A 56,361-nucleotide genomic window follows, 5' to 3' on the forward strand; every position below is an offset into this window, starting at 1 on the left:
TGCTCCCCCGCAACACCGCGTTCGAGCCGATCCTCGGCGACGCGGCCACCGTGCTCGGCAAGGTCGTGGCGGTGCTGCGCTCGATCTGACGCCGGAACGACGCGGAGCAGCCCGCGCCACGGACTTCCGTGGCGCGGGCTGCTCCGCGTTGTGCGCAGTCACGCCGGACCGTCCGGCGGCGCGACGTGAGCAGGCGACCGCCTGCGGGACTAGGCCGTCGCGACCGGCGCGACCACGAACGGGTCGAGCTCGGCGACCTGGCGCTGGAACACCCGCACCCGCAGTCGCGTGCCGTCCTCGACGTAGTCGGTGGACTCGACCGCGCCCGCGTCGTGCAGCGAGGACACGAGGTCACCGCGGTCGTACGGCACCACGACGGTGAGCTCGACGTCCGGTTCGGGCAGACGCGCCTCGATCGCGGCGAGCAGCTCGGGCACGCCCTCGCCCGTGCGGGCGGACACGAACACCGCGTCCGGCACGAGCCCGACGAGCACGAGGCGCTGCGCCTCGTCGATCAGGTCCGCCTTGTTGAACGCGACGACCTCGGGGATGTCCCGCGCGCCGACGTCGCCCATCACGTCGCGGACCGTCGCGAGCTGCGCGGCGGGGTCCGGGTGCGACCCGTCCACCACGTGCACGATGACGTCGGCCTCGCCGACCTCCTCGAGGGTGGACCGGAAGGCCTCGACGAGCTGGTGCGGGAGGTTCCGCACGAAGCCGACGGTGTCGACGAACGTGAACTCGCGGCCGGCGCTGCTCTCGGTGCGGCGCACGGTGGCGTCGAGCGTGGCGAACAGCTGGTTCTGCACGAGCACGCCCGCGCTCGTCAGCCGGTTCAGCAGCGACGACTTGCCGGCGTTCGTGTAGCCGGCGATCGCGACGCTCGGCACCTCGTTGCGGTGCCGGTCCGCGCGCTTGGCCTCGCGCGCCGGACGGAAGCCGGCGATCTGCCGACGCAGCTTCGACATGCGCGTGTTGATGCGGCGGCGGTCGAGCTCGATCTTCGTCTCACCAGGACCACGCGAACCCATGCCCGCACCGCCCGAGACCTGACCACCGGCCTGGCGGGACATCGACTCACCCCAACCGCGCAGACGCGGGAGGAGGTACTGGAGCTGCGCGAGTTCGACCTGCGCCTTGCCCTCGCGGGTGGTGGCGTGCTGGCTGAAGATGTCGAGGATCACCGCGGTGCGGTCGATCACCTTGACCTTCACCACGTCCTCCAGCGCGCGGCGCTGCGACGGCGCGAGCTCGGTGTCGGCCACGACAGTGTCGGCCCCGGTGGCCTTGACGACCATCGCGAGCTCCTCGGCCTTGCCCTTGCCGAGGTACGTGGCGGGGTCGGGGTTCGGTCGGCGCTGCAGCAGCCCGTCGAGCACCACGGCGCCCGCGGTCTCGGCGAGTGCGGCCAGCTCGCGCAGGGAGTTCTCGGCGTCCTGCGCGTCGCCCTGGGGGTACACGCCGATGAGGACGACCCGCTCGAGCCGGAGCTGCCGGTACTCGACCTCGGTGACGTCCTCGAGCTCGGTGGAGAGACCGGTGACTCGGCGCAGGGCCGCGCGGTCCTCACGCTCGTACTGGTCGCCGTCGCCGGACCAGCCGTGCTCGTCGACCGATCGTGTCTGGATGGCCTGGGCCGGAGCGAAGATCGCCGACGTCGCCCGGGTCTCGGCATTGCGGAGGACGCGTTCCACGACACCTTCGGCGCTGTCGTCGGATCGTCCGTCGTTCATGGTGGTTTCCGTCATCTTCTCCACAGGGTACCGCCGCCACGCCCGGGACACACGGGTGCACCGGTACGGTTCTTCCATGGCGAACGACCACTACTTCTCCGCCGATCCCTCGTCGGAGGTGCGGGAGCGCCAGGTGCACGTCACGCTCGCGGGTCGACCGCTCACCCTGTCGACCGCCGCCGGCGTCTTCAGCCCGGACGGCCTCGACCGCGGGACGCGGGTCCTGCTCGGCTCGGTGCCGCCGCCGGCGGCCGAGGGCGCGCTGCTCGACGTCGGCTGCGGCTGGGGACCGATCGCGATCACGATGGCGCTGGAGTCGCCCGGCGCCGCCGTGTGGGGTGTCGACGTCAACCAGCGGGTGCTCGGCCTGGCGCGGGCGAACGCCGCCGCCGCCGGCGCGACGAACGTGACCGTCGCCCTGCCCGACGAGGTCCCGGCGGACCTGCGGTTCCGGACGATCTGGTCGAACCCGCCCATCCGCGTGGGCAAGGACGAGCTGCACGCGATCCTGCTGACCTGGCTCCCCCGGCTCGAGGTCGGTGGGGACGCCTGGCTCGTCGTGTCGAAGGACCTCGGCGGGGACTCCCTGCAGCGGTGGCTGCGGGAGACGCTCGACGACGGCTTCCAGGTCGCACGGGCGACGACGGACAAGGGCTTCCGCGTCATCCGGGTCCACCGCACGGCGCCGTAGCACCGACACCGGGGCGCACCGACGCGGCAGCAGCGCCGTGACCGGGCCCCGGCGCCGTCTCAGACCGTCAGGTCGCCCGAGAACACCAGCTCCGCCGGTCCGGCGAGCGCCACGTGCTCGCCGTCCTCCGCCGCGAACATCCGCACGGTGACCACCCCGCCCGGCACCCGCACGCGCCAGGTGTCCGGCGCCGACGACCCCGCCCAGTACCGCGTCGCGAGCGCCGCCGCGACCGCGCCCGTCCCGCAGGACAGCGTCTCGCCGCTCCCGCGCTCGTGCACGCGCATGGTGATCTCGCCGACCCCGTCCTTGACGAGCGGGTCGCCCGGCAGCACGAATTCGACGTTCGCCCCGGCCGCCGGCGCCGGGTCGAGCACGGGCACGTAGGTCAGGTCGACCTCGGCGAGCTCGTCCTCGGTCGCGACGGCGACGACCACGTGCGGGTTGCCGACGTCGATGCCGATCCCGGGGCGCGCACCGTCGAGCTCCTTCGCCCGGACCATGACGTCGTCCGCGCCGCCGCCCTCGATCCCGAGGTCCCACCGGCCGAGGTCGGCCGAGAAGCCGTTCGTCGTGCGCTGCACGTCGACGAGCCCCTTGCGGCTGCCGACCGTGAGGGTCTCCCCCGGTGCGAGGTCGACGAGCCCGGACTCGGTGAGGTACCGGGCGAAGACACGGATGCCGTTGCCGCACATCTCGGCGACCGAGCCGTCGGCGTTGTGGTAGTCCATGAACCAGGTCGCGGCGGGCTCGACGGCGACGAGCGGGCGCCCCTCCGGGATCGCGTCGGAGCGCACCGCGCGGATGACCCCGTCGGCGCCGACGCCGAAGCGCCGGTCGGCGATGGCGCGGATGCGCTCCGGGGTCAGGTCGACCGTGGCGTCGGGGTCGGCGAACAGGACGAAGTCGTTGCCCGTCCCCTGGCCCTTCGTGAAGTGCAGCTCGGTCACGGCACGATCCTACGGGCCGCGGCCCGCAGCCCGGCGACGTCGGTCCCGCTGACGTCGAGCACCTCGGCGTCGTACCGCTTGAACCACGAGACCTGCCGGCGGGCGTACTTCCGGGTGGCGACGGCGGTCGCGTCGACGGCCTCCTCCGACGTCGCCTGGCCGTGCAGGACGTCGAGCGCCTGCGAGTACCCGATCGCGGCCCGTGCGGTGCGCCCCTGTTCGAGCCCGTCGGCCCGCAGGGCGTCCACCTCGTCGACGAGCCCGTCCCGGAACATGCGTGCCGCGCGCGCGTGGAGCGACGCGACGAGCTCGCTCCGCTCGCGGTGCAGGTGCACCACCCGGGCGGCTCGCCAGGGACGCGGCGCGGACGGGAGGCGCGGGGTCACGACCTCGGACCGGCTCGCGATCTCGACGGCGCGGACGAGGCGACGCGGGTTGCGCACGTCGACCTCGGCGGCGGCGGCCGGGTCGAGGGCGCGGAGCCGTGCGAGGAGCGCGTTCGGTCCGTGCTCGGCGTGCTCGCGCTCGAGTTCGGCGCGGAGCTCCGGGTCGGTCCCCGGGAACGCGAGGTCGAAGAGGACCGCGGAGACGTACAGGCCGCTGCCCCCGACGAGCACCGCCGTGCCGCCGCCCGCGGTGATCCGCTCGACGTCCGCCCGGGCGTCGCGCTGGTACGCGGCGACGCTCGCCTCGTCCGTGACGTCGAGCACGTCGAGCTGGTGGTGCACGATGCCGCGGCGTTCGTCCTCCGACAGCTTCGCGGTGCCGATGTCCATGCCGCGGTACAGCTGCATCGCGTCGGCGTTGACGATCTCGGCGGGGCGACCGGCGTCCCGGAGGTGCTCCGCGATCGTCAGGGCGACCTCGGACTTGCCCGTGCCGGTCGCACCGACGACGGCGATCAGGTCCGGCAGGTCGTCCGGGGTCGCCGCCGCTGCCGCCTCAGCGCCCGACACGGAGGCTCGGCAGACCGAGCGACACCGGCCGCGGACCCGCACCCGCCGCGGCGGGGGTGGGCACGCCGCAGCTCTCGGCCTCGGCCCGGTCCCACGCGTCGCCTGCGCGGGTGCGGCGGATCCGCAGCGGCCCGTCGTTGTCGGCGATGAGGAAGTGCGGGGCTGCTCGCGTGACCTCGACGGTGACGACGTCGCCGGGACGGGGCACGTCGGACCCCTGCGGGACGGCGAAGTGCACGAGTCGGGAGTCCTCGGCGCGTCCGGACAGCCGGTGCGTCGTGTCGTCCTTCTTGCCCTCGCCGGTCGCGACGAGGACCTCCACGCTCCGACCGACCTGCTTCGCGTGCTCCTCGGCGGTGATCCGGTCCTGCAGCGCGATGAGCCGGTCGTAGCGCTCCTGCACCACCTCCTTCGGCAGCTGGTCGGGCATCGTCGCCGCGGGGGTGCCGGGGCGGATGGAGTACTGGAAGGTGAAGGCGGAGGCGAACCGCGACTGCTCGACGACGCGGAGCGTGTCCGCGAAGTCCTCCTCCGTCTCACCGGGGAAGCCGACGATGATGTCCGTCGAGATGGCGGCGTGCGGGATCCGGGCACGCACGCGGTCGAGGATGCCGAGGAACCGCTCGCTGCGGTAGCTGCGGCGCATGGCCTTGAGGATCCGGTCGGAGCCGGACTGCAGGGGCATGTGCAGCTGCGGCATGACGTTCGGCGTCTCCGCCATCGCGTCGATCACGTCGTCGGTGAAGGCGGCCGGGTGCGGGCTCGTGAAGCGGACGCGCTCGAGCCCCTCGATCTGGCCGGCGGCGCGGAGCAGCTTGCCGAAGGCCTGCCGGTCGCCGAACTCGACGCCGTACGAGTTCACGTTCTGCCCGAGCAGCGTCACCTCCACGGCACCGTCGTCGACGAGCGCCTGGATCTCGGCGAGCACGTCACCCGGACGGCGGTCCTTCTCCTTGCCCCGGAGCGACGGCACGATGCAGAACGTGCACGTGTTGTTGCACCCGACCGAGATGGACACCCACCCGCTGTGCGTCGAGTCGCGCTTCGTCGGCAGCGTCGACGGGAAGACATCGAGGGCCTCGAGGATCTCGATCTGCGCCTCGTCGTTGTGCCGTGCCCGCTCGAGGAGCGTCGGCAGCGACCCCATGTTGTGCGTGCCGAAGACGACGTCCACCCAGGGCGCCTTCTCGAGGATGACGTTCTTGTCCTTCTGCGCCAGGCACCCGCCGACCGCGATCTGCATGCCGGGGTGCTCGCGCTTGATGCCGGCGAGCTGCCCGAGGTTGCCGTAGAGGCGGTTGTCCGCGTTCTCGCGCACCGCGCACGTGTTGATCACGACGACGTCCGCCTGGCCGCCGTCCGCTGCCACGTACCCCGCCGCTTGGAGCGACCCGCTCAGACGCTCGGAGTCGTGCACGTTCATCTGGCACCCGTGGGTGCGGACCTCGTAGGTGCGGGGGCGGGCTGCGACGGTGGCCATGATCGTCCAGTGTAGGTCGGCCGCAGCCCCCGACGGCGCTACTCGAAGCGGACGCTGCCGCCACCGGACGGCGGCCGGCGGGACGGTCCGTCGAGGGCACGCTGCACGGCAACCCGCACGACGCCCGACCCGTAGCCCTTGCGCATGAGGAACCCGCTGAGCCGGCGTTCGGCGGTCGCACGGTCGAGCCCGCGGAGCTGCCCGGCACGCTTCTGCGCGAGCTCGATCGCCCGCACGAACTCGTCGTCGGCGTCGTCCTCCGCGGCGTCCAGGGCGGCGTCGATGGCCGCCTGGTCGATGCCGCGGCGACGGAGTTCCGCGACCACGCCCTGCCGCCCGAGCCCCTTGCGTTCGTGGAGCCGGTCGACCAGGTCGGTCGCGAGCGCGACGTCGTCGAGCAGGCCGACGCGGACGAGCCGGGCGACCTCGTGCTCCACGACGTCGGCGTCGAGGTCCTGTCCGCCGAGGAGCTTCCGCATCTCGGACTCGCTCACGCCCTTGCGCCCGAGTGCGCGCATGCTCACCCGCTCGGCGTCGGCACGCTGCTCGTCGATCGGCCGCGGCGCGTCGGCCGGGTCGATCTCGTCACCGCTGCCGATGGCGAACACCGAGGCGCCCGTGGCGTCCGCCGTGTCGGAGTCGTACCCGCGCTGTTCGGCGCGCGCGCTCCGTCCCGAGCCGTCGCCGACGACGGGCGACAGCCACTCGGCCTGGGCGTGCTGCCCGCGCAGCGGCACGACCTCCGGGGCGTCGGCGGAGTCGTCGACCTCGGGCACGGACACGGGGCGGAGTCCGGTGGCCGTGTCGTCGGTCGCCGGATCGTCGTCGGGCGACGACGTCGCCTCGACGTCCTGCGGTCCGTCCGGATCCGTGTCCGGCGCGGGGCGACCACGGCGGGACCGGGCACCGAACAGGTTGGTGACCGGTGCCAGGCCCTCGCCGTGGTCGGGTGCGTCCGTCACGCGCCCTTGCGCTCCGCGAGCTTCGGAGCGATCGACTCGACCGGCGCGTCACCGGCGTCGGCCTTCGCGCCACCGACACCGAGCTTCGCGAGGATCTTGCCCTCGATCTCGGCAGCGGTGTCCGGGTTCTGGATGAGGAACGAGCGCGAGTTCTCCTTGCCCTGGCCGAGCTGGTCGCCGTCGTACGTGTACCAGGCGCCCGACTTCTTCACGATGCCGTGGTCGACACCGAAGTCGAGCAGCGAGCCCTCTCGCGAGATGCCCGTGCCGTAGAGGATGTCGAACTCCGCCTGCTTGAAGGGCGGCGCCATCTTGTTCTTGACGACCTTGACGCGGGTGCGGTTACCGACCGCGTCGGTGCCGCTCTTCAGCGTCTCGATGCGTCGGATGTCGAGTCGGACGGAGGCGTAGAACTTCAGCGCCTTGCCGCCGGCGGTCGTCTCCGGGCTGCCGAAGAACACACCGATCTTCTCGCGCAGCTGGTTGATGAAGATCATCGTGGTCTGCGTCTGGTTCAGCCCACCCGCGAGCTTGCGGAGCGCCTGCGACATGAGGCGCGCCTGCAGACCCACGTGCGAGTCACCCATCTCGCCCTCGATCTCGGCGCGGGGCACGAGCGCGGCCACCGAGTCGACGACGATCAGGTCGATCGACCCGGAACGGACGAGCATGTCGGCGATCTCGAGCGCCTGCTCACCGGTGTCCGGCTGCGAGACGAGCAGGGCGTCGATGTCGACACCGAGCTTCTTGGCGTACTCCGGGTCGAGCGCGTGCTCGGCATCGATGAAGGCCGCGATGCCACCGGCGCGCTGCGCGTTGGCGATGGCGTGCAGGGTCAGGGTCGTCTTACCCGACGACTCCGGGCCGTAGATCTCGATGATGCGCCCGCGGGGCAGCCCGCCGATGCCGAGCGCGACGTCGAGTGCGACCGAACCGGTCGGGATGGTGGCGACGGGGGCGCGCTCGTCGGAGCCGAGGCGCATGACCGTGCCCTTGCCGAACTGCCTGTCGATCTGGGCGAGAGCGGTCTCGAGGGCCTTCTCGCGGTCTGCCGGTGAGGGCATGGGGTGCTCCTTCGTGCTCGGTGTCGGCTGCCTGTAGGCTGTCGCGCTCACACCGGCCGGTGCTGCAGGGCCGGGGGTCGAGCGACAAGGCGTCGGGCTGTTCCCGATGACTCCGAACCTAGGGCGGGCCACCGACATCACTGCCCGTGACCGCGCGACCTGTGGACCGAGGTCAGGACAGCGCCGTTGTGCAGGAACCTAGCACCTATCGAACACGCGTTCGAGCAACACGCCGAACAGACGTTCGGACGCGGCCTGGGGTCGCCGAGCTCAGTCGCGCGGCTCCGCGAGCCCCTTGCCGTGCCGCTTGTCGAGGGGGACGTCCTGCGAGTCGCAGAGCGCCTCCCACACCCGCCGGGCGTCGATGCCGGCGTCGAGCGCGTCCGCGGCCGAGCGACCACCGAGGTCCTCGAGCACGACGTCGCGCGACACCACGGCGCCGTAGGCCTCCCCGAACACCTGGTCGACGGCTCGCCAGAACTCACTCACGCGCATCGGACCAGCGTAACGACGAACGCCCCCGCCGGCGGACCGGCGAGGGCGTTCGTGTGCAGCGGTGCGTCAGCGCACCGCGAGGTCGTTGTCGAACTCGGCGACGAGGTCGTCGGGCAGCGTGTCGGGGACCGCGGTGAGTCCCTCGACGACCGCGAGACGGTCTCCGACCTCACGCATGATGGTCGAGATCGGGGTGTCGAGTGCGTCGGCCACCGATGCGAGGATCTCGGAGCTGGCCTCCTTCTGACCACGCTCCACCTCGCTGAGGTACCCGAGAGCAACGCTGGCCTTGGACGCGACCTGACGGAGGGTCCGGCCCTTCTGCAAGCGGAAGTCCCGCAGCACGTCGCCGATCTCCTGACGAACGAGAACCATGTGGACTCCTCCTCTCTGTCGTCTCCGCGCCCGCCCCGGTCCCGGTGACCTTGGTCGGGTTCAGCAACAGTAGCGTTGCCGTTCGCAGCATGCTAACCACGGCAACTGCTGTCCTGCTGGAGATTGCGTGGGATGTAACCCAGTGGCAACAGGGCCTATTCCCCGCTGCCGACCTCGGCCGACATCCGTGTCAGGAGTTCGGAGACGGTGGCCTCGCGGATTGCTCCGCGGTCCCCGTCGAGGTGCAGTTCGACGGCCTCGGCGCGCTCGGCGGACGCGATGCCGACGAAGACCGTGCCGACGGGCTTGCCGTCCTGCGGGTCCGGCCCGGCGACACCCGTGGTGCTGATCCCCCACGTCGCCGGTCGACCGTCGACCGCCACGGCGGTGCGGACGCCCGCGGCCATCTGGCGCGCCACCTCCGGGTCGACCGCCCCGTTCGCCGCGAGCAGCTCGGCGGAGACCCCGAGGAGCGTCGTCTTCACCGGTGTGGCGTACGCGACGACGCCGCCGTGCACGACGGCGCTGGCCCCCGGCACGCCGACGAGCGTCGCGACGACGAGTCCACCGGTCAGCGACTCGGCGACGCCGACGGTCTCGCCCCGCGCGGTCAGTCGCGCGACGAGCGTCCGCGCCACCGCTGCCAGGTCGCCGTCCGTGCCGGAGCCCGTGGCGGTCATGCGCCCGTGCGGTTGTGCTTCCACGCCTGCCACAGGTAGTCGGCACCGCTGAGCACGGTCGCCAGCAGCGCCGCCGTCATGAGGATGCCGTTGACCCAGTGCGCCAGGTCACCGACCACGTTCCACCACGGGAACAGCGCGAGGGTGATCGCCACGGCCTGCAGCACGGTCTTGATCTTGCCGCCGCGGCTCGCCGGGATGACCCGGTCGGACAGCACCGCGAACCGGAAGACGGTGATGCCGATCTCGCGGACCATGATGAGGACCGTGACGATCCAGGGCAGCTCGCCGAGGATCGAGAGGGCGACGAGGGCTCCCCCGATGAGCACCTTGTCGGCGATCGGGTCCACGAGCTTGCCGAAGTCGGTCACCAGGTTCTGACGGCGGGCGATGATGCCGTCCGCGCTGTCCGTGACGATCGCGACGACGAACACGACCGCGGCCCACACGCGCAGCGACGTGTCCTGGCCGCCGTCGGCGAGCAGCATCACGAAGAAGAGGGGCGCCATGAGGATGCGCACCACCGTGATGACGTTCGCGACGTTCGCCGTCGAGGCCGGGCCCTCCCCCTTGCGGAGGAGCCGTCCGCGCCACGGGAACCGTGCGCCGTGTGTGGTCTCCGAGCTGGTCATGCGCTCACTCCCTGCCCGTCAGGCCCCATGCGTCCTCGTCCGGACCCTCGTCCTCGACCTCAGGGTACCCGCGGGTCATGTCCGCCACCGGGTCCGAGCCGTACCGGTCGTCGTCGGCGCCGGCCGTGCCGGAGGCCACCACGCTCGCAGCCGCACCCGACCCGTCGGCGGGTGCCGGGCCTCCCGACCCGACCGGCGCGGACGCCGCGGCCGGCGGCTCCTCGCCGCGGAGCTTGGCGAGCACGCCCGGCAGCTGGTCGGGCGTGACGAGCACGTCGCGGGCCTTCGACCCCTCGGACGGGCCGACGATGTCGCGGGACTCCATGAGGTCCATGAGGCGTCCGGCCTTCGCGAACCCGACGCGGAGCTTGCGCTGCAGCATCGACGTGGAGCCGAACTGCGTCGAGACGACCTGCTCGACCGCCGCGAGCAGGAGCTCGAGGTCGTCGCCGATGTCGGCGTCGATCTCCTTGCGCTCGACCACGGCCTGGACGTCCTGGCGGTACTCGGGTCGGGCCTGCCGGGTGACGTGCGCGACGACCTCGGCGACCTCGCTCTCCTGCACCCAGGCGCCCTGCACGCGCACGGCCTTCGACGACCCCATGGGCAGGAAGAGCCCGTCGCCCTGCCCGATGAGCTTGTCGGCACCCGGCTGGTCGAGGATGACCCGGGAGTCCGTGACGCTCGTGACCGCGAAGGCCACGCGCGACGGCACGTTGGCCTTGATGAGGCCGGTGATGACGTCGACCGACGGGCGCTGCGTGGCGAGCACGAGGTGGATGCCGGCGGCACGCGCGAGCTGGGTGATGCGGACGATCGACTCCTCGACGTCGCGCGGCGCGACGAGCATGAGGTCCGCGAGCTCGTCGACGACGACGAGCAGGTACGGGTACGGCTTGAGCTTCCGCTCGCTGCCCGCGGGCAGCACGATCTCGTCGTTCCGGACGGCCTTGTTGAAGTCGTCGACGTGCCGGAAGCCGAACGACGCGAGGTCGTCGTACCGCATGTCCATCTCCTTCACGACCCACTGCAGCGCCTCGGCCGCCTTCTTCGGGTTCGTGATGATGGGGGTGATGAGGTGCGGCACACCCGCGTAGATCGAGAGCTCGACGCGCTTCGGGTCGACGAGGACCATGCGGACCTCGGACGGCTTCGCGCGCATGAGCAGCGAGGTGATCATCGAGTTGATGAAGACCGACTTGCCGGAACCGGTCGAACCGGCGACGAGCAGGTGCGGCATCTTCGCGAGGTTCGCGACGACGAAGCCGCCCTCGACGTCCTTGCCGACGCCGATGGTCATCGGGTGCTTCGACTTCGTGGCGGCGCCGGACCGGAGCACGTCGCCGAGGGAGACGATCTCGCGGTCCGTGTTCGGGATCTCGACGCCGATCGCGCTCTTGCCCGGGATCGGCGACAGGATCCGGACCTCGTTCGAGGCGACGGCGTAGGAGAGGTTCTTCGACAGGGCCGTGACGCGCTCGACCTTGACGCCCGGGCCGAGCTCGATCTCGTACCGGGTCACCGTCGGCCCTCGCGAGAAGCCGGTGACCTTCGCGTCGACCTTGAACTCGGTGAGCACGCCGGTGATCGCGGCGACGATGTCGTCGTTGGCCTGGCTCCGGGCCACCGAGGGCGTCCCGGCGCTGAGCGTCGTGGCCGCGGGCAGGCGGTACGGGGCGGCCGGGTCCTCGTCGGCGGCGTCGGCCGACGGCAGCCCCTCGGACGCCGGCTCGGGCGCGGTCGGCGAGACCACGGGCCCGGTGCCGCTCGGGACGACGGCGGCCTCGGGGCGTGCGACCGCGGCGGGCTGCTCGGGGACGGGCGTGCCGAAGTCGCGCAGGGCCTGCTCGGCGACGGCGAGGTCCTGCTCGACCTCCGCCGCCCCGTGCACGGTGTCCTGCTCGGCGGAGTCGTTGAGGTTGACCGAGGCGGGCTCGGCCGGGGTGTGGTCGACGAGCCCGGCGGCCGCGCCCGCGTTCTGGGACGCCGCGGCAGCACCCGCGCTCGCACCGGCAGCCGGGGCGGCCGGCGCACCCGCCGCGGGCAGGACGGGGCTGTCGTACGCCGGGTCCTCCTCGCGCCCGGACTTGTTCCGGCGCCACCAGGGGATCGTGTTCTCGGCCTCGTCGCCGTCGGCGGCGGCCCGCTCGTCCTCGAACCCGATGTCCTCGAACAGCGGGAAGTCGGTCTGGTCCTTCGTCCGGCGCTTCGACGTCCGGGCACGCGGGGCCGCCGGCGCCGGGGCGTCCTCGGCGTCGACCTCGGCCGCGTCGACCGGCGCGGGCGCACCGAACAGGTACGCGTAGAGCTCGTGGAGTCGCCGACCGGTCTTGTTCGGCGGCGTCTTCGTGATGATGAACAGCGAGAGCACGAGGAGCAGCACGGCGACCGGCACCGCGACCCACACGGTCGCGACGGCGACGAGCCAGCTGATGACGACCCACCCGAGCACGCCACCCGCGGCGGCGAGGGCGACCATGCCGTCGGCGGCGCTCGGCTGCCCGCCGAACACGTGGCAGAGCGAGGCGATCGAGACGAGCATGAGCCCGAGCCCGATGCCGATCCGGGTGTTGTCGTGCACGGACGCCGGGTGGCGGAAGAGCCAGCCCGCGAAGACGACCATGATCACGGGCAGCGCGAACGCCAGCCGGCCGAACAGCCCGCCGAACGTGTACGCGTCGAGGCCGATCGACACGGGGTTCGTCGGGTTGAGCCACTCGACCACGGCCCCGGCGATGGCGAGCACGAAGAGCAGGAACGGGAAGCCGTCGCGCCGTTCCTCGGGAGCCAGGGTCTCCTTGCCGAGCAGCCGGAACAGCGCGCCGACGCCGTGCGCCATCGCGAGCCAGGTGGTCACGAGCGGGTTCTGCTCGCGGAACACCGGGGTTGGTGCGGCCTGCGGCAGCTTCTTCGTCGTGGCCTGCGTGCGCGACGAACCGCGCGCCCCGCTCCCGCGGGACGACGTGGACGCGCGTGCGCGCGTGGTCGACTTGGTGCCTCCGGCCATGGGACAGACCCTAATCCCCGTCCGGGACATTCCGTGGACGCCCCGCCACCGGGAGCGGAACGGCCGGGAGGCACGGCGAGCGTCCGCGGGGAACGCTCGCCGTGCCTCCCGGCCGGCTGCTGCGCGGTGCCTACGCCTCGATGACCACCGGCACGATCATCGGCCGACGCCGGTGCTTCGTGTTCACCCAGCGGCCGACGGTCCGGCGGACCACCTGGCTGAAGGCGTGCGCGTCGCGGGTGCCGTTCGCGGCCGCCTCCGCGATCGCCTTGGCGATCTGCGGACGGACGTCGTCGAAGACCGAGTCGTCCTCGGCGAAGCCACGCGACTGGATCTCCGGTCCGACGACGCACTGGCCGGTGGTGAAGTCGACGGCGCAGAAGACGGAGATGAACCCCTCCTCCGCCAGGACGCGACGGTCCTTGAGGTCGGCGTCGGTGATCTCGCCGACGGTCGAACCGTCCACGTACACGTACGCGATGTCGAGCTGACCCGCCACGGTGACCTCGCCGTCCTTCAGGTCGACGACGATGCCGTCCTGCCCGAGGATGACGTTCCGCGGCGGCACGCCCGTCTGGATCGCGAGGTCCGCGTTGGCGTACAGGTGGCGGTGCTCGCCGTGCACGGGCAGCACGTTCTTCGGTCGCAGGATGTTGTAGCAGTAGAGCAGCTCGCCGGCCGAGGCGTGTCCGGAGACGTGGACCTTGGCGTTGCCCTTGTGCACGACCTTCGCGCCGAGCTTCGTCAGCCCGTCGATCACGCGGTAGACGGCGTTCTCGTTGCCCGGGATGAGGCTCGACGCCAGGATGACGGTGTCGCCTTCGCCGATCTCGATCTGGTGCTCGAGGTTCGCCATGCGCGCGAGGACGGCCATCGGCTCGCCCTGCGACCCGGTCGACATGTAGACGATCTGGTCGTCGGGGACGTTCTTCGCCTTCTTCGTGTCGATGAGCACGTTCTCCGGCACCCGCAGGTAGCCGAGCTCGGCGGCGATCGTCATGTTGCGGATCATCGACCGGCCCATGAAGGCGACCTTGCGGTTCGCCGCGGCCGCGGCGTCGAGGACCTGCTGCACGCGGTGCACGTGCGATGAGAAGCTCGCGACGACGACCTTCTTGCGGGCGCGCGTGATGATGTTCTCGAGGACCGGACCGATGTCGCGCTCCGGGGCGGTGAAGCCCGGCACGTCGGCGTTGGTCGAGTCCGGCAGGAACAGGTCGACGCCCTGCTCACCGAGCCGCGCGAAGGCACGGAGGTCGGTGATGCGGTCGTCGAGCGGGAGCTGGTCCATCTTGAAGTCGCCCGTGTGCAGGACCCGACCGGCGGGGGTCGTGATCGCGACGGCGAGGGCGTCCGGGATGGAGTGGTTCACGGCGACGAACTCGAGGTGGAACGGGCCGAGCTGCTCCGTCTGGTCCTCCTGCACGACGAGCGTGTAGGGCTTGATCCGGTGCTCCTTGAGCTTCGCCTCGACGAGTGCGAGCGTCAGGGTGGAGCCGATCAGGGGGATGTCGCCCTTGAGCTTGAGCAGGTACGGCACGGCGCCGATGTGGTCCTCGTGCCCGTGGGTGAGCACGACGCCGAGGACGTCGTCGAGGCGGTCCCGGATCGGCCCGAAGTCGGGGAGGATGAGGTCGACGCCCGGCTGGTGCTCCTCGGGGAAGAGCACGCCGGCGTCGACGACGAGCAGCTTGCCGTCGAACTCGTACACGGTCATGTTGCGACCGATCTCGCCGAGACCCCCGACGGGGATCACGCGGAGGGTGCCGGGTTCGAGCGGCTGCGGTGTGGAGATCTGGGTGGGCATTCGGTCCTGACTGTCGTGCGACGCGCTCCGGGCGAGCCGCGGTCTTCCTAACGTGTGGTGCCTGGCACCTTCGGCAGTGCGCCGCCGGCCGCCGCGTTGCGGTCCGGGCGGAAGTTCGAGAAGTCGGCGCCCGGGATGTCCCGGACCGCTTCGAGGGAGGTCTCGATGGCGTAGGCCTCGGTGTCCTCGGGGCCGACGAGCGGCAGGCGGACCCGCGGGCTGCCGATGCGCCCGAGCCCGTGCAGCACGTACTTCGCGGCGACGGTGCCCGGCACGTGGGTCATGATCGCGCGGACGAGCGGCTCGACGCGCTTGTGCTCGGCGGTGGCGGTCGCGAGGTCGCCGCGGTTCACGGCGTCGACGATCGTGCGGTACGGGGTCGACGTGATGTTCGCCGTCACGCCGATGAGCCCGGTCGCGCCGATCGACAGGTGCGGGAGCACGTTCGTGTCGTCGCCGGAGAAGTACATGAGGTCGGTGTTGTTCAGCACCCGGGAGACCTCGGCGAAGTCGCCCTTGGCGTCCTTCACCGCGAGGATGTTCGGGTGCTTCGACGCCCGCACGAGGGTCTCGTAGGTGATCGGGATGCCCGTGCGCCCCGGGATGTCGTACAGGATGACCGGCAGGTCGGTGGCGTCCGCGATCATCCGGAAGTGCGTGAGCACGCCCGCCTGGGTGGGCTTGTTGTAGTACGGCGTGACGATCATGACGCCGTCCGCTCCGGCCCGCTCGCTCTGCTTGTAGAGGTGGATCGCGTGCGCGGTCTCGTTCGAGCCGCCGCCGGTGATGATCTTCGCCCGACCGGCGGCCACGGACTTGCCGACCTCGACCAGTCGGAGCTTCTCCGGGTCGGTCAGCGTGCTCGTCTCGCCCGTGGTCCCGGTCACGACGATGCCGTCGGCGCCGGCCGTGATGCAGTCGTCGATGTGCTGCTCGACGCCGGGCCAGTCGACCTCGCCGTCGGCCGTGAACGGCGTCACGAGGGCGACGAGGACCTGACCGAAGGGATTCTCACGCTGGGACACGCGCACCAGCGTACCGGGGATGCGCGCCGCGGCTGCCGTCCGGTCGGACGGTGCGCGGCTCCCGGACGGTCGGGAGGCGCGGTCGGGAGGCGCGGCTCGCCCCCGCCACGCTGCACGACCGGAAGCACGTCGCGCCGCGGGATCGCGTGGTGCGACGTGCTTCCGGTCGTGCGCGAGCACGTTGCACCGCGAGCGGCGCGGCGCGCTACGCGCGGCGGCGCCACTCCAGGAAGCGGTAGCGGGTGCGGTCGACGCGGGACTCCTGCCACGGGCCCTCGTCGACGAGCTCCCACGCGTCGTCGAGCGCGGGCGCGCGGGTGTCGCCCGGTACGTCGAGGTCGACGATCGTCTCGGAGACCCGATCGGCGAAGGGCAGGGCGTCGGCGTACACCGCTCCCCCGCCGATCACCCACACCGGCTCGTCGGTGTCGAGCGCGGACGCCAGGTCGTGCACGACCTCCGCGCCCTCGGCGGACCACGACGCGTCGCGCGTGAGCACGACGTTCCGGCGTCCGGGCAGCGGACGGAAGCGCGGCGGCAGCGAGTCCCACGTTCGGCGACCCATCACGACGACACCGTCACCGGTCACCTGCCGGAAGTGCGCGAGGTCCTCGGGCACGTGCCACGGGATCCCACCGTCGGCACCGATCACCCCGGAGGCGGTGCGCGCCCACACCATGCCGACGCCGCGGACGGGCTCGGTCCAGCCGGAAGCGCCTGTCCCGGTCATCAGACGGCGACCGCGGCCCTGATCGCCGGGTGGTGCTCGTAGCCGACGACGGAGAAGTCCTCGTACTCGTAGTCGTCGATCGAGTCACGCGGTGCGATCTCGAGCGTCGGGTACGGGTACGCCGTACGGGACAGCTGCTCACGGACCTGGTCGACGTGGTTGTCGTAGACGTGGCAGTCGCCGCCGGTCCACACGAAGTCGCCGACCTCGAGCCCGGTCTGGGCCGCGATCATGTGCGTGAGCAGCGCGTAGGAGGCGATGTTGAACGGCACGCCGAGGAACATGTCCGCGCTCCGCTGGTAGAGCTGGCACGAGAGCTTGCCGTCGACGACGTAGAACTGGAAGAAGGCATGGCACGGGGCGAGGGCCATGCCGGGCACGTCGGCGACGTTCCACGCCGAGACGATGAGTCGCCGCGAGTCCGGGTTCGTCCGGATCTGCTCGATCACCTGCGCGATCTGGTCGACGTGCTCGCCCGAGGGCGTCGGCCACGAGCGCCACTGCACGCCGTAGACCGGACCGAGGTCGCCGTCCTCGTCCGCCCACTCGTTCCAGATCCGGACGCCGTGCTCCTGCAGCCAGCGGGCGTTGCCGTCGCCGCGGAGGAACCAGAGCAGCTCGTACGCGACCGACTTGAAGTGCACGCGCTTGGTGGTCACGAGCGGGAAGCCCTGCGACAGGTCGTAGCGGAGCTGCGCCCCGAAGATGCTGCGGGTCCCGGTGCCGGTGCGGTCACCCTTGGGCGTCCCCTCCTCGAGCACCCGGCGCAGCAGGTCCTCGTAGGGGGTGGGGACGGTGGGGTCGGGCTGCACGGTCTCGGTCACCAGACGACCATACGTCGTCCAGCGGGAAGTGCCGAAGACTCGTGAGTACCGTGGCGGTCATGTCGACCCAGCCGCTCTCGATCCTCGTCGCCGGTGCGTCCGGCTTCATCGGGACCCCCCTCGTCCGTGCCCTGCGCGACGCCGGACACCACGTCACGACCCTGGTGCGCCGCGCCCCGCGCTCGGCGTCCGAGTTCCGCTGGTCCCCCGGCACCCGCCCGCTCGACCCCGCGATCCTCGACGGTGCCGACGTCGTGGTCAACCTCGCCGGCGCGAACATCGGCAAGCTGCCGTGGACCGAGTCGTACAAGCGTGAGATCCTCGACTCCCGGGTGCACGCCACCGAGACCCTCGTCGAGGCGATGCGGCACGCCACGACGCCCCCGGCGCTCTTCCTGTCCGGGTCGGCGTCGGGCGTCTACGGCGACCGCCCGGTCGACGTCCTCGACGACGACGCGACCGCGGGCACGGGCTTCCTCGCGGAGGTCTGCACCCGGTGGGAGGCCGCCGCGACCGCCGCTCCCGAGGGGGTCCGCGTCGTGCTGCTCCGCACCGGGATCGTCGTCGGACAGGGCGGTGGCGCGCTGGCGCCACTCGTGCCGCTGACGAAGGCGGGCCTCGGCGGGAAGCTCGGCACCGGCGGGCAGTTCTGGCCCTGGATCGCCCTCGAGGACGAGGTGGGCGCGATCGTCCACCTCGCCACCAGTCCGGACGCGGCCGGGGTGACGGGACCGGTCAACCTGGCGGGACCGGAGGCAGCGGTCGCGACCCGGATCACGCGCCGGGTCGCCGAGGACCTGCACCGGCCCTACCTGTTCAGCGTGCCCGCCTTCGCGCTGCGGACGCTGCTCCGCCAGGCCGCGGACGAGATGCTGCTCTCGAGCCAGCGCATGGTCCCGCGGAAGCTCACCGAGTCCGGCTACCGGTTCCGGTACGAGCGCGCCGAGGACGCGGTCGACGCCGCGTTCTAGCCGGCCCTGGCGGTCCGGTCCGCCCTGGCGAGCGCGGTCCGCATCGCCGCCCGGGCACGCTTCCGGTCACCGGCGGCGTCGTAGACGACCCCGAGCCGGTACCACCCCCGCCAGTCGTCGGGATCTGCCTCGACCGCGTCCCGGTACCGCGGGAAGAGCTCGTCGGCGGCCTCGCGGGTGGGGCGGCCCGACGGACGGACGGGGACGACGTCGTCCGGGGTGCCGCCCTCCCGTTCCAGCCGCGCGCCGAGCCGGGTGATGCGCACGCCGAAGCGCAGTTCGAGCACGAGGAGCAGCGCGCCGATCGCGGCGACGACGAACAGGGCCACGCCGATGCCGATGCCGATCGGCTGCCCGGTGCGGACGAACGCGACCGCGCGCTGGCCCACGAGCACGATGTAGAGCGCGAGGAGCAGGGTCATCAGCGCGGCGCCCCAGAACGGGGAGCGGAGCGACCGCCAGAGCGTCGACACGGCTCAGCCCACGCCGAGGACGCTACCGAGCCCGACGGTGAGCCCGCGGGCACCGACCACGGCGGACAGCGCGGCGCGGATGCCGGCGACGTACGCGACGTCGTCGTTCGTGTCGTGGCGGATCGTGACGGTCTCGCCCGGGCCGCTCAGGAGCACGTCCTGCACGGCCTTCACGCCGGGCAGCCGGAGCGAGTGGATCGGGACGCTCGCGACCTGCTGCCCACGGGCGCGCTGGTCCACGTGGGGGGCGTCGACCGGGCCCACGTCGCGCCGGGCGTCGGCGATCAGCTCCGCGGTGCGCACGGCGGTGCCCGACGGGCTGTCGATCTTGCCCGCGTGGTGCGTCTCGACGATCTCGACGGACGGGAACCACGGCGCGGCGATGGTGGCCAGGTGCGTCGCGAGCACGGAGCCGATGGAGAAGTTCGGCACGACGAGGACGCCCTGCTCGGGCCGGTCCTCGAGCCCGGCACGGAGCGACGCCAGCCGGTCGAGCGACCAGCCGGAGGTCCCCACGAGCACGTTCGCGCCGCTCGCCAGCGCGTGCTCGACGATCGCCGGGCTGAGCGCCGGCACGGTCACGTCCACCACGACGGCAGCTCCCCCGAACACCGACGGCGGCGCCTCGTGCACGGCGTCCTTCGAGGACAGCGACGCGACGAGCTCGAAGCCGTCGAGCGACTCCACGACGGAGGCCACGAGGCCCCCGAGACGACCGGTGGCGCCGACGACGGCGACGGGAGTGACCATGCCCCCATCCTAGGATCGACCCATGTCGCTCCAGGTCAGGTCCGTGCCCGCCGACGCCCCCGAGGTGGACGCCCTGCTCGACGCCTACCTCGACGAGCGCGAGGCGACGTTCCCGAGCGCGCAGGGCTCCTACACGCGCAAGCGCACCCCGGCGGCCGAGTTCGTCGCCCCGGACGGCACCTTCGCGCTCGCGGTCGACACCGCGGACGGCACCGCGGTCCCGGTCGGCTGCGGCGGCCTCCGGCGGATCGCGGACGACGGCGACGACGTCCGGTTCGAGGTCAAGCACGTCTACGTCACCCCTGACGGACGCGGACGGGGTGTCGCGACCGCGCTCATGGACGCGCTCGAGCAGGCGGCGCGGGACCTCGGTGCCACGAGCGTGGTCCTCGACACGAACGACTCCCTGGTCGCCGCGGGTGCGATGTACCGGAGTCGGGGCTACCAGCGGGTCGAACGGTTCAACGAGAACCCGAACGCGACCGCCTGGTACCGCAAGCCGGTGCGCTGAGGCGAGCAGCGCCTCCAGGCCGGTGCCCGCCCGGACGCCGGACGCCGGACGCTAGACGGGCTGGTCGACCGGCAGGCCCGTGCGCAACTCGACGGGCAGGTGCGCCAGGTCGTTGAGCGTGACGACCTCGGCCGGCTTCGCGGAGCGGATGCGGATGATCGTCAGCGCGGTGTGCGCGACGTTCGTTCCCATCCAGCGCCACTCCGGGGCCTGGAACGCCTCGCGCACGAACCACCCGATCACCGCGTTGTGGGTGATGAGCAGGTCGTGCCGGTCCTCGCGCGCGGGGGTGAACCACTCTGCGACCGCGTCGCCCATCTGCGCCTGTCCGGCGACGATCTCCTCCTCGGTCACGCCGCCGTACCAACCCTGGTAGGCGTGCGGCATGTCCGGGGTCGGACCAGAGGGGATGCAGTCGAAGAGCAGCGTGGACGCCTCGGGCTGGACGGCCGGCAGCCGCTGCGCGAGGAACGACGCCGTCTCGCTCGGGGCGTCGAGCGGCGAGTGGTACACGCCGTCGAAGGGCACCCCGCCGAGCCGGTCGGCGACGAGCATCGCCTGGCGCTTGCCCCGCTCGGACAGCTTGCCGTCGCGGAGCCCGTGCTCGGCGTCCTGGTGTTCACCGTGGCGCACGAGGTACAGGTAGTGGGACACGTCCGTCACCCCTCGGCACCGATGGCGGCGGCGAGTCGGTCCCGCTCGACCGCGCCGACGACCGAGGTGATCGTCGGACGGGTGAGCAGGTCCCGCGCGAGGTCGAGCACGTCGGCGGCGGTCACGCGGTCGACCCGCTGCAGCGCGGTGCCGAGGTCGGTGAACTCGCCCGTGCCGAGCTCGGAGCGCCCGAGCCGGGTCATGCGGGCGTCGGAGTCCTCGAGCGAGAGGGTCAGCGCCCCCTCGATCTGCCCCTTCGCGCGTCGGAGCTCGTCCTCCGTGATGCCGTCGTCGACCATGCGGGCGAACTCGGCGTCGATGATCTCGACGACCCCGGCGACGTTGTCCGGCGCGCACCCGGCGTACACGCCGAACGCGCCGTTGTCGAGGTACGCCGGCGCGAACGACGAGACGGCGTAGGCCAGTCCGCGACGCTCCCGGACCTCCTGGAACAGCCGGGAGCTCATGCCGCCACCGAGCACGGCGTTGAGCACGCTGAGCACCGGTCGCCGGTCGTCACGCAGGTCGAGGCCCTGCGACCCGCGGAGCATGCTGACCTGCTCGGTCGGACGGTGCGCGACGGTGAGGCGCGGCACGGCGGGGTCGGCGACGGGCTGCGGGGTCCGACGGGCGAGCGGCGACGCCTTCGGGGCGTCACGGAAGACCCGCTCGACGAGCTCGCGGAAGCGGTCGTGGTCCACGGCACCGGCGGCCGTCACGACGATGCCGTTCGGCGCGTAGTGCTCGCGGTAGTGGTCGAGCACCTCGTCGCGGCCGACGGCGCGGATGCTCTCCGGGGTGCCGCCGATCGGACGGCCCAGCGGGTGCCCGTCGAAGGCGGCGGCGAAGAAGGCCTCGCCAGCGACGTCCGCCGGGTCGTCCGCGGCCATCGCAAGTTCCTCGAGGATGACCCCGCGCTCGACGTCGAACGCGTCGGCCTCGAGCACCGAGCCGGTCACCATGTCGCCGATCACCTCCACCGCCATCGGGACGTCGGTGTCCCGCACGCGTGCGTAGTAGCAGGTGTACTCCTTCGCGGTGGCAGCGTTGTGCTCGCCACCGACGGAGTCGAACGCGATCGCGATGTCCAGGGCGCTCCGGCTCGCGGTGCCCTTGAAGAGCAGGTGCTCCAGGAAGTGCGTCGAGCCGAACTGCCCCTCGCGCTCGTCGCGGGAGCCGACACCGACCCAGAAGCCGAGGCTCGTCGAGCTCGCCCCCGGGACCGACTCGGTCAGGACCCGGACCCCGGACGACAACACGGTTCGACGGACGAATGCGCCGCCGGACGTCAGGAACGACGTGTCCTGCGACCCGAGCGGCAACGGCACTGGCTGGTTCATCGGGTAGGAGCCTACTGATCCGCCACGGCCCGCTGCCCAGTTTCCCCAGCCCGGACCCACGTGCCTCGAAGTGGGGTACATCGAGTGAGGATAGAAAGACTCGTCTGTCTGTCCTCCCTGTGGTACAGTTTCTTCCATCGGGTCGGAAGCCCCCCTAGATTCCGACCCGGTGGCTCGGGACATCAGTCCTGCGCGCGGGAGTCCCCCCACTCCCCCGCGGAGCCGATGAGTCCGAGGAGCAGCGCTGTGACGGTCGATTCCCCCCAACCGGCCGTCCAGCGTCTCCCGGGCCCGAGCACGAACCTCGCGTCGCCGGACGGGTCGAGCGTCCCCCCGGCTCCCCGTTCCGGCGGCGCGAAGGTCCGCATCCTCGAGACCGCGACGCGGCTCTTCTACGAGGAAGGCATCCGCGGCGTCGGCGTCGACCGCCTCATCTCCGAGGCCAGCGTCACGAAGGCGACGTTCTACAAGCACTACGGGTCGAAGGACAACCTGATCCTGGCCTACATCCGGTCGCAGGACGAGCGGGTCCAGCGCGCCTTCGAGCAGCTCGTTTCGGACGCGGACAGCCCGACGGACGCCGTCCGCGCGTGGGTCGCCGCCGTCTCCGACGAGGTCGGCCGCTCCGAGTTCCGCGGCTGCGCCTTCCTCAACGCCGCTGCCGAGTACCACGACCCGCGCGACCCGGTCCGCCAGGTCGTCGCCGCGCACCGCGACTGGTACACCGAGCAGCTCGCGTCGTTGCTGCAGCGTGCCGGACACCCGCTCGCGGGCGACGGCGCCGACGAGCTCATGCTCGCGCGCGACGGCGCGATGGCCGGTGCGTACGCCGGCGACGCGATCGCGGCGACGGCGGCGCTCGGCCGGGTCGCCGAACGGGTCCTGACCGTCTGACGCTGACCGCCTGACGGTGGCCACCTGACGGACGGGAGGCGCGTGGCGGCGCCGCCACGCGCCTCCCGTGGCGTCCCACCCACGCACCAGGGCCCGGGTGTTGGCTGGGCACATGGCCAACGACCCCAACTGGAACCTCCCGGAGGTCCCGTCCTTCACCCTGTCCAGCCCCGACTTCACCGACGGCGGCGTCCTGCCCGACTGGGCACGCGGCTCCGACGCCGGCGGTGGTGGCGAGGACCGCTCCCCCGCCCTCGAGTGGGAGGGCGCGCCCGAGGGCACCCAGAGCTACGTGCTCACCGTGTACGACCCCGACGCCCCGACCGGTTCGGGCTTCTGGCACTGGAGCCTCACGGACCTGCCGGCCTCGGCGACCTCGCTGCCGCAGGGCGCCGGGACGGACGACGCGCTGCTGCCCGCGGAGGCCCTGCGCCGCCGCAACGAGTACGGCACCGACACGTTCCTCGGTGCCGCACCGCCCGCCGGCCACGGTCCGCACCGGTACTTCTTCACGCTCAGCGCGCTCGACGTCCCCGTGCTCGAGGCCCCGGCGGACGCCACCCCGGCGGTCGTCGGCTTCGTGCTCCGCGAGCACCTGCTCGGCCGCGCGCAGCTGATGGGCACGCAGGAGACCCCCGCGTCCTGACCCGCACCGCCCACACGGCCCGCAACGGCGAACGGCCGCCGCTCCAGCAGGAGCGGCGGCCGTTCGGGTGTCCGGGGATCAGCCCTCGGCGGGCGCCTCGGCGTGGGTCGCGTGGTCGTCGCGGCCCTCGGTGTCCACCTCGTCGGCGACGACCGGCGCGAGCGACAGCTTGCCGCGGTCGTCCACCTTCGTGACCTCGACCAGGATCTTCTGGCCGACGCCGAGCACGTCCTCGACGTTCTCCACGCGCTTGCCACCGGCGAGCTTGCGGACCTCGGAGACGTGGAGCAGACCGTCGCGGCCCGGGAGCAGCGACACGAACGCACCGAACGTCGCGATCTTGACGACCGTGCCGAGGAACTGGTCCCCGATCTCCGGGTTCGTCGGGTTCGCGATCGCGTTGACCTGGGCGCGGGCGGCCTCGGCCGACGGACCGTCGACGGCGCCGATGTAGACCGTGCCGTCGTCCTCGATCGAGATGTCGGCACCGGTCTCGTCCTGGATGCCGTTGATCGTCTTGCCCTTCGGGCCGATCAGCTCGCCGATCTTGTCGACGGGGATCTGCACCGAGATCACGCGCGGGGCGGTGTCGGCCATCTCGTCGGGGGCGTCGATCGCCTCGGTCAGCACGCCGAGGATCGCGGAGCGCGCTTCCTTGGCCTGCTTCAGCGCGGCGTCGAGCACCGACGACGGGATGCCGTCGAGCTTCGTGTCGAGCTGGATCGCCGTGACGAACTCCGAGGTACCGGCGACCTTGAAGTCCATGTCGCCGAGGGCGTCCTCGGCACCGAGGATGTCGGTCAGCGCCGCGTAGCGGGTCTGACCGTCGACGGTGTCGGAGACGAGGCCCATCGCGATGCCCGCGACCGGCGCGCGCAGCGGCACACCGGCGTTGAGGAGCGACAGGGTCGAGGCGCAGACGGAGCCCATCGACGTCGAACCGTTGGAGCCGAGGGCCTCGGACACCTGACGGATGGCGTAGGGGAACTCCTCGCGCGACGGCAGCACCGGCACGAGGGCGCGCTCGGCGAGGAAGCCGTGCCCGATCTCGCGACGCTTCGGCGAACCGACACGACCGGTCTCACCCGTCGAGTACGGCGGGAAGTTGTAGTGGTGCAGGTAGCGCTTCTTCGTGACGGGCGACAGCGAGTCGATCTGCTGCTCCATCTTGAGCATGTTCAGCGTGGTGACGCCGAGGATCTGCGTCTCGCCGCGCTGGAAGATCGCCGAACCGTGGACGCGCGGGATCACGGCGACCTCGGCGTCGAGCGGACGGATGTCGGCGAGACCGCGACCGTCCATGCGGACCTGCTCGGTCAGGATGCGGCCGCGGACGACCTTCTTCGTGACCGACTTGTAGGCGGCGCTGACCTGGCCGTTGGCGCTGTCGGGGAGCTCCCCGGCCTCGACCTTGGCGGCGACGGCCTCCTTCACGCGGGCCTTGAGGGCGTCGTCCTTGTCCTGACGCTCGAGCTTGCCGGCGATCTGGTAGACGTCCTTGAGCTCGTCGAGGGCGATGGCCTCGACGGCGTCGTAGACCTCGGGGGCGTACGGCGGGAAGACCGGGTAGTCCTGGATCTCCTTGGCCGACTGCGCGGCCATCTTCGCCTGCGCCTCGACGAGGACCTTGAGGAACGGCTTGGCCGCCTCGAGGCCCTGCGCGACGATCGCCTCGTCGGGCTTCGTGGCGCCGCCCTGGATGAGACCCCAGGCGTGTTCGGTGGCCTCGGCCTCGACCATCATGATCGCGACGTCCTCGTTGCCCTGGTCGTCGGTGACGACACGCCCGGCGACGGTGAGGTCGAACACGGCCTCGGCGAGCTGCGAGGCCTTCGGGAACGCGACCCACTGGTCGCCGATGAGGGCGAGGCGCACACCGGCGATCGGGCCGGAGAACGGCAGACCGGAGATCTGCGTCGACGCCGACGCGGCGTTGATCGCCAGCGCGTCGTAGAACTCGTCCGGCGCGATGCTCAGGACGGTGATGACGATCTGGACCTCGTTGCGCAGGCCGTCGACGAACGACGGACGCAGCGGCCGGTCGATCAGACGGCAGACGAGGATCGCCTCGGTGCTCGGACGGCCCTCACGGCGGAAGAACGAGCCGGGGATCTTGCCCGCGGCGTACGAGCGCTCCTCGACGTCGACCGTCAGCGGGAAGAAGTCGAAGCCCTCGCGCGGGTGCTTGCCGGCGCTGGTGGCCGAGAGGAGCATGGTCTCCTCGTCGAGGTACGCGGCGACCGCGCCCTGGGCCTGCTGTGCGAGTCGGCCGGTCTCGAACCGGACGACGCGCTTGCCGAACTTGCCGTTGTCGATGACGGCCTCGGCGAACTTGATCTCGGGACCCTCCAAAAGGGTGCCTCCTTGACGTGTTCGGCAGACCTGGGCGACGGCACTCGATGGTGCGTGCGCGCCGAGGGGTCGGGACGCATGTCTGGTCAGCAGTAGAAGCACTCGGGACGGACGGACTGCCCGCGAGCCACCACCGATGACCAGCTCCGTGCCCGGTCTGCGCAGTGTGTGTTGTGACGCCCGGGGAAACGGTCCCCGGACGAGGAGGACTTTACCAGTCCTCAGGTCGCTCGCGGGTGTTGCTCCCGGCGAACGGGCGTGTCCCCGGTAGCCTGCCGCCATGCGCTTCACCCCTTCGCGGGGCGTGCTCGTCGCGGCGGCCGTGGTCGTCGGCGCGCTCGTCGCCCCGGTGGCCACCGCCCTCCCCGCGACGGCGGACACCCAGCAGTACCCGAGCTGGCAGGACGTGCAGCGGGCGAAGGGCAACGAGCAGGCCGCGGCGGCCGAGGCCACGAAGGTGCAGTCCGCCCTCCGGTCCGTGCAGGCCGACGCGGCGGCGAAGTCGCAGGCCGCGCTCGAGGCGTCAGCGGCGTCCGACCGCGCCGCGGCGGACCTGGCCTCCGCCACCCAGGCGGCCACGAGCCTCCGGTCCCAGGCGGACAGCGCCGACCGGACGGCGGCCCGCGCCCGGGAACGAGCCGGCCAGCTCGCCGCCACCCTGTACCGGGACGGCAGCGGCAACGCGATGACGACGCGGATCGCGACCGCCGACGACCCCCGGCAGCTGCTCTACCAGCTCGGAGCGATGGACCAGCTCTCGACGACGTGGGAGGGCGTGCTCGACGAGGCCTCGGTCGCCGGACACACCGCGTCCGCCCTGCACGACCAGGCCGAGCGGGCCGAGTCCGAGCGGACGACGCTCGCGCGCGCCGCCGAGGAACGGTCGGCCGACGCCCGCTCCGCCTCGGACGCGGCCGCACGGAGCGTCGCCGACACGCAGCAGCACAGCGACGAGCTCTACGCCCAGCTCGCGGAACTGCGGGACACGACCGCCGAGACCGAGCAGCGGTACGAGCTGGGTGTGCAGGTCGCGGCCCAGAAGGCGGCACAGCAGCGCGCCCGCGAACGAGCCGCCGCGGCAGCCGCGGCATCGGCGGCCGCGGCTGCCGCAGCGGCGTCCACGCCCGCCGCCACGAGCGGCGGATCGGGCACGTCCTACCCGAGCACGGACGGCGTCGCCGTCGACCCCGCCGGCGCGCAGGCGTACGCCCGCGGCGCCATCGGCTCCTACGGGTGGGGCGGCGACCAGTTCTCGTGCCTCGTGTCGCTGTGGAACCAGGAGTCCGGCTGGCGGGCGAACGCGCTCAACGCCTCGAGCGGGGCCTACGGCATCCCGCAGTCACTGCCGGCGAGCAAGATGGCCGTCGCGGGGGCGGACTGGCGGACGAACGCCGCGACCCAGATCGACTGGGGGCTCGCGTACATCCACGACGCCTACGGCTCCCCCTGCGCCGCGTGGAACCACGAGATGAGCGAGAACCCGCACTGGTACTGACCCCCACGGGGCGACCCGCTCAGTGGCCGAGGCCGCCGAGCAGCGACGCGAAGTCGGTCGGTGCCGCGAGCACGTCCACCTGCTGCGGCGCCCGCCGGGAGGCGCGGATCGCCCAGGCCAGGTCGACCCCGGCCCGGCGGATGCGTGCGTCGAGCGCGGCCGCGTCCTCGGGGCTCCCCCAGTCGTCCGTGGCGGCGAAGACGCCGGTCGGCACGACGGCGGCACGCAGGTAGGCGAACACCGGTCGCAGTGCGTGGTCGATCGCGAGCGAGTGGCGTGCGGTGCCACCCGTCGCGGCCAGCAGCACCGGCAGGTCCGCCACGGCGTCCTTGTCGAGCACGTCGAGGAACGACTTCGCGAGACCGCTCACGCCCGCGGTGAAGACCGGCGTGACGAACACGACCGCGTCGGCCTCGAGCACGGTCGCCTGCGCGGCGGCGAGCCCCGGCGCGGCGAACCCGGTGAGCATCGCGTCGACGATCTCGTGGGCGATCGGGCGCAGCTCGACGTGCCGGACGTCCACCGCGGTGCCGGGCTGGTCGGCCTCGACGGCGGTGACCGCGGCGCCGGCCAGGCGGTCGGCGAGCAGACGGGTGGAGCTGGGCTCGGAGAGTCCGGCGGAGACGACGGCGATGGTGGTCACGGGAGCACTGCCCTTCGGGAGTCTTTCGATGCGTTTGCATGGACATCGTACCGAACCGCGCCGCCCACGGCGACATTCCCCGGGAACGAGGAACGCCCCGGCCCTCACGAGGAGGACCGGGGCGTTCGGTCACGCAGTGTCTGCGAGTCGACCAGTGGCGCTACTGCCTAGCGGCGGAGGCCGAGACGCTCGATGAGCGCGCGGTAGCGGTTGATGTCGACGTCGGAGAGGTAACCGAGGAGACGGCGACGCTGACCGACCATGAGCAGCAGACCACGACGCGAGTGGTGGTCGTGCTTGTGCTCCTTGAGGTGCTCGTTCAGGTCGTTGATGCGACGCGTCAGAACGGCGACCTGGACCTCGGGGGATCCGGTGTCGCCCGGGTGGGTCGCGTACTCTTCGATGATCTCCTGCTTGACCTTCGCGTCAAGTGCCATGGATGATCCCCTCTCTGTCCGTTGCGCGGTGCCCGTACCTGATGCACGAGCGCTCTTGATCCGCGGCCGTTCGACGGCAACCGGACGAGACTACCAGAGTTCAGGCTGTTCGGGCGCGGAGCCGCTGACGCCGGGGTGCGGGCAGCAGACTCCGGAACAGTCCGACGAGCGTCGCGCCGAGCATGCCGCCGAGCCCGTTCGACAGCACGTCGCGGGGGTCGGCGACCCGGTACGGCAGGTACAGCGCCTGCGCCACCTCGATGCCGACGGAGAGCCCGACGGCGACGACGGCGCCGAGCAGCCACCAGCGCCGCGGCAACCAGAGCGCCGCGAGCATGCCGACGGGCACGAACATCCCGATGTTCGCGAGGAACTCCACGCGGTCGTACGAGAACCACGTGCCGTGCGGCAGCCGCTGCAGCCAGGCGATGGCGTGCTGCACGAGCTCGCCCTGCGCGTGGGTGAAGACCTGCGGCGTGAGCGTCATCCGCCAGATCACCCAGGCGTAGCCGACGGTGACGGCGAGCAGCAGGAGCTTCCGGAACATCCGGTCAGTATCGCCGTGCCGTCCTGGCAGGAGCCCGCGTCCCACCTGGGTGGACGCCCGGCTCCGCTGGCACCGAGGCTCCCGCTCCTGCGAGCATGGGGGCATGCCGCACCAGGGGGAACGCGACCACCGGACGTCGGTCCGGTCCGGTGCCGGTCGTCGGCAGTGGGCGTGGCTCGGGGTCGGCGCACTGGTCGCGGGCGGGCTCGTCGCCGCCGTCGTGCTCGCCGTCCTGCCCGCGCGCGATCCGGACGGGCTCGGCCCGGACGGACGCTCGAGCGACCGGCCGGTCGCGGCGAGGGCCACGGCGGCCGAGGCGTTCCCCGGCGGTCTCGCGCGCCAGCCGTCCGCCGTCAACCAGGCGGCGCGGCAGGCGGCCGAGGCGCGTGCGGACGGGCGGGACACCACCGCCGCACGCATCGACGTCATCGCCGACGAGCCGGTGGCGACCTGGCTGACCGACCCGTCCGAGCGGGCCACGGCGCAGACGGTCCGACGGGTGGTCCGCAGCGCCGAGCAGCAGGACCGCACCCCGGTGTTCGTGCTCTACGCGATCCCGGACCGCGACTGCGGCAGCTACTCGGCCGGCGGCACGAGCGACGACGCGTACCTGCCGTGGGTCCGGTCGGCGGTCCGGGCGATGGCCGGGTCGCACGCCGTGGTCCTGGTGGAACCGGACTCGATCGCGCAGATCCACGTGTGCGAGCGCCTCGGGCACGACCGGCTGCGGCTGCTCGACCGGGCGGTCGACGAGCTCGCCGGGCACGGGCTGACGGTCTACCTCGACGGCGGCAACGAGGACCGGGTGCCGGTGGCGACCATGGCCGACTGGCTCCGCCGGGCCGGGGTGGACCGGACGCAGGGCTTCGCCACGAACGTCTCGAACTTCTACCGGGTCGACCAGGAGCGTGCCTACGCCGACCGGTTGGCGGACGCCGTCGGCGACGATCCCCACTACGTCATCGACGTCTCGCGGAACGGGCAGGGGTGGCGCGGGACCTGGTGCAACCCCGAGGGCGCCGGCCTCGGGCAGGCACCGCACGTCACCCGTGGGACGACCCGCCTCGACGCCCTGCTCTGGGTGAAGACGCCCGGGCTGAGCGACGGCACGTGCAACGGTGGACCGGCGGCCGGGCGGTGGTGGGAGTCGTACGCACTGGCCCTGGTCGAGCACCGCGTCCGCGACTGACCGCCCGTCGGACGTCGGTGGTTGCATGTCGCCATGACCGCCACCGACCGTCGCCGCTCCGTCGTCCCGCCCTACCTGCTGCGCGCCGTCGCCGCAGCCGGTGAGCACCCCCGCGCCGCCTCGGCGGCACGGACCGCCCTGGCCGAGATGTCGGCCGTCGCCGCACCCAAGCACGAGCACCGTGTCCGGCCGCAGGGCGTCACGGGCACCGTCGACCGGTCCCCGCAGCGCACCGTCGCGGACGCGCACGGCTCGACGACGCTGCCCGGCACCGTCGTGCGGCGCGAGGGCGACCCGGAATCGGGCGACGCCGCGACCGACGAGGCGTACGCGGGCCTCGGGGCGACGCACGCGTTCTGGCTCGACGTGTTCGGACGGGTGTCGATCGACGGCGCGGGTCTCCCCCTCGACGCGACCGTGCACTACGGGCAGGACTACGACAACGCGTACTGGGACGGCAGCCGCATGGTGTTCGGCGACGGGGACGGCGAGGTCTTCCGGCGCTTCACCGTCGCGCTCGACGTCATCGGGCACGAGCTCGCGCACGGCGTCACCCAGTACACCGCGGACCTGACCTACGAGGGGCAGTCCGGCGCGCTCAACGAGTCGGTCAGCGACGTCTTCGGCTCGCTCGTCGCGCAGTACGCCGCCGGACAGACCGCCGACCAGGCGACGTGGCTCATCGGCGAGGGCCTCTTCACGGACGCCGTGCACGGGGTCGCGCTGCGGTCCATGCGGGCACCGGGCACCGCCTACGACGACCCGGTGCTCGGCAAGGACCCGCAGCCGGCGACGATGGCCGACTACGTCGAGACGACCGAGGACTCCGGCGGGGTGCACCTGAACTCCGGCATCCCGAACCACGCCTTCTACCTGGCTGCCACCGCGATCGGCGGACACGCGTGGGAGGGTGCCGGCGCCGTCTGGTGGGACGCCCTCACCTCGGCGGAGACGACCGCCGGGATCGACTTCGCGGGCTTCGCCGGGGTGACGGTGCGCGCCGCCGCGGACCGCTTCGGCGACGGCTCGGCGGAGCACACCGCGGTGCGGGACGCCTGGCGCACGGTGGGTGTGCTCGCCGCGTCGTGACGGCGTAGAACCGGAGCATGCACATCGTCGTCCGCCGCAGTGGTGGACTCGCCGGGACCTCGCGGGGCTGGCGGGTCGACACCGAGTCGCGCGACGACCCGGACGCCTGGTACGACCTGGTCGGCGCGCTCCCCCGCGAGGAGCCCGTGCGCCGGAGACGCGCGGTCCCCGACGACTTCACCTGGACGGTCACGGTCGCCAGGACCACCGTGACCATCCCCGGCAGCCAGCTGGACGGCCCGTGGGCGGCCCTGGTGCGCCGCGTCCGCGACGAGGGCGACCCGGACTGAGCGGGGTGCGGGAGCACGCGCCGGGTGCCGGCACGCCGGGTGCCGTCGTGCTCTGTGCCCGACGGGAGGCGCGCGGCGCCGCCGCCACGTGCCTCCCGTCCGTCAGTCGGTGACGTCGACGACCACGAGCCGTCGCGTCGGACGCGTCATCGCGACGTAGACGGCGGCCGCGGCGCGCGCCGCGTCGGCACCCACCCGGTCCGGGTCGACGAGCAGCACGCCGTCGAACTCGAGGCCCTTCGCGTCGGCGCCGGTGAGCACCGTGACGGAGCCGGGACGCGGCGAACCGAGCCCGCGGACGTCGGCGTCGGTCCGTGCCAGGCGCTCCCGGACCACGGCCACGTCGGCCTCGGGCACGACGACCCCGATGGTGCCCGAGCCGATCCGGTCGCGCTCGGCGTCGACCCGCTCGGCGACCGCGTCGAGCAGCGCCGCACGCGACACCGTGACGCGGTCGACCGGGTCGCCGTCGCGCACGGCCTCGGTCCGGGTGACGGTCAGTCCGGCGGCGGCGGCGAACGCCCCGGCGGCCTGCACGATCGAGCGCGGGGTCCGGTAGTTGACCGTGAGCTCCTCGATGCGGTGGTCGAGCGGCACGGCCGGCGCACGGCCCCGACGACGGCGGGCGAGGGCGCCGAGCACGTCGTCCCACGTCCGCGCGGCTGCCGGTGAGGAGCCCTGCGCGGTGTCGCCGACGATCGTGAAGGACCGCAGCGGGTTCCGACGGGCGAGCACGCGCCACTGCATGGGCGAGAGCTCCTGCGCCTCGTCGACCACGATGTGTCCGTAGGTCCACTCGCGGTCCTCGGCGGCGCGCTCGGCGGTCGTGCGCGGGTCGCCGCCCTCGGCGAAGGAGCCGGCGACCTGCTCGGCACTGACGATGCCCTCGACGCCCATGTTCTCGATCGCCTGGCGCGCGTTCTCGATGTCCCGGTTCCGGCTCGCCTTCGCGGCGCGCTTCGCGGCCCCGCCGGTCGGGTCGAACGGGCCGAGGAGCTCGGCGGCCTCGTCGAGCAGCGGGACGTCCTCGATCGTCCACGCGGTACCACGGGACCGCTGCAGCAGGGCGCGGCGCTCGGGCGTCCAGTCGGGGGTCAGCGAGGCGAGCCAGTTCGGCCGCGCGTACAGGTCCTCGAGGAACTTCTCCGGGGGCAGCGGCAGCCACGCGGTGTTGAGCAGGACCCGGGCGTCGTAGGAGCTGCGGATGTCCTCGCGCAGGACCTTCTCGTCGGCCTCGTCCACGGTCGTGCCGCGCGCCCGCAGCTGCTCGGCGAGCAGGCGGGTCATGGCGTCGAGCGCGATCTTGTTGAACGTGACGCGGGCGACGTTGTGCGGCTTCCCGCGGTCCTGCGCGCGCTTGAGCGCGTCGGCGACGAGCTGCGGCGGCACGGTGAGCCGCTCGCCCTCGACCTCCAGGGTGACCGACGTCGTCGGGACGACCTGGCGGGACCGCACGGCCCGGTGGAGCAGCGAGGCCATCTGCGCCGACCCCTTGACCGCGGCGACGTCCCCGTGGTCGTGCGTCGTCGCGTGCACGCCCGGGTAGAGCGACCCGAGCGACGCCATCACGACGCCGGTCTCGCCGAGGGACGGCAGCACCTGCTCGATGTAGGTGAGGAAGGCCGGCGACGGACCGACCACGAGCACGCCGGAGCCACGGAGACGCTCGCGGTGCGAGTAGAGCAGGTAGGCGGCGCGGTGCAGCGCCACGGCGGTCTTGCCGGTGCCGGGGCCGCCCTGCACGACGAGCACACCCTCGAGGGGCGACCGGATGATGCGGTCCTGCTCGCCCTGGATGGTCGCGACGATGTCGGTCATCCGGCCGGTGCGCTCGGCGGTGACGGCCGCGAGCAGCGCCCCCTCGCCCTGCAGGTGGGTGCGCTCGTCGTCGTAGAGCGCGGCGTCGAACACCTCGTCCTCGACGCCCACGACCGTGCGGCCCTCGAGGGTCAGGTGTCGGCGGGCGCGCATCCCCATCGGGTGCGCCGCGGTCGCCTGGTAGAACGCGCTCGCACCGGGGACGCGCCAGTCGAGCAGGAGCGGCCGGTGCTCGTCGTCGCGCAGGCCGACGCGGCCGATGTACCGGAAGGCGTCCTCGGTGGAGTCGGGGTCCGCGACCTCGAGCCGACCGAACACGAGCCGGTCGCCGACCCGCTCGAGCGTCGCGACGGTGTCCTCGTAGAGCCGGGCGTACGCATCGCGTTCGCTGCGGCTCTGGTGGTTGCCGCCCACCGCCTGGCGGCGGGTCTCGGCGAGGCGCTGCTCGGCGTCGGCCGTCAGCTCGTCGAGACGGGCGAAGAGCCCGTCCACGTACCCACGCTCACGGTCGATCTCGGTCGGTTCGGACACACGCCACCCTTCGGGAAACAGGGGTGTCCAGTGTAGTCCCGCCGGGCGACCACGAGGGGCGTCGTGACGCCGGACGGACGGGAGGCGCGTGGCGGACCCCGCCACGCGCCTCCCGTCCAGGGCACTCGGCCCTACATCTCCTCGTGCGTGTCCGGGTCGCCGTCCCACAGGCGACCGCGCTCGAGCCCGGAGATCGCGCGGACCTCGTCGTCGGAGAGCTCGAAGCCGAAGACGTCGAGGTTCTCGCGCTGCCGGTCCGCGTCGCCGGACTTCGGCACCGGGACGGCACCGAGCTGGACGTGCCAGCGCAGGACGACCTGGCCCGGCGTCACCCCGTGCGCGGCGGCCGCGTCGAGCACCGGCTGCTCGGTGAGCAGCTCGGACTGCTTCGCCAGCGGGCTCCAGCTCTCGGTGACGATGCCGTACTCGGCGTGCACCTTGCGGAGCTCGGCCTGCGGGAAGTACGGGTGAAGCTCGACCTGGTTCACCGCGGGCGCGACACCGGTGGCGTCGATGATCGCCCCGAGGTGCTCGGGCGTGAAGTTCGAGACGCCGATCGAACGGACCTTGCCGCTGTCCCGGAGGTCCACGAAGGCCTTCCACGTGTCGACGAACTTGCCCACCGACGGGTTCGGCCAGTGGATGAGGTACAGGTCGACGCGGTCCAGCCCGAGGTTCCCGAGCGTCTCGTCGATCGAACGGTGCGCCTCGTCGTAGCCGTGGTGGCGACCGGGCAGCTTCGAGGTGACGACGAGGTCCTCGCGGTCGACCTCGGACTCGCGGACGGCACGGCCGACGGCGTCCTCGTTGCCGTAGTTCAGCGCGGTGTCGAGCAGCCGGTAGCCGCTCGTGATCGCCGCACCGACGGCAGCGGTGCCCTCGTCGCCGTTCAGCCCGTAGGTGCCGAGGCCGAGCTCCGGGAAGCGGTGGCCGTCGTTCAGCTCGATGGTGGGCGCGCCGACCTGCATCAGCGGACCCCGAGCAGGTCGATGATGAAGATGAGGGTCTTGCCGGACAGGAAGTGTCCGCCGCCGGCGGGGCCGTAGGCCAGCTCCGGCGGGACGACGAGCTTGCGGCGGCCGCCGACCTTCATGCCGGGGATGCCCTCCTGCCAGCCGCGCACGAGCGCCGCGAGCGGGAAGTCGATCGGCTCGCCGCGGTTCCAGGAGCTGTCGAACTCGTCGCCGGTCTCGTACTCGACGCCGGCGTAGTGCACCTTGACCGTCGAGCCGGCGGTGGCTTCGTCGCCGGAGCCCTCGACGATGTCGGTGATCTCGAGCTCGGTGGGGGCCGGGCCCTCGGGGGCGTCGAACTCGGGCTTGCTGTTGAGGTCAGTCATGCCGGCCAGTCAACCAGGTCGGTGCGCGGCCGATCCGGGCCGCGCGGTGGTCTCGCTGCCCGCGAACGGGCACGATCCGTCGCGGTGGACGGACCGTTGCGACCGATTCCGCCCGCTCGTGCGGCGGGGGCACCAGAATGGTTCCACCGTGACACGACCTGACACCGCCCCGCGCCGCCGCCTGCTCGCCGACCTCACCCCGCTCCGCCGCTCCCCCGCCTTCGCGCGGCTCTGGGCCGGTACCGCGATCGCCGGCATCGGCACGCAGATGACCACCGTCGCCGTCGGCCTCGAGGTCTACGAGATCACCCGCTCGACCTTCGCCGTGGCACTCGTCGGCGTCATCGCCCTCGTGCCGATGATCGTCGCGGGGCTCTACGGCGGCATGCTCGCCGACGCCTTCGACCGGCGGCTCGTGGCCCTGGTGTCGTCGATCGTCGCCTGGGGCGCGGTCGCGCTCATCGCCACGCACGCCTGGCTCGGGCTGCACGGGGTCGCGCTGCTCTACGTGCTCGCGACCGTCAACGCCGTGGCCGCGACGGTGAGCAACGCCTCGCGGTCGGCGATCGTCCCGCGCCTGGTCGGCACCGACCTGCTCCCCGCGGCGAGCGCCCTCGGCGGCATCGCCTCCGGGTTCCAGGTCACCGTGGGTCCGGCGATCGCCGGTGTCCTCATCGCGAGCGTCGGCTTCGCGCCGACCTACACGATCGACGTCGTCCTGTTCACGTTCGCGTTCCTCGGCGTCCTCACCCTGCCGCGGATGGCCGCCGACCGCGACGCCCTGCGGCCGGGGTTGGGCTCGCTCGTCGAGGGCGCCCGGTTCCTCCGCCGCTCCCGCAACATCACGATGACGTTCGTGCTCGACATCGTCGCGATGACGTTCGGGCAGCCCCGCGTGCTCTTCCCCGCGATCGGCGCGCTCGTGATCGGCGGTGGGTCGATCACGGTCGGGACGCTCACCGCCGCCTACGCGATCGGCGCGCTGCTGTCGAGCGTGTTCTCCGGTCCGCTCGGCCACGTGCGGCGCCAGGGCGAGGCCGTGGGATGGGCGATCACCGCGTACGGAGCGGCGATCGCGGCGTTCGGCGTGGTCATCGCGCTCGCGCACGTGCTCGGCGGTCGATCGGGCGAGGCCTTCAGCACCGGGATCCTGCCCGCGCTCGGGCTGGCGGCACTGTTCCTCGCCGCGGCCGGCGGTGCCGACAACGTCAGTTCGGTGTTCCGGAACACGATCCTGCAGGCGGCGTCGCCCGACGGCATGCGCGGGCGGCTCCAGGGCATCTTCATCGTCGTCGTCACCGGCGGCCCGCGGCTCGGCGACCTCTACGCCGGCCTGGTCGTCGCGGCCGGCATCGCGTACCCGCCGGTCATCGGCGGCGTGCTCATCATCGGGCTCGTCGCGCTGCTCCTGCGCGCCGTGCCGTCCTTCCGCCGCTACGACGCGCTGCACCCGCACGCGAACTGACCCCCGTCGCGCCCGGCGGGGAGACGAGACTCGCCCCGGCGGACGAGACTCGCGCGCGGACGCCGCGGAAGTGTCCGCCGGGCCGAGTCTCGTGGAGCGGGTCCGGTACCGTTCACTCCATGCCCGACAGCGCCTCGCGCGACCTGCAGCGGACCGGTGTCCGCGCGGTCGTCCGGCGCACCTACCACTCGGTGATCCGGCACCGGGTCGTCGACGCCGCTGCGTCGCTGACGTTCTTCGCGCTGCTCACGGCGTTCCCGGCGGCGCTCGCGGTCGTGTCCGCCCTGTCCGTCGTCGACCGACAGGGCGACAGCGTGAACGACATCGTCGAGGTGCTCGGCTTCATCGTCCGACCGGAGACCGCGCAGCACCTCGAAGGGCCGCTCCGGCAGCTCCTGACGCTCGACGACCCGTGGGTGGGCTTCTCGATCGGGCTCGTGCTGACGCTCTGGTCGCTCTCCGGGTACGCGACGGCGTTCGGTCGCGCGATGAACACGGCGTACGAGGTCGAGGAGGGCCGCCGAATCTGGAAGTTCCGCAGCATGATGCTCCTCGTCACGCTGCTCGTGATGGTGGGCGGGGCGATCGCGATCGTCATCCTGCTCGGCACCCCGACGGTCTCGGCCGCGATCGTGCGGCAGCTCGGGTGGGCGCCCTGGATCGACGACCTGTGGAACGTGGCGAAGTGGCCGGTGCTCGCGGTCGTCCTCGTCGTGATGGTCGCGGTGCTCTACACCGCGACGCCGAACGTCAAGACCCCGCGGCTGCGGTGGGTGTCGGCCGGGGCGGCCTTCGCGATCCTGACCTGGGCGCTGGCGACCGTCGGCTTCTCGGTCTGGGTCGAGACGGTCGGCAGCGGCGGGAACCGTGCGTACGGCTGGCTGGGCGGCGCGATCCTGCTGCTCGTCTACCTGTACATCTCGAACTTCGTGCTCGTGGTCGGCGGGGAGCTCGACTCCGAGGTGATCCGGCTGCGGCAGCTGCTCGCGGGCATCGAGGCCGACGAGACGATCCGGCTCCCGCTCCGCGACGTCACGCGGAACTTCACGCTCGCCCGGTGGCGGGACCAGGACGTCCGCGCGGCGCAGGACGTCCGCACCGCCGCGCTCGAGCGGGCCGCGGAGGACGACGAACCCGACCTCGAGGCCGAGCGCCTGCGCGAGCTGTCGCAGCAGGTCCGCGTCGGCGAGCGCCCGCTGCCGTAGGGCGCGGCGCTGCCGCCGGCGCTCGCCGTCAGCGCTCGCGAGCGGCCTCGTCCAGCATCTCCTCGGTGACGACCGGGATCGCGCCCGTCGCCAGCTCGATGCCCGACAGCCGCGCCGGCGACAGGACGCGGTGCACCTGGTCCTCGTCCATGAGCCCCGCCGCCGTCACGAGCGTCGCGATCGGCGTCGAGGTCGTCAGCGCCGTGTGCGCGATCGACGCGGCGGCCGCGTACCCGATGTAGGGCGTCAGGGCCGTCACGACGCCGACGTTGGTGTCGACCTGCGCCGCGAGCTTGGCCTCGTTCGCCTCGATCCCGGTCACGCAGTGCACCCGCAGCGTCGCGCACCCGCTGGCCATCCACTGCAGTGACTGCAGGATCGAGTGGGCGATGATCGGCTCGAAGGCGTTGAGCTGGAGCTGCCCGCCCTCGGCCGCCATCGTCACGGTCGTGTCGGCACCCGCGACGGCGAACGCGATCTGGTTCACCACCTCCGGGATCACCGGGTTGACCTTGCCCGGCATGATCGACGACCCCGCCTGCCGCGCCGGCAGCGTGATCTCGCCGAGTCCGGCCTGCGGCCCGGACGCGAGCAGGCGCAGGTCGTTGCAGATCTTCGAGAGCTTCGCGGCGCTGCGCTTCACCGTGCCGGACAGGGTCATGAACGCGCCGGCGTCGCTCGTGGCCTCGATGAGGTCCGGTGCCGTGACGATGTCGAGCCCGCTGGCGACCTGCAGCTGCCGACGGACCTCGTCGCGGTACTGCGGGTCCGCGGTGATGCCGGTGCCGATGGCCGTCGCACCGAGGTTCGTCTCGGCGAGCAGCGGCGTCACGGTCCGGAGCAGCAGGACGTCCTCCTGGATCGTGTGCGCGAACCCGGTGAACTCCTGCCCGAGGGTCATCGGCACGGCGTCCTGCAGCTGGGTCCGACCGATCTTCAGCACGTCCTGGAACGCCCGACCGCGCTCGGCGAAGGCGTCGGAGAGCAGTTCGAGCTGCTCGGTGAGGCGCCGCACGCCGAGGATCATCGCCAGCTTGATGCTCGTCGGGTAGGTGTCGTTCGTCGACTGGCTGCGGTTCACGTGGTCGATCGGGTGCAGGTACGCGTAGTCGCCCTTCTCGCGACCGAGGATCTCGAGAGCGCGGTTGGCGAGCACCTCGTTCGTGTTCATGTTCGTCGAGGTGCCGGCCCCGCCCTGCACGATGTCGACCACGAACTGCTCGCGGAGCGCCCCGTCGCGGACCTCCTGCGCGGCTCGGTCGATCGCATCGGCCCGTTCGGGGTCGAGCACGCCGATCGCCTTGTTGGCGCGTGCCGCGGCCTGCTTGACGGTCGCGAGGGCCTCGATCAGGTCCGGGTACACCGCGATCGGCACCGAGGTGATCGGGAAGTTCTCGAGGGCCCGCAGGGTGTTGATGCCCCAGTAGGCGTCGGCCGGGACCTCGAGGGTCCCCAGCGAGTCGGTCTCGGTGCGGGTGCGTGCTTCGTTGCCGGTCACCCTGCCGAGGCTAGCCCGTCCGGTCGGTGCGGTCCGGCAGGTCGGCGCGCGTGGTGACCGGTGGACGGACGGGAGGCCCGTGGCGGCGTCGCCACGGGCCTCCCGTCCGTCAGGTGGTGACGTCCGTCAGTGGAACTGCGGGACGATCAGGTAGATCCCGTAGAGCACGGCGAGACCGGAGAGGGCGAAGCACGCGACGGCGAGCGCGCGGAACGCCCGGACGCCGGACTGGACCCTCCCGGGCTGGGGGAAGCCGGCCGTGGCCGGGCCGACCGTGCCGTCGTCCTTCACGGTGTACTTACCGGCGCGGGTGTCGGCGGCGCTCCAGAGGCGGAGGCCGATCGAGTAGACGAGCACCACGAAGCACGCGGCGACGACCGCGACGATCGCGACGGTGAGGAACGCGAACCAGTCGATACCCATCAGCGGCGTCCTCCGTTGCGTCCGGCCATGCGGCGCAGGGTGCGCTCGCGGCTGAGCTCGGCGCGACGCTCGGCGACCCGGGCCGCGCGCTTCTTGCGCTGCAGGTCGCGCAGCTCCTTGCGGGTGAAGACCGCGTTCGCGGCGACGTCGACCTCGATGGCCGAGGCCTGCTCGTGGGGCTTCCGGAGCGACCAGAGGTACAGCCCCAGGATCACGGCGGCACCGACGACCGCGTCGATCACGAGGCCCCCGATCCCGAGCCGGGCGATGCCCGACGCGACGGCCCCGACGGCCGCGGCGGCCGGCAGCGTGATGAACCAGGCGATGACGATCTTGCCCGCGGTCGACCACTGGATCTTCGACCCGCGGCGGCCGAGACCGGCGCCGATGATCGAGCCCGAGGAGACCTGGGTCGTCGACAGGGCGAAGCCGAGGTGGCTCGACGCCAGGATGGTCGCGGCGGTCGACGCCTCGGCCGCGAAGCCCTGCGTGGCGCGGATCTCGGTGATGCCCGACCCGAGCGTGCGGATGATGCGCCACCCGCCGGTGTAGGTACCGAGGGCGATCGCGAGGGCGCACGCCACGACGACCCAGAACTGGACGCCCTGGTCAGCCGACTGCGCGCCCGAGGCGATCAGGGTCAGGGTGATGACGCCCATGGTCTTCTGCGCGTCGTTCGTGCCGTGTGCGAGCGACACCATCGAGCTCGTGAAGACCTGGCCGATGCGGAACCCGCCGCGCTCGTTCGGGAACACCGGACGGCGGGTGACCCGGTAGGCGATGCGCGTCGCGAGCAACGACACCAGCGCGGCGATCACCGGCGACAGGAAGGCCGGGATGATGACGACCGTCAGCAGCGCGGCGTAGTTGACCGAGTCGAAACCGGCGCCGACGATCGCGGCCCCGATGAGCCCGCCGAACAGCGCGTGCGAGGACGACGACGGCAGGCCGCGCAGCCACGTGATCATGTTCCACACGACCGCGCCGATGAGTCCCGCGAAGATCATCTCGGGGGTGATCGCCACCCCACCAGGTCCCTCGTTGATGAGGCCGTGCGAGATCGACGTCGCGACGGCGGTGCTGAGGAACGCACCGACCAGGTTGAGCACCGCGGCGACCGTGACGGCTACCTTGGGCTTCATGGCACCGGTGGCGATCGGCGTCGCCATCGCGTTGGCGGTGTCGTGAAATCCGTTTGTGAAGTCGAAGAAGAGGGCCAACGCGATGACCAGGACGACTATGAGTGTGATGTCCACCGCGGGCAAGTGTCCCAGGCAGGACCGCTGAGCACAAACCCTGCCGTTCACCCGTTGTTCACCGGGCCTGCGGGATCGTTCAGGATCGGAACGACCCGGATGGGAGGATGGACCCCATGGACACCGCGGAACTCCTCATCCTGCTGATCGGTTCGCTCGCGGTGACCGGCTTCGCGCGCGCCAAGGGGCTCCCCGCACCGCTGCTCGTCACGGCCGTGGCGCTGGCGGTGTCGTTCCTCCCCGGACTGCCCGAGATCGAGATCGACTCCGAGGTCATCCTCACCGTGGTCCTGCCGCCGCTGCTCTACTCGGCGGCCCTCGACGTCTCGTGGCAGAGCTTCCGGCAGTCGATCAAGCAGATCCGACGCCTCGGCATCTTCCTCGTGATCGTCACGGCGGCGGCGGTCGGACTCGCGGCGTACGTCCTCATCCCCGACATGGACTGGCCGGCCGCGATCCTGCTCGGCGCCGTGGTCGCGCCGCCGGACGCCGTGTCCGCCGCCGCGATCGGGCGCAAGCTCGGCCTCCCCCGCCGCGTGATGACGGTGCTGTCCGGCGAGAGCCTCATCAACGACGCGGCGTCGCTGACCCTGGTCCGGGTGTTCACGCTCATCGCCGCGGGCACGTCGCTGACGATCTGGCAGGACCTCGGCATCTTCGGGCTCGCGATCGGCGTCGGCCTGGTGGTCGGCATCGTCCTCGGCGTCGCGGTGCACTGGATCCGGATGCGCATCAACGATCCGGTCGTCGAGACGATCATGAGCATCCTGCTGCCGTTCGTCGCCTACGTCCTCGCCGAGCACCTGTCCGGCTCCGGGGTCATCGCGGTCGTCACCGCGGGGCTCTACATCGGCTACAACTCGCCGAAGGAGGGCTACGCGACCCGGCTGCAGGAACGCCCGTTGTGGACGAGCATCGACGTCATCCTCGAGGGGTTCGTCTTCGCCCTCATCGGGCTGCAGCTCAAGACCGTCGTCCAGGACCTCCTCGAGAGCGACCGCAGCCTGACGCAGACGCTCACCGCCGCCGCGGTCGTGCTCGCCGTCGTGATCCTCGTCCGGCCCCTCTTCGTCTTCGAGTCGTACGCGCGCAACCGGTTGAACCGGCTGTGGCTCAGACCCCTGCGGGTCCGGCTGTCACGGGGGCACCGGTCGCTCCGCTGGCTCCGCGGCACGGCCGAACCGAAGCTGAACTGGCGGGAGCTCACCGTCATCTCGTGGACCGGCATGCGCGGCGTGGTCACGCTCGCCGCCGCGGTGGCCGTCGTCGCCGACCCTGTTGAGATCAAGGCGCAGGACACGATCTTCATCATCGCGTTCGTCGTCACCGTCGGCACGCTCCTGCTGCAGGGCCTCACGCTCCCCTTCGTCATCCGCGCGCTCAAGGTGCAGGACCCGGCGGAGGGCGAGGAGGACGTCCGGAGCGAGATGCGCCTCAACCAGCGCACGACCGAGGCCGCGATCGCGCTGCTCGAGCGCCGGCGTCCGGCCTGGGCCCAGCAGTACGGGCACCAGGCGGTCGACAGCGTCGTGAACCGGTTGAAGGCCCGGCTCGAGCGGCAGGCCGAGACCTTCCGCCGCGACGCGGAGGAAGAGGAGGACGAGGAGCGCAACGCCCCGATGCGCCTCCGCGGGGCGCAGATCCAGGACATCCGGCGCGAGCTGCTCGACCGGCGGCGGGAGATCGTGCTCGAGGAGCGCGAGAAGGGCAACCTCGACGAGGAGGTCATGCGCCGCGTGCTCGTGACGCTCGACGCCGAGGAGCTCGCGATGGACTCGGCGCAGGCCTCCCGCAGTCGTTCCTGACCGGCGTCCCGCTCTCGGCGCACCGTGAGCGGACCGGGCGTATCGTGGCGCTCCGATCCCAGGAAGAGGAGCAGAGCGCCGAGTGAGCGAGCCGCGGAACGACGTCCCCAGGAACACCGACCTCCCGGAACGAGACGGAGCGCCGCGGCAGACCGCCGCCTCCAGGCAGCGGCAGACCCGGCCCTCGACCCGCGGCGGCTCGAAACCCCGACGGGGCGCCCCGGTCGCCGGCAGCCGGACCGGCGCGGGCGGCCGCTCCCGCGTACGCCAGGCCCCCGTGCCGGAGCCGCAGCACATCAGCCGGTACCGCCGCTGGTACGGCACGCTCCACCCCTCGCTGCAGCTGATCGGCCTGCAGCTCTGGATGCCGCTGTTCTTCATCGTCGGCTTCTGCCTCTGCTACGTCTTCGCCTTCCACGCCCCGCACCCGCACGACGTCCCGGTCGCACTGGTCGGGAGCGACCCCACGCTCGTCGCCGCCGTCGACAAGGCCCTGCCCGGTGAGTACGTCTTCCACGTGGTCGACTCGCTCGCGCAGGCGAAGCGGGACGTGCTCGCCGGCACGATGGCCGTCGCCTACGACCCCTCGACGAACGAGGTCTTCAAGGCCAGCGCCCACCAGTTCCAGGTCGCCTCGCTCGTCCCCGCGACGCTGTCCGGCGTGCTGACGGGCATCGGCGTCGCCGCACCGACGATCACCGAGCTCGCGCCCCTGCCCGCGTACGACGAGTACGGCACCGTCGCGATGTACGTCATGCTCGCCTGGTGCATCGGCGGCTACATGGTCGCGATGTTCATCGGCATCATGGGCGGCCCGCTCCGCCACCGCGTCCGCATGGCGGTCATCGTCGTCGGCGGCCTCGTCATCTCGCTCATCACGAACACGCTCGCCGGGCCCGTGCTCGGGGCGATCCACGGACACTGGGTCGAGCTCGTCCTCATCGCCTGGGGGTGGATCGTGGCGATCGGGCTCGCGGTCAACGGCCTGAGCTACTTCGTCGGCCGGTTCATCGCCGCACCCGCGATGATCTGCTTCGTCTTCCTCTCGATGCCGTCGTCCGGCGGCGCGTACCCGAAGTGGTTCATGCCCGAGCCCTTCGCGTGGCTCAACCACGTCGTGGTCGGCTCGAGCATGGTCGACATGATCAAGCACGAGATCTACGGCGTCGGCCCCGGGTTCGGCCGCGGTCTCGTCACGATGGCCTGCTACGCCGCGGCGGGCCTCGTGCTGATGTTCTTCGGCAAGGCGTGGTGGGAGCGCCGGCGCATCGCGGCGATCGTCGGGAACCGCACGACGATGTTCCAGGACGCGCAGACCGCGAACCGGGAGTTCCTCGGCCGCCAGCGCGACGCCGAGCTCGAGCGGCACGGTCTGACGTCGACCGAGACGGGCACGCTGAGCATCCTGCGCGACGAGGACTGGCAGGACGAACGCGTGGGCGGTGACGTCTTCACCGGTGCCCGCGACGGGCTCGAGGGGCAGGCGCCGCAGACCGGTCGCATCCCCGTGGTGCGGTCGGCGGACCGACCCGGTCCGGCGCGGACGCCCGGAGCGGGGAACGGACCACGCACCCGCCCGGTCGCGCGACCGGAGGCACCGCGCACGGAGGTCGCCCGCACCGCGGAGCGGGCGCACGGGCGGCACGCGGACCGCTGAGCGCGTCCGACCCGGCGTATCCTGGCCGGATGGACTCCCGCACCGTCTGGCACCGCACGCTCGTCACCGTGGTCGTCGTGTTCCTCGTGCTCGCGGCCGTGCTGTACGCCGCGAGCGTGCTGCTGGCGCCCGCGGACGGGCGGAACACCGCCGGCCTCTTCGTGGGGTGGGCGATGTTCGCGGTCATCGGTGCGATCGTCGTCGGGATCGTCGACTTCTTCGTCCGCCCGCTCGGTGGTCGGAGCGGGGACGCCGACGTCCTCGCGGCGGCCGAGGAGGCCCGGACCGGCAGCACCCGGACGCACGCGTCGCGCTGAGCCGCGACCGCACCGGCCGTGTCCCGGACGCGCCCGTCGGGCTGAACGGGCGCCGGGTCAGACCCCGCGACCGCTGAAGCCCGACACCGTCGCGTCGTCCGCGGCGAAGGTGAACCGCGCGTCCACCGTCCCCCCGGCGAGCACGCCGGGCAGCCAGAAGCGCGCGTCGTCCCACATCGCGTCGTACGGCACCGCGTCGACGGGGATCCACCGCGGCTCCAGCTCGTCGCTGCCCGTCGGGCTCCCCTGCCAGCGGCGGCAGACGAACACGTCCGAGACCTGGGACCAGGACGGGCGGTACGGGAACCGGTAGTCCAACGTGCCACGCGCCTCCAGGTCGGTGGGGTCGAGCCGCAGGCCGACCTCCTCCCGGACCTCCCGCACGGCGGCCGCCACCGGCGGCTCGCCCGGCTCCCGCTTCCCACCGGGGCCGACGAGCCGCCCGGTCCCCAGGCCACGACGCTTCTCGCCGAGCAGCACCTCCGGCCCCGCGACGCCGTCGCGCAGCAGGTAGACGACGACCACCGGGGCGTGCTGGGACTTGCTCTCGTCGCGCTCGGTCACGCGTCCAGTCTGTCGGACGATCTGTCGTACGCTCTCCTCATGGCACGCGTGCTGCGGGGGCACCATGGCTGAGCCCCGCAGGACCGGGCGCAGCCTCGAAGTGCTGCGCGCCGAGGCCGCCGAGGAGATCGCGGTGCTCGTCGAGCACCGGAGCCGCGCGGGCGAGGACCCGTGGGAGTTCATGCCGACGCTGCCGACCGTCGACGAGCAGGTCGTGCTCATCCTCCGGGCCGAGGCGGTCGAGCTCGACGCCGCGATCGGGCAGCGGAGCGCGCACTGGGCCGGGCACCCGGCGTCCGGGCAGGGCACCGAGCTCGGCGAGGAGTACCACCGCCTGCGCCGCATCGCCCTGCTGCACCCGGAGCTGACGCCCGCGGTGTGGAAGCTCATGGGCGCGCTGCCCGGGGCCGGCTGACCCGCACGGACGCCGGCTGCGGTTGGATGGGGGCATGACCGACACCGTCCTCGCCGTCCTCAACCAGCCCTCGCGGCACGCCGACCCGCACGACCCCTCGGCCGACGCGTACACCTGGGTGGAACCGCTCGAGGAGCACCTCCAGGTGCAGGACCTCGGCGCGATCCGCGGCGACGGCGTCTTCGAGACGATCACGGTCGTCGACGGCCGACCGCAGGCGCTCGAGCCGCACCTGGCACGGTTCGTCCGGAGCGCCGCGATGCTCGACCTGCCGGAGCCGGACGTCGACACGTGGCGGCAGGCCATCGAGGCCGTCTGCGCCCGACTCGACCCGGTGCACGAGGCGTTCGCGAAGACCGTCATGACCCGTGGCGTCGAGGGCTCCGGGCGTCCGACGGGCTGGGTGTACGCGGCACCGTCGGGCGACCAGACCCCCGCCCGCACCGAGGGCATCGCGGTCGTGACGCTCGACCGCGGCTACCGGCACGACGTCGAGCGCACCTCGCCGTGGCTGCTGCAGGGTGCCAAGACACTGTCGTACGCCGTGAACATGGCGGCACTGCGCGAGGCCGAGCGGCGCGGGGCCGACGACGCGCTGTTCGTCTCGACGGACGGCTACGTCCTCGAGGGCACCCGCGCGAACCTCGTCGCCTCGATCGGGGGGCGCCTCGTCACGCCGCGCACGGACATCGGCATCCTCGCCGGCACGACGCAGGCCGACGTCTTCCGCTTCGCCGAGGCGGAGGGCATCGCGACGTCGTACGAGCTCCTGACGCTCGCCGACCTCGAGGCGGCGGACGCGCTCTGGCTGCTGTCGAGCGTCCGCCAGGCCGCGCCGATCCGCTCGGTGAACGGTGTCGCGCGCGGGATGGACCTGCCGATGACCGAGCGGATCAACGACTTCCTGCTCTCCCGCGAGCAGTAGCCGGTACCCCGGGACGGCCTGGAGGCGCGTGGCGGGCTCGCCGGACGCCTCCAGGCCGTCGTCGGGTCACCAGCGCGGGGTGGTGACGCCCGTCCCGTCGGCCCACTGGTAGACGGACGCGCCGTCGATCCAGACGCGCGTCGCGCGACTGGTCGCCGCCAGCGGGTCGCCGTCCCAGAGCACCAGGTCGGCGTCGAAGCCCGGCTCGATGCGACCGACGCGGTCGCCGAAGCCGAGGAAGTCCGCCGGGTTCACGGTGAGCGCCTCGAGGGCGGTCTGCCACGGCAGGCCCTCCTTGACGGCGGCGGTGGCCTGGTCGACGAGCATGTTGATCGGGACGACCGGTGCGTCGGTGGTGATCGCGACGCGCACCCCCGCGGCGGCGAGCCGCGCGAGGTTCGGGATCCCGCGGTCGCGCAGCTCCACCTTCGAGCGGCTCGTGAACAGCGGGCCGTAGATGACCGGGACGTCGCGCTCGGCGAGCAGGTCGGCGATCTTGTGCGCCTCGGTGCCGTGGTTGACGACGAGCCGGTAGCCGAACTCGTCGGCGAGGCGCAGCGCGGTCGCGATGTCGTCGTGCCGGTGCACGTGCTGGTCCCAGGCGAGCTCGCCGTCGAGCACGCGGACGAGCGTCTCCTTCGTCAGGTCGCGGGTGAAGGGCTCCCCCTTCGCGGCGGCGGCGTCGCGGGCGGCACGGTAGTCCTGCGCGGCGACGAAGGCCTCGCGGATGACCTTCGCGACACCGAGGCGCGTCGAGGGGGTCTTGCCCTTCTCGCCGTACACGCGCTTCGGGTTCTCGCCGAGGGCGCTCTTCACGCTGACCGCGTCGGAGATGAGCTGCTCGTCGATCGTGCGCCCGCCCCAGGTCTTGATCGCGACGGTCTGTCCGCCGATCGGGTTGCCGGAGCCGGGCTTCACCACGATGCTCGTGATGCCGCCGGACAGGGCGTCGCGGAAGCCCTCGTCGTCGATGTCGACGGCGTCGATCGCCCGGACGGCGGCCGTGTTCGGGTCCGTCATCTCGTTCGTGTCGTTGCCCGCCCAGCCGTTCGCCTCCTCGTGGATGCCGACGTGGCCGTGCGCCTCGACGAAGCCGGGGACGAGCCAGGCGCCCGCGGCGTCGACGACGGGCAGCCCGGGCGGCGGGGTCACGTCGGGGCCGACCGCGGTGACACGGCCGTCCTCGACGACGACGGCGCCGCCGTCGAACGCGGGGGCGGTGACGGGGACGACGTGGGCACCGGTGACGACGAAGGAGTTGGTCATGCCACCACGCTACGTCCGCTGCGGGCAGGCGCCACGCGGATCGCGGATCGCGGGTCTGCATGCGACATGCGGATCGCTGGCGCCCGTGGGCTGCCGAGTCGTACCGTCCGGGGACGACCACGACCCAGGAGGTGCCGTGACCCACGCCCGTCGCCGTTCCCGCTCGTCCGCAGCACCCCCTGCATGGCCGGCGCACCGGACCGAGGACCGCCCGTGGCGGAGCAGTGTCCGGGGCGACCGGGCCACCCGGACGACCACGACCGTGCGGGTGTCCGTCCCGCCCTCGATCGCGGGTGCCCGGTGGGAACCCGACGAGGGCACCGAGGCACTGCTCGACCGGAGTCTCGACGCCCTGTCCGCCCTGGACCGCACGGACGGCGCCGGCCCGCTGCACCGGCTGCTCGCCCGGACCGACGCCGTGGCGACCTCGCGCATCGAGCACGAGTCCGCCGGGGTCGACGACGTCGCGCGGGCCCTCGTCGGGTCACGGGCGAACCCGAGCGCCTCGGCGGTGGTGCACGCCGGTGACGCACTCGAGCGCCTCGTCGCGGACGCGGGTGACGGCCGACTCGACGAGACGACGCTGCTCGACGCGCACCGCCGGCTCATGCGGCACGACCCGGTCGACGGCCGGTACGCCGGCCGCTACCGCGCGGTGCAGAACTGGATCGGCGGCGGCCGCACCCCGCGGGACGCCGACCACGTGCCGCCCCCGCCCGAGCTCGTGCCGGCGCTCATGGCCGACCTGTTCGCGTTCCTCGAGCGCGACGACCTGCACCCCGTGGCACAGGCGGCGATCGCGCACGCCCAGTTCGAGTCGATCCACCCGTTCACCGACGGCAACGGGCGGACGGGGCGTGCGCTCGTGGCCGCGGTGCTGCGCCGACGGGGCTGTACCCGGACGGTGAGTGCACCGGTCGCCACCGTCCTGGTCGCCGAACGCGACCGGTACTTCGCCCACCTGGCCCGGTACCGCGACGGGGCGGTCGACGGGTGGGTGCGCGACCTGGCGATCGCGGTCGGGACGGTGTCCGACGAGGGGGTCGTCACCGGCCTGCTCCTCGACGAGGTCGCGCGTGACCGTGCGGCGACCACGTGCGCGACCGGCCCGCACGCGGTCCTGGGGCGCGCACTCGAGCAGGACGCCGTGCTGACCGAGGAACACGCCGCGGACCTGCTCGGGAACCCTCGCGCGGACCTGCCACCTGCCGTGCTCGACGACACGGTCGCCGACCTCTGTCGCGCCGGCGTGCTCCGCCCGGTCACGACCCGCCGCTCCCGGCGCGCCTGGGTCGCCCCCGCCGTGGTGGCCGAGCTCGACGCGTTCACCGAGCGCGTGCGGGACGGCGTCGAGGCCCGTGCACGTAGGGTGGCGGGGTGAGCAGCGAGCACGTCCAGGTCACCCCGCCGACCGCCGCCAAGCGGCCCGTCACGCGGACCCACCACGGCATCGACTTCGTCGACGACTACGAGTGGCTCCGGGACAAGGAGTCACCGGACACCCTGGCGTACCTGGAGGCCGAGAACGCGTACACCGACGCGCAGACCGGGCACCTGGACGCCCTGCGGGACCGGATCTTCGCCGAGGTGAAGGACCGCGTGCAGGAGACGGACCTCTCCGTGCCGGTCCGGACGGGCGGCTGGTGGTACTTCACCCGCACGGCCGAGGGCAGCCAGTACGGCGTGCACTGCCGCGCCCCGATCGCCGGTCCGGACGACTGGACCCCGCCCGCCGTCGACGAGGACGGCGCGGCCCTGCCGGGCGAGGAGGTCGTCCTCGACGGCAACGCCCTCGCCGAGGGCCACGACTTCTTCTCGCTCGGCAGCTACGACATCAGCGACGACGGCACGCGGCTCGTGTACGGCGTCGACGTCGAGGGCGACGAGCGGTACACGCTGCACGTTCGCGACCTCACCGACGGCACCGAGCTCGGCGACGAGATCCCGAACACCGGCGCCGGTGCGACCTTCGACCCGTCCGGACGCTTCGTGTTCTACCCGACCGTCGACGAGTCCTGGCGTCCGGACCGCATCTGGCGGCACACCGTCGGCACCGCCGCGGCGGACGACGTGGTCGTCTTCGATGAGCCGGACGACCGGTACTGGGTCGGCGTCGGGGTCACCCGGTCGTCGCAGTACATCGTCATCGAGCTCGGATCGAAGATCACGTCCGAGGCCCTGGTGCTCGACGCCGCCGACCCGACCGGCGAGTTCCGCGTCGTGTGGCCGCGGCGCGAGGGCGTCGAGTACGAGATCGAGCACGCCGTCGTGGGCGGGAGCGACCGCTTCCTGGTGCTGCACAACGACGGTGCCGAGAACTTCGAGCTCGTCGACGTGCCCGCCGACGACCCGACCGACGAGCACGACCGCCGCGTGGTCGTCGCGCACCACCCCGAGCGTCGGATCGAGTCCGTGGACGCCTTCGCCGGACACCTCGCGCTCGAGTACCGGTCGGAGGCACTCCCCCGCGTCGCGATCATCCCGATCGAGGGCGACGGGTACGGCGACGCCCAGGAGGTCCCCTTCGACGAGGCGCTCTTCTCGGCCGGACTCGGCGGCAACCCCGAGTGGGACCAGCCGACCCTCCGCATCGGGTACACCTCGTTCGTCACCCCGTCCGAGGTGAGCGACCTGGACCTGGCCACCGGCGAGGTGACGGTCCTGAAGCGCCAGCCGGTCCTCGGCGGCTACGACCCGGACGACTACGTGCAGGAGCGGGACTGGGCGACCGCGCCCGACGGCACGAAGGTGCCGATCTCGCTCGTGTGGCGACGGGACGCCGTGGACGCCGACGAGCCGGCCCCCCTGCACCTGTACGGGTACGGCTCGTACGAGCACTCGATCGACCCGGGCTTCAGCGTGATGCGCCTGTCGATGCTCGACCGCGGGGTCGTCTTCGCGGTGGCACACGTGCGTGGTGGTGGCGAGATGGGGCGGCACTGGTACGAGGACGGCAAGACCCTCACCAAGAAGAACACCTTCACCGACTTCGTGGCGGTCGCCGAGCACCTCGTCGAGTCCGGTCGCACGAGCGCCGACCGGCTCGTGGCAGAGGGCGGCAGCGCCGGCGGCCTGCTCATGGGCGCCGTGGCGAACCTGGCGCCGGAACGCTTCGCGGGCATCCTCGCCGCGGTGCCGTTCGTCGACGCGCTGACGAGCATCCTCGACCCGGACCTGCCCCTGACGGTGATCGAGTGGGACGAGTGGGGCGACCCGCTCCACGACCCCGAGGTCTACCGGTACATGAGCGAGTACTCGCCGTACGAGAACGTCCGCGAGGGCGTGCAGTACCCGCGGATCCTCGCGGTCACGTCCATCAACGACACGCGGGTGCTCTACGTCGAGCCGGCGAAGTGGACCGCCAGGCTCCGCGAGGTCGGTGCCCCGGTGCTGCTCAAGACCGAGATGGCCGCGGGGCACGGCGGCGTGAGCGGCCGCTACGACTCGTGGCGGGAGCGGGCGTTCGAACTGGCCTGGCTGCTCGACGTGCTCGGTCTCGCCGACGTGAACCCGGCGGCGGCTTCGGCCCGGCCGATCGCCGCCGGCTGAGGTCCGCGGGCCGGGACGACGCGTCCCGGCCCGGCCACTCAGACGCGGTTGAGCGCGTGCACCGCCTGGTCGTAGGACTCCTCGGCCAGGCGGACGCGGTCACCCGCGAGCACGCCGTACCCGAACGTCCCCTCCCCACCGCGCTCGGCGATCCCCGCGTGCACCCGCAGGACGTCGAGCGCGTGCAACGAGCGCACCCGCTCGGTCAGCACGTCGGCCGCGTCCCCGGTGCGCGTCCACAGCGCGTGCGGGAAGGCGTCGTCGCCGAGCACGTCCATCGCCGCGCGGGCCCGGGTGGCCGCGCGCCAGGCCTCCTCGGTCGCGGTGCGCTCCGACGCCTCGCGGTCGACGAGCCCGACGCTCTCGTCGTCGTCCGCGACGGCCTGTCGCACGAGCTCACGGACGCGCGGCTTCTCGACCGCCGACACGTCCTGCGCCACGTGCTTCGGCGACCGCAGCGCCCACGCGGTCGGTGCGGGCCGTTCGACCGCGTCGTCGAGGGCGTCGAGCAGCTCGAGGTACGGCTCACCGTGCAGGAAGGCCGTGACCTCGCCCACCGCGACGGAGCGGCGCTCCCGGGTCGCGGCGAGGATCCGCTCGCGGGTCATGGCGTCGACGAGCAGGTCCTGGGCCGGTGACGACGCGTAGGGCAGGCGCTCCACGAGGTGCTCTGCGAGCGCGGCACGGGCGGTGACGGCCGCCAGGGCGTCCGCCGCCTCGGCGGCGCGGTCGGCCGCGGCGGTGTCGGGGAACGCCGGACGGTAGGCCGACAGGACGGCGGCGATGCCGAGGGCGGTCCGGGCCGTCCCGCGGAGGTCGGCCGACCCGCCGGCGCGGAGCACGGCCTCCTGGCCGAGGAGTGCCGTCCGCAGCTTGCGCAACCGCTTCGTGAGCGCACGGGCCGCGGTGCCCTTCACGGGCTTGTCGGCGGTGCGGAGGCGTGCCGCCGGCGCACCCTCGAGCCCCCGCGCCAGCTTCGACGCGACCGCTGCCGGCGCGGCACCGACGGCAGCGAACCGTCCGTCGAGCGAGGCGAAGAGCTCGTGCGCGACCTGTTCGTCGACGTCGCCGACCGTCTCGACCTCGACCTCGCGCCACGTCCGGGGGGTCGCCGGTGCCGCGTCGTCGAGGCGCTGCGCGACGACGGCGTCGTCCGCGAGCTCGGCGACCTGCTCGTCGTCCTCGTCGAGCAGCCGGGTGACCGTCCGCGTGGTCGTGATGCGCACGACGGGGCGCAGGCCGCGTCCGCGCCGCTCGGTGAAGAGCGCGCCGAGGACCTCGTCCGGCACGGTGTCGGCGTCCTCGGTCAGGGGGAAGTGCTGCTCGTGGCGGACGGTGTCCGACGCGGAGCGCTTGATGTGCCACCCGGCGTCGTGGCCGCCCGTCCGGCGCCGGACGGTGACACGGGACGCCACGAGGTCGTACCGCTCGGTGTCCCAGTAGGTGGCGTCGAGGACGAACGGTTCCTCGTGCTCGGTGCGGGCGATGCTGCCGATCCCGACCAGGTCGGGGAGGTCGTCGCCCTCGGGCAGGTCGTAGGTGCGCTCGATCTCGAGGTGGGTGTCCGTCACACGCTCCTGTCTACCAGGGCGTCCGGGGTTCCCCGAACCGGCGGGGTTAGCCTGTGGACATGAGCGAGACGATCACCCGCGACGCGTTCGTGCCCGAGGCCGGCGGCGTCACGATGTTCACCACGAGCTGGTGCGGCTACTGCGCCCGGCTGAAGAACCAGATGACGAAGGCCGGTGTCCCCTTCCGCGAGGTCGACATCGAGCAGACCCCGGGGACGGCCGAGCTCGTCGCCGAGGTGAACGGCGGCAACCAGACCGTGCCGACGCTGGTGTTCCCGGACGGGAGCACGGCGACGAACCCCTCGTTGGCCGAGGTGCAGTCGCGCGTCTGAGGCGCGGCGCGGGGCCGGCTGGCCCTGACGAACCACGAAACCGACATCGAACCAGGCGCGAGCCCCGGTTCAATGTCGGTTTCGTGGTTCGACACCGCGTGTGAGGCGCCAGCGCCCCGCGTCAGCGCGCCAGCGCGTCCTCGAGCAGCGCCACCATCGCGTCGAGCTGGATGTCGCCCGAGTCGGCGACCTCCTCGTCCGAGCCGTCGAGCGCGCGGGCGGCCAGGGACGCCTTCGAGTCGATGAGCTCGGCGATCTTGGTGTCGATCGTCTGCGCGGCGATGATGCGCCACGCGGTGACGGGCTCCTCCTGCCCGATGCGGTGCACGCGGTCGATCGCCTGGGTCTGCTCGGCGCTCGTCCAGGACAGCTCGGCGAGCACGACGTTGGACGCCACCTGCAGGTTGAGGCCGACGCCCGCCGCGGTGAGCGAGCAGACGATGACGGCCACGTCGGGGTCGTTCACGAACGAGTCGATCTCGGCCGTGCGCTGCGCCGGCGTCTGGTCGCCGCGGATCGTGGCGGTCTTCAGGTGCCGACGGGCGAAGACCTCCTCGGCCTGGTCCATCACGTCGAGGTGCTTCGCGAAGAACACGACCTTGCCGACGTTCGAGGCGAGCTGCGCCGCGTAGTCCGCCGCGAGCTGCGCCTTCGCGCGACCGATGCGTCGGACCATCGAGAACACGTTCTCGCCGGTCGACGAGGCGTCCTGGTCCTCGAGCTCCCACCGCGCGACCTGGCGGACGAGCTTGTGGTCGATGCCGACGACCGGGTCCTGCCCGGTGCGGGCGTCGAGCGCCTGGTGGTAGCGGCGCACGAGCTTCGCGGTGAGCTCGCGCTCGGCGTCGCGGATCGACCGGCCCTCTTCCCCGTCGAGCTCGACCGGGATGTCGGCGATGCGTCGGGCGGGGATGTCCGCGGCGACGTCCACCTTGCGGCGGCGGACGATGCCCTGGTCGATGACGGCCTTGCGCGCCTCGACGAAGAACCCGGGGTCGGCCGGGGTCAGCCCGATCTCCTCGAGCTCGTTCATGAGCTTCGCGCGCGGCTTCTTGTCGTCGATCCAGCCGAGGAACTCCCAGATGGTGCGGAAGTCCTCGACGGAGTTGATCAGCGGCGTCCCGGTCAGCGCCATGAGCAGCGGCGACGACACCCGCGAGCGGATCTTCTCGGCGAGCTGCAGCACGAACCGGGAGCGCTGCGACTCCTTGTTCTTGATGAAGTGCGCCTCGTCGACGACCATGCCGCGGAACCCGAAGTTCCCGAGCCAGCCGGCGTGCCGGTCGAGGATCTCGTAGTTGACGATGACGATGTCGGCGAAGCCGTCCAGGTCGTCACCGTCGCCGTGGATGACGGTCGCGGTCCGGTTCGGCACCCAGCGGGCGGCCTCGCGCGCCCAGTTCGTCTTCACGACGTTCGGCACGACGACGAGCAGCGGGAACGCGTTCGCGGCGTCGGCGGCGAGCAGGGACTGCGCGGTCTTGCCGAGGCCCGGTTCGTCGGCGAGCAGGAACGAGCGGTGCCCCTGGGAGGCGGCCGCCACGAGCTCCGCCTGGTGCTTCATGAGCGTGGTGCCGGACCGCGAGTGCAGCGACGACGGCTCGGGCAGCGGCATCGAGGCCGCTCCCCCGCCGGCGCCGTACTCGAACGACTTGAAGAGCGGACCGAACAGCTCCCAGTTCGCCAGGCGCCGCGGGTGCGCGACCGGCTGGTCGGCGAGGGCGAAGTCCGGCGCGAGGAACGGGTTCGCGAGCTGGCGCTGCACGACCGCCTGTGGCAGCACCGAGCGCACCGGCGTCTCGACGACCGGCGACGGCTCGGCGGCGATCACGAGGTCCTCCGGCTGCAGCTCCATGCCGCCGGCGATCATCATGTCGCGCTTCGCGGTCCGGGTCGCCTCGCCGACCGAGGCCTCCTCGGTGAGCAGCTGGATGACGCTCGTGTCGCGCGCCGCGGTCTTCGCCAGGATCGTCGCGACCCCGTCGAGCCGCTTGAGCTGCTCGGCGCGCTGCGCGTCGGAGAGCTCCGGGTCGGCCTTGACCCGCGCACGCTCCTCGCGCATGAGCAGCGCGACGGCCTGGAACTTCGACCGGTTCGACGCCTTGAGCGGTCCACGCTGCGCCGCCGCCTCGACCTCGCGCACGGCGCGGGCGAGGACGGGGATGACGCCGTCGTTGTCGAGCGGCCGGGTGCGGCGCGACGCGGTCCGCGTCCCGCCGGCTGCTCGCCGGGTGCCTGATCGAGCCAACGCTCCTCCTTGTTCCGCCCGTGTCCGGGCGAGCCGCCGTCTCGGCGGGAAGTCATCGACCGGCGCCTGGCGCGGCTCCGGCCCACGGGCCACCCTGGCCCGCTCGTTCGCCGGTCCCGTCACAGGACGTCCGGTGGAGTCCCGCGGTCCGCCCGCGCCCGCACCCCGAGGGTGTCCGGCACGACGGTCCGCGCCGGGATCCGGCGCCGTCGCACGCACGTGGTGCCCGTCGGGCATCCACGGATCCGGTCCCCACGTCGGTCAAGCGACCGACTGTCGCGTCCGGAATCGACGCGGCACGTGACGACACGGTGCGTGCATGCACAGTTTACTCCCCGACGACCGACGGAGGCGAGTCCACGGGACCCGCGCGCGTCGCGACCACCGGCCGGCCCCGGTGCGCGGTCGCGCGGGCGGCTCTCGACGGTGACCGGGCGTCGGACGGGAGGCACGGGTCGACGCCGCCGCGTGCCTCCCGTCCGGCG

Annotated in this window: 53 protein-coding genes (1 of these 53 running past the window's edge); 20 read left to right on the forward strand and 33 right to left on the reverse strand. The window is 72.5% G+C overall.

The features are described from left to right. Positions 1-89 carry the 3' portion of a transcriptional repressor LexA gene (gene lexA, locus AB0N84_RS00285; protein WP_069713535.1) on the forward strand. The gene continues 556 nt to the left of window position 1, outside the view, so the window shows 89 of its 645 coding nt (coding positions 557-645); the start codon falls outside the window, past its left edge; it ends in the stop codon at positions 87-89. A 120-nt stretch (positions 90-209) separates the two neighbouring features. On the opposite strand, the gene hflX is transcribed toward lexA, so the two are convergent. After that, positions 210-1,748 carry a GTPase HflX gene (gene hflX / locus AB0N84_RS00290; protein WP_069713557.1) on the reverse strand — a complete coding sequence of 513 codons (1,539 nt, stop codon included), beginning with the start codon at positions 1,746-1,748 and terminating at the stop codon, positions 210-212. A 61-nt stretch (positions 1,749-1,809) separates the two neighbouring features. On the opposite strand from hflX, the gene AB0N84_RS00295 reads away from it, so the two are divergent. Then, positions 1,810-2,424 carry a methyltransferase gene (locus tag AB0N84_RS00295; protein WP_363542997.1) on the forward strand — a complete coding sequence of 205 codons (615 nt, stop codon included), beginning with the start codon at positions 1,810-1,812 and terminating at the stop codon, positions 2,422-2,424. Between the two features lie 59 nt (positions 2,425-2,483). On the opposite strand, the gene dapF is transcribed toward AB0N84_RS00295, so the two are convergent. From dapF to AB0N84_RS00365, 14 genes are all read right to left on the reverse strand, one after another. After that, entirely contained in the window at positions 2,484-3,374 is an 891-nt protein-coding gene (gene dapF / locus AB0N84_RS00300) for a diaminopimelate epimerase (RefSeq protein WP_069713537.1), read from the reverse strand. Next, positions 3,371-4,330: a tRNA (adenosine(37)-N6)-dimethylallyltransferase MiaA gene (miaA, locus tag AB0N84_RS00305; protein WP_363542999.1), complete on the reverse strand. Its 960-nt coding sequence runs from the start codon at positions 4,328-4,330 to the stop codon at positions 3,371-3,373. The genes dapF and miaA overlap by 4 nt, the downstream gene beginning before the upstream one ends. Further along, complete coding sequence (gene miaB / locus AB0N84_RS00310; protein ID WP_182047070.1) at positions 4,317-5,810, reverse strand: tRNA (N6-isopentenyl adenosine(37)-C2)-methylthiotransferase MiaB; 1,494 nt, start codon at positions 5,808-5,810, stop codon at positions 4,317-4,319. The genes miaA and miaB overlap by 14 nt, the downstream gene beginning before the upstream one ends. Before the next feature lie 38 nt (positions 5,811-5,848). Beyond that, positions 5,849-6,772, reverse strand: coding sequence for a regulatory protein RecX (locus tag AB0N84_RS00315; RefSeq protein WP_363543002.1), 924 nt, complete (start codon positions 6,770-6,772; stop codon positions 5,849-5,851). Next, on the reverse strand, positions 6,769-7,836 hold the full coding sequence (gene recA / locus AB0N84_RS00320) for a recombinase RecA (RefSeq protein ID WP_363543004.1): 1,068 nt from the start codon (positions 7,834-7,836) through the stop codon (positions 6,769-6,771). Before recA ends, AB0N84_RS00315 begins: the two co-directional genes overlap by 4 nt. Positions 7,837-8,106: 270 nt before the next feature. Beyond that, positions 8,107-8,331, reverse strand: a complete 225-nt coding sequence (locus tag AB0N84_RS00325) for a DUF3046 domain-containing protein (RefSeq protein WP_069713542.1) — start codon at positions 8,329-8,331, stop codon at positions 8,107-8,109. A 66-nt stretch (positions 8,332-8,397) separates the two neighbouring features. Then, positions 8,398-8,706 (reverse strand): helix-turn-helix transcriptional regulator, encoded by a 309-nt coding sequence (locus tag AB0N84_RS00330; protein WP_144711146.1) that lies wholly within the window; start codon positions 8,704-8,706, stop codon positions 8,398-8,400. Between the two features lie 155 nt (positions 8,707-8,861). Beyond that, the gene (locus AB0N84_RS00335) at positions 8,862-9,386 is read right to left on the reverse strand and encodes a nicotinamide-nucleotide amidohydrolase family protein (protein WP_363543007.1); all 525 of its coding nucleotides are present in this window, start codon (positions 9,384-9,386) and stop codon (positions 8,862-8,864) included. Beyond that, positions 9,383-10,018, reverse strand: a complete 636-nt coding sequence (pgsA, locus tag AB0N84_RS00340) for a CDP-diacylglycerol--glycerol-3-phosphate 3-phosphatidyltransferase (RefSeq protein WP_363543009.1) — start codon at positions 10,016-10,018, stop codon at positions 9,383-9,385. Before pgsA ends, AB0N84_RS00335 begins: the two co-directional genes overlap by 4 nt. 4 nt (positions 10,019-10,022) lie before the next feature. After that, entirely contained in the window at positions 10,023-13,025 is a 3,003-nt protein-coding gene (locus tag AB0N84_RS00345) for a DNA translocase FtsK (protein ID WP_363543011.1), read from the reverse strand. Positions 13,026-13,155: 130 nt separating this feature from the next. Next, positions 13,156-14,832: a ribonuclease J gene (locus AB0N84_RS00350; protein ID WP_182047076.1), complete on the reverse strand. Its 1,677-nt coding sequence runs from the start codon at positions 14,830-14,832 to the stop codon at positions 13,156-13,158. 47 nt (positions 14,833-14,879) lie between these two features. Next, positions 14,880-15,857 carry a 4-hydroxy-tetrahydrodipicolinate synthase gene (gene dapA / locus AB0N84_RS00355; protein ID WP_182047077.1) on the reverse strand — a complete coding sequence of 326 codons (978 nt, stop codon included), beginning with the start codon at positions 15,855-15,857 and terminating at the stop codon, positions 14,880-14,882. 205 nt (positions 15,858-16,062) lie between these two features. Further along, positions 16,063-16,587 (reverse strand): dihydrofolate reductase, encoded by a 525-nt coding sequence (locus AB0N84_RS00360; RefSeq protein WP_363543014.1) that lies wholly within the window; start codon positions 16,585-16,587, stop codon positions 16,063-16,065. Beyond that, entirely contained in the window at positions 16,587-17,411 is an 825-nt protein-coding gene (locus AB0N84_RS00365) for a thymidylate synthase (protein ID WP_363543016.1), read from the reverse strand. Before AB0N84_RS00365 ends, AB0N84_RS00360 begins: the two co-directional genes overlap by 1 nt. Before the next feature lie 59 nt (positions 17,412-17,470). Between AB0N84_RS00365 and AB0N84_RS00370 the strand changes: the two genes are divergently transcribed. Then, complete coding sequence (locus tag AB0N84_RS00370; RefSeq protein WP_289457594.1) at positions 17,471-18,382, forward strand: TIGR01777 family oxidoreductase; 912 nt, start codon at positions 17,471-17,473, stop codon at positions 18,380-18,382. On the opposite strand, the gene AB0N84_RS00375 is transcribed toward AB0N84_RS00370, so the two are convergent. Both AB0N84_RS00375 and AB0N84_RS00380 read right to left on the reverse strand, forming a co-directional pair. Then, on the reverse strand, positions 18,379-18,804 hold the full coding sequence (locus AB0N84_RS00375) for a tetratricopeptide repeat protein (protein ID WP_182047091.1): 426 nt from the start codon (positions 18,802-18,804) through the stop codon (positions 18,379-18,381). The two genes, AB0N84_RS00370 and AB0N84_RS00375, sit on opposite strands and share 4 nt — an antisense overlap. Positions 18,805-18,858: 54 nt before the next feature. Continuing rightward, entirely contained in the window at positions 18,859-19,605 is a 747-nt protein-coding gene (locus tag AB0N84_RS00380; RefSeq protein ID WP_182047081.1) for a dihydrodipicolinate reductase C-terminal domain-containing protein, read from the reverse strand. Between the two features lie 22 nt (positions 19,606-19,627). Here AB0N84_RS00380 and AB0N84_RS00385 point away from each other — a divergent pair, with 22 nt between their 5' ends. Next, the gene (locus AB0N84_RS00385; RefSeq protein WP_363543019.1) at positions 19,628-20,116 is read left to right on the forward strand and encodes a GNAT family N-acetyltransferase; all 489 of its coding nucleotides are present in this window, start codon (positions 19,628-19,630) and stop codon (positions 20,114-20,116) included. Positions 20,117-20,167: 51 nt separating this feature from the next. On the opposite strand, the gene AB0N84_RS00390 is transcribed toward AB0N84_RS00385, so the two are convergent. Both AB0N84_RS00390 and AB0N84_RS00395 read right to left on the reverse strand, forming a co-directional pair. Then, positions 20,168-20,770: a histidine phosphatase family protein gene (locus AB0N84_RS00390; protein ID WP_069713561.1), complete on the reverse strand. Its 603-nt coding sequence runs from the start codon at positions 20,768-20,770 to the stop codon at positions 20,168-20,170. A gap of 5 nt (positions 20,771-20,775) precedes the next feature. After that, positions 20,776-22,110 carry a pitrilysin family protein gene (locus tag AB0N84_RS00395; protein ID WP_069713551.1) on the reverse strand — a complete coding sequence of 445 codons (1,335 nt, stop codon included), beginning with the start codon at positions 22,108-22,110 and terminating at the stop codon, positions 20,776-20,778. Between the two features lie 246 nt (positions 22,111-22,356). Between AB0N84_RS00395 and AB0N84_RS00400 the strand changes: the two genes are divergently transcribed. Further along, on the forward strand, positions 22,357-23,004 hold the full coding sequence (locus AB0N84_RS00400; RefSeq protein WP_363543022.1) for a TetR/AcrR family transcriptional regulator: 648 nt from the start codon (positions 22,357-22,359) through the stop codon (positions 23,002-23,004). Positions 23,005-23,116: 112 nt separating this feature from the next. Further along, entirely contained in the window at positions 23,117-23,650 is a 534-nt protein-coding gene (locus AB0N84_RS00405) for a YbhB/YbcL family Raf kinase inhibitor-like protein (RefSeq protein WP_182047085.1), read from the forward strand. A gap of 78 nt (positions 23,651-23,728) precedes the next feature. Here AB0N84_RS00405 and AB0N84_RS00410 read toward each other — a convergent pair whose 3' ends face one another. Beyond that, positions 23,729-26,002, reverse strand: a complete 2,274-nt coding sequence (locus AB0N84_RS00410; protein ID WP_182047086.1) for a polyribonucleotide nucleotidyltransferase — start codon at positions 26,000-26,002, stop codon at positions 23,729-23,731. Positions 26,003-26,282: 280 nt separating this feature from the next. Between AB0N84_RS00410 and AB0N84_RS00415 the strand changes: the two genes are divergently transcribed. Next, positions 26,283-27,497, forward strand: coding sequence for a hypothetical protein (locus tag AB0N84_RS00415; RefSeq protein WP_363543025.1), 1,215 nt, complete (start codon positions 26,283-26,285; stop codon positions 27,495-27,497). Between the two features lie 19 nt (positions 27,498-27,516). Here the strand turns inward: AB0N84_RS00415 and AB0N84_RS00420 are convergent, their stop codons facing one another. From AB0N84_RS00420 to AB0N84_RS00430, 3 genes are all read right to left on the reverse strand, one after another. Next, positions 27,517-28,140 (reverse strand): CE1759 family FMN reductase, encoded by a 624-nt coding sequence (locus AB0N84_RS00420; protein ID WP_363543027.1) that lies wholly within the window; start codon positions 28,138-28,140, stop codon positions 27,517-27,519. A 167-nt stretch (positions 28,141-28,307) separates the two neighbouring features. Next, positions 28,308-28,577 (reverse strand): 30S ribosomal protein S15, encoded by a 270-nt coding sequence (rpsO, locus tag AB0N84_RS00425; RefSeq protein WP_022902140.1) that lies wholly within the window; start codon positions 28,575-28,577, stop codon positions 28,308-28,310. A gap of 100 nt (positions 28,578-28,677) precedes the next feature. Next, positions 28,678-29,124 (reverse strand): VanZ family protein, encoded by a 447-nt coding sequence (locus AB0N84_RS00430; protein WP_363543030.1) that lies wholly within the window; start codon positions 29,122-29,124, stop codon positions 28,678-28,680. A gap of 103 nt (positions 29,125-29,227) precedes the next feature. Here AB0N84_RS00430 and AB0N84_RS00435 point away from each other — a divergent pair, with 103 nt between their 5' ends. The 3 genes from AB0N84_RS00435 to AB0N84_RS00445 are packed head-to-tail and all read left to right on the forward strand — an operon-like array spanning position 29,228 to position 31,692. Beyond that, positions 29,228-30,313: a glycoside hydrolase family 6 protein gene (locus tag AB0N84_RS00435; RefSeq protein WP_363543032.1), complete on the forward strand. Its 1,086-nt coding sequence runs from the start codon at positions 29,228-29,230 to the stop codon at positions 30,311-30,313. 33 nt (positions 30,314-30,346) lie between these two features. Further along, positions 30,347-31,402, forward strand: coding sequence for a M4 family metallopeptidase (locus AB0N84_RS00440; protein WP_363543034.1), 1,056 nt, complete (start codon positions 30,347-30,349; stop codon positions 31,400-31,402). Positions 31,403-31,419: 17 nt separating this feature from the next. Then, positions 31,420-31,692, forward strand: a complete 273-nt coding sequence (locus tag AB0N84_RS00445) for a protealysin inhibitor emfourin (RefSeq protein ID WP_289457600.1) — start codon at positions 31,420-31,422, stop codon at positions 31,690-31,692. Between the two features lie 102 nt (positions 31,693-31,794). Here the strand turns inward: AB0N84_RS00445 and AB0N84_RS00450 are convergent, their stop codons facing one another. The 3 genes from AB0N84_RS00450 to AB0N84_RS00460 form a co-directional block, all read right to left on the reverse strand. Further along, on the reverse strand, positions 31,795-34,041 hold the full coding sequence (locus AB0N84_RS00450; RefSeq protein WP_182047194.1) for an ATP-binding domain-containing protein: 2,247 nt from the start codon (positions 34,039-34,041) through the stop codon (positions 31,795-31,797). 131 nt (positions 34,042-34,172) lie between these two features. Then, positions 34,173-35,009, reverse strand: a complete 837-nt coding sequence (locus AB0N84_RS00455; protein ID WP_363543037.1) for an aldo/keto reductase — start codon at positions 35,007-35,009, stop codon at positions 34,173-34,175. Then, positions 35,009-35,380: an FKBP-type peptidyl-prolyl cis-trans isomerase gene (locus AB0N84_RS00460; protein WP_069711463.1), complete on the reverse strand. Its 372-nt coding sequence runs from the start codon at positions 35,378-35,380 to the stop codon at positions 35,009-35,011. Before AB0N84_RS00460 ends, AB0N84_RS00455 begins: the two co-directional genes overlap by 1 nt. A 148-nt stretch (positions 35,381-35,528) precedes the next feature. Here AB0N84_RS00460 and AB0N84_RS00465 point away from each other — a divergent pair, with 148 nt between their 5' ends. Both AB0N84_RS00465 and AB0N84_RS00470 read left to right on the forward strand, forming a co-directional pair. Further along, a complete protein-coding gene (locus tag AB0N84_RS00465) occupies positions 35,529-36,845 on the forward strand; it encodes an MFS transporter (RefSeq protein ID WP_363543039.1) in 1,317 nt (438 codons plus the stop codon). A 119-nt stretch (positions 36,846-36,964) separates the two neighbouring features. Continuing rightward, positions 36,965-38,050 (forward strand): YihY/virulence factor BrkB family protein, encoded by a 1,086-nt coding sequence (locus tag AB0N84_RS00470; protein WP_182047198.1) that lies wholly within the window; start codon positions 36,965-36,967, stop codon positions 38,048-38,050. A gap of 28 nt (positions 38,051-38,078) precedes the next feature. On the opposite strand, the gene AB0N84_RS00475 is transcribed toward AB0N84_RS00470, so the two are convergent. The 3 genes from AB0N84_RS00475 to AB0N84_RS00485 all read right to left on the reverse strand — a co-directional run bounded on the left by AB0N84_RS00475 (position 38,079) and on the right by AB0N84_RS00485 (position 41,227). Continuing rightward, the gene (locus tag AB0N84_RS00475; RefSeq protein WP_182047199.1) at positions 38,079-39,548 is read right to left on the reverse strand and encodes an aspartate ammonia-lyase; all 1,470 of its coding nucleotides are present in this window, start codon (positions 39,546-39,548) and stop codon (positions 38,079-38,081) included. A 126-nt stretch (positions 39,549-39,674) separates the two neighbouring features. After that, positions 39,675-39,971, reverse strand: coding sequence for a hypothetical protein (locus tag AB0N84_RS00480; protein WP_182047200.1), 297 nt, complete (start codon positions 39,969-39,971; stop codon positions 39,675-39,677). Then, positions 39,971-41,227, reverse strand: a complete 1,257-nt coding sequence (locus AB0N84_RS00485; protein WP_083263701.1) for an inorganic phosphate transporter — start codon at positions 41,225-41,227, stop codon at positions 39,971-39,973. The genes AB0N84_RS00480 and AB0N84_RS00485 overlap by 1 nt, the downstream gene beginning before the upstream one ends. Positions 41,228-41,343: 116 nt before the next feature. Between AB0N84_RS00485 and AB0N84_RS00490 the strand changes: the two genes are divergently transcribed. The 3 genes from AB0N84_RS00490 to AB0N84_RS00500 all read left to right on the forward strand — a co-directional run bounded on the left by AB0N84_RS00490 (position 41,344) and on the right by AB0N84_RS00500 (position 45,006). Next, positions 41,344-43,032 carry a sodium:proton antiporter gene (locus tag AB0N84_RS00490; RefSeq protein WP_182047201.1) on the forward strand — a complete coding sequence of 563 codons (1,689 nt, stop codon included), beginning with the start codon at positions 41,344-41,346 and terminating at the stop codon, positions 43,030-43,032. Positions 43,033-43,309: 277 nt separating this feature from the next. Beyond that, complete coding sequence (locus tag AB0N84_RS00495; RefSeq protein ID WP_363543043.1) at positions 43,310-44,689, forward strand: ABC transporter permease; 1,380 nt, start codon at positions 43,310-43,312, stop codon at positions 44,687-44,689. A 29-nt stretch (positions 44,690-44,718) separates the two neighbouring features. Then, the gene (locus AB0N84_RS00500) at positions 44,719-45,006 is read left to right on the forward strand and encodes a hypothetical protein (RefSeq protein ID WP_182047203.1); all 288 of its coding nucleotides are present in this window, start codon (positions 44,719-44,721) and stop codon (positions 45,004-45,006) included. A gap of 57 nt (positions 45,007-45,063) precedes the next feature. Here AB0N84_RS00500 and AB0N84_RS00505 read toward each other — a convergent pair whose 3' ends face one another. After that, the gene (locus AB0N84_RS00505) at positions 45,064-45,570 is read right to left on the reverse strand and encodes an 8-oxo-dGTP diphosphatase (protein ID WP_363543045.1); all 507 of its coding nucleotides are present in this window, start codon (positions 45,568-45,570) and stop codon (positions 45,064-45,066) included. Positions 45,571-45,634: 64 nt separating this feature from the next. On the opposite strand from AB0N84_RS00505, the gene AB0N84_RS00510 reads away from it, so the two are divergent. Both AB0N84_RS00510 and AB0N84_RS00515 read left to right on the forward strand, forming a co-directional pair. Further along, on the forward strand, positions 45,635-45,985 hold the full coding sequence (locus tag AB0N84_RS00510) for a tryptophan synthase subunit alpha (protein ID WP_182047205.1): 351 nt from the start codon (positions 45,635-45,637) through the stop codon (positions 45,983-45,985). Positions 45,986-46,019: 34 nt separating this feature from the next. Beyond that, entirely contained in the window at positions 46,020-46,910 is an 891-nt protein-coding gene (locus AB0N84_RS00515; RefSeq protein ID WP_182047206.1) for an aminodeoxychorismate lyase, read from the forward strand. A 66-nt stretch (positions 46,911-46,976) separates the two neighbouring features. Here AB0N84_RS00515 and AB0N84_RS00520 read toward each other — a convergent pair whose 3' ends face one another. Continuing rightward, a complete protein-coding gene (locus tag AB0N84_RS00520; RefSeq protein WP_289457608.1) occupies positions 46,977-48,176 on the reverse strand; it encodes an amidohydrolase in 1,200 nt (399 codons plus the stop codon). Between the two features lie 136 nt (positions 48,177-48,312). Between AB0N84_RS00520 and AB0N84_RS00525 the strand changes: the two genes are divergently transcribed. Continuing rightward, complete coding sequence (locus AB0N84_RS00525) at positions 48,313-49,557, forward strand: Fic family protein (protein WP_363543049.1); 1,245 nt, start codon at positions 48,313-48,315, stop codon at positions 49,555-49,557. Next, on the forward strand, positions 49,554-51,725 hold the full coding sequence (locus tag AB0N84_RS00530; RefSeq protein WP_363543051.1) for a S9 family peptidase: 2,172 nt from the start codon (positions 49,554-49,556) through the stop codon (positions 51,723-51,725). Before AB0N84_RS00525 ends, AB0N84_RS00530 begins: the two co-directional genes overlap by 4 nt. A gap of 38 nt (positions 51,726-51,763) precedes the next feature. Here the strand turns inward: AB0N84_RS00530 and AB0N84_RS00535 are convergent, their stop codons facing one another. After that, the gene (locus tag AB0N84_RS00535) at positions 51,764-53,296 is read right to left on the reverse strand and encodes a CYTH domain-containing protein (RefSeq protein WP_363543053.1); all 1,533 of its coding nucleotides are present in this window, start codon (positions 53,294-53,296) and stop codon (positions 51,764-51,766) included. Positions 53,297-53,355: 59 nt separating this feature from the next. Between AB0N84_RS00535 and AB0N84_RS00540 the strand changes: the two genes are divergently transcribed. After that, positions 53,356-53,628, forward strand: coding sequence for a mycoredoxin (locus tag AB0N84_RS00540; protein WP_022902366.1), 273 nt, complete (start codon positions 53,356-53,358; stop codon positions 53,626-53,628). A 121-nt stretch (positions 53,629-53,749) separates the two neighbouring features. Here the strand turns inward: AB0N84_RS00540 and AB0N84_RS00545 are convergent, their stop codons facing one another. Next, complete coding sequence (locus tag AB0N84_RS00545) at positions 53,750-55,876, reverse strand: DEAD/DEAH box helicase (protein WP_363543056.1); 2,127 nt, start codon at positions 55,874-55,876, stop codon at positions 53,750-53,752. Positions 55,877-56,361 lie beyond the last annotated feature (485 nt).

It is taken from the genome of Curtobacterium sp. NPDC089185 (assembly GCF_040685235.1).
Taxonomy (GTDB): domain Bacteria; phylum Actinomycetota; class Actinomycetes; order Actinomycetales; family Microbacteriaceae; genus Curtobacterium; species Curtobacterium citri.

What these genes read in the sequence shown, in the direction of transcription:
- AB0N84_RS00470 (WP_182047198.1), top strand. Translation starts at nt 36,965, where the DNA reads ATGCCCGACAGCGCCTCGCGCGACCTGCAGCGGACCGGTGTCCGCGCG.
- AB0N84_RS00510 (WP_182047205.1), top strand. Translation starts at nt 45,635, where the DNA reads ATGGCTGAGCCCCGCAGGACCGGGCGCAGCCTCGAAGTGCTGCGCGCC.
- AB0N84_RS00480 (WP_182047200.1), bottom strand. Translation starts at nt 39,971, where the DNA reads ATGGGTATCGACTGGTTCGCGTTCCTCACCGTCGCGATCGTCGCGGTC.
- AB0N84_RS00380 (WP_182047081.1), bottom strand. Translation starts at nt 19,605, where the DNA reads ATGGTCACTCCCGTCGCCGTCGTCGGCGCCACCGGTCGTCTCGGGGGC.
- AB0N84_RS00295 (WP_363542997.1), top strand. Translation starts at nt 1,810, where the DNA reads ATGGCGAACGACCACTACTTCTCCGCCGATCCCTCGTCGGAGGTGCGG.
- AB0N84_RS00350 (WP_182047076.1), bottom strand. Translation starts at nt 14,832, where the DNA reads ATGCCCACCCAGATCTCCACACCGCAGCCGCTCGAACCCGGCACCCTC.
- AB0N84_RS00430 (WP_363543030.1), bottom strand. Translation starts at nt 29,124, where the DNA reads ATGTTCCGGAAGCTCCTGCTGCTCGCCGTCACCGTCGGCTACGCCTGG.
- rpsO (WP_022902140.1), bottom strand. Translation starts at nt 28,577, where the DNA reads ATGGCACTTGACGCGAAGGTCAAGCAGGAGATCATCGAAGAGTACGCG.
- AB0N84_RS00455 (WP_363543037.1), bottom strand. Translation starts at nt 35,009, where the DNA reads ATGCAGGTCGGCGCGCCCACCATCGAGCTGAACGACGGCCACCGCTTC.
- AB0N84_RS00370 (WP_289457594.1), top strand. Translation starts at nt 17,471, where the DNA reads ATGTCGACCCAGCCGCTCTCGATCCTCGTCGCCGGTGCGTCCGGCTTC.
- AB0N84_RS00520 (WP_289457608.1), bottom strand. Translation starts at nt 48,176, where the DNA reads ATGACCAACTCCTTCGTCGTCACCGGTGCCCACGTCGTCCCCGTCACC.
- AB0N84_RS00445 (WP_289457600.1), top strand. Translation starts at nt 31,420, where the DNA reads ATGCACATCGTCGTCCGCCGCAGTGGTGGACTCGCCGGGACCTCGCGG.
- miaB (WP_182047070.1), bottom strand. Translation starts at nt 5,810, where the DNA reads ATGGCCACCGTCGCAGCCCGCCCCCGCACCTACGAGGTCCGCACCCAC.
- AB0N84_RS00375 (WP_182047091.1), bottom strand. Translation starts at nt 18,804, where the DNA reads ATGACCCTGCTCCTCGCGCTCTACATCGTGCTCGTGGGCCAGCGCGCG.
- AB0N84_RS00395 (WP_069713551.1), bottom strand. Translation starts at nt 22,110, where the DNA reads ATGAACCAGCCAGTGCCGTTGCCGCTCGGGTCGCAGGACACGTCGTTC.
- hflX (WP_069713557.1), bottom strand. Translation starts at nt 1,748, where the DNA reads ATGACGGAAACCACCATGAACGACGGACGATCCGACGACAGCGCCGAA.
- recA (WP_363543004.1), bottom strand. Translation starts at nt 7,836, where the DNA reads ATGCCCTCACCGGCAGACCGCGAGAAGGCCCTCGAGACCGCTCTCGCC.
- AB0N84_RS00490 (WP_182047201.1), top strand. Translation starts at nt 41,344, where the DNA reads ATGGACACCGCGGAACTCCTCATCCTGCTGATCGGTTCGCTCGCGGTG.
- pgsA (WP_363543009.1), bottom strand. Translation starts at nt 10,018, where the DNA reads ATGACCAGCTCGGAGACCACACACGGCGCACGGTTCCCGTGGCGCGGA.
- AB0N84_RS00415 (WP_363543025.1), top strand. Translation starts at nt 26,283, where the DNA reads ATGCGCTTCACCCCTTCGCGGGGCGTGCTCGTCGCGGCGGCCGTGGTC.
- AB0N84_RS00405 (WP_182047085.1), top strand. Translation starts at nt 23,117, where the DNA reads ATGGCCAACGACCCCAACTGGAACCTCCCGGAGGTCCCGTCCTTCACC.
- AB0N84_RS00435 (WP_363543032.1), top strand. Translation starts at nt 29,228, where the DNA reads ATGCCGCACCAGGGGGAACGCGACCACCGGACGTCGGTCCGGTCCGGT.
- AB0N84_RS00330 (WP_144711146.1), bottom strand. Translation starts at nt 8,706, where the DNA reads ATGGTTCTCGTTCGTCAGGAGATCGGCGACGTGCTGCGGGACTTCCGC.
- AB0N84_RS00335 (WP_363543007.1), bottom strand. Translation starts at nt 9,386, where the DNA reads ATGACCGCCACGGGCTCCGGCACGGACGGCGACCTGGCAGCGGTGGCG.
- AB0N84_RS00540 (WP_022902366.1), top strand. Translation starts at nt 53,356, where the DNA reads ATGAGCGAGACGATCACCCGCGACGCGTTCGTGCCCGAGGCCGGCGGC.
- AB0N84_RS00460 (WP_069711463.1), bottom strand. Translation starts at nt 35,380, where the DNA reads ATGACTGACCTCAACAGCAAGCCCGAGTTCGACGCCCCCGAGGGCCCG.
- AB0N84_RS00500 (WP_182047203.1), top strand. Translation starts at nt 44,719, where the DNA reads ATGGACTCCCGCACCGTCTGGCACCGCACGCTCGTCACCGTGGTCGTC.
- AB0N84_RS00385 (WP_363543019.1), top strand. Translation starts at nt 19,628, where the DNA reads ATGTCGCTCCAGGTCAGGTCCGTGCCCGCCGACGCCCCCGAGGTGGAC.
- AB0N84_RS00360 (WP_363543014.1), bottom strand. Translation starts at nt 16,587, where the DNA reads ATGACCGGGACAGGCGCTTCCGGCTGGACCGAGCCCGTCCGCGGCGTC.
- AB0N84_RS00515 (WP_182047206.1), top strand. Translation starts at nt 46,020, where the DNA reads ATGACCGACACCGTCCTCGCCGTCCTCAACCAGCCCTCGCGGCACGCC.
- AB0N84_RS00325 (WP_069713542.1), bottom strand. Translation starts at nt 8,331, where the DNA reads ATGCGCGTGAGTGAGTTCTGGCGAGCCGTCGACCAGGTGTTCGGGGAG.
- AB0N84_RS00440 (WP_363543034.1), top strand. Translation starts at nt 30,347, where the DNA reads ATGACCGCCACCGACCGTCGCCGCTCCGTCGTCCCGCCCTACCTGCTG.
- AB0N84_RS00345 (WP_363543011.1), bottom strand. Translation starts at nt 13,025, where the DNA reads ATGGCCGGAGGCACCAAGTCGACCACGCGCGCACGCGCGTCCACGTCG.